Here is a 46666-nt window from a genome sequence, read left to right on the forward strand (position 1 = left end):
GAAAGGACCCGCGATGAGCGAATCGCCCGAGCACCCCTCGGCTCCGCCGGTGACCCGTCGCGCACGCGGCGGACAGCACGCGGCCAAGCGTTCGCGTCCCGGCGGCGCCTGGAACACGGTCCTCACCGTCTTCGGCGTCCTGCTCCTCGTGGGCGGGATCGGCCTCGGCGCCGGCACCCTCCTCGCCCCGCAGTCGGTCGAGCAGGCGTACGGCGCGATCAAGGTCGGCGTCGCCGAGAAGGTGCAGCAGGTGCAGGAGGAGGTCTTCGAGGAGCTCCCCACCGTGAAGCTGGGCGTCTCGGGCGGCCAGACCGAGCTCGACTGGTGCGACGGAACCTTCACCGAGATGCTCTCGTACGAGCGCGACGGTGTGCCGCCGGTGTGGGCCGCGCACAACAACTGCGGCGGCGACGTGCTCCTGCCGTGGGAGATGGGCCAGCGCATCCGAGTCGAGGGGGATGACCAGGTCTACGAGATCGTGGACATCCGGTACACCTCGAAGATCTGGTCGTCGACCGCCGACCTCGTGGGCCTCAAGGGCGCGTTCGCGCTGCAGTCGTGCTTCTACGGCGAGGACCGCATGAAGTTCATCGGCCTCGAGCCGGTCGACGCGTAGCCGCCTCACCGGACAGCGAGACGGGCCGGAACCATTCGGTTCCGGCCCGTCTCGTCTTGCGCTCAGGGCGCGGAGGAAGGGAGAGCGGCTATCGCCACTGCGTCGTCATGAGGAAGCCGATGAAGGCGATGCCGAAGCCGATGACGAGGTTCCATGCGCCGATGTCGGGGATGGGGAAGGCCATGCCCGAGAGGTAGAAGACGAGGATCCAGACGAGGCCGATGAGCATGAAGCCCACCATGACCGGCTTGAACCACACGGGGTTCGGCGCCTTGCCGCTCTCGCTGCGCTCGAGAGGTTCTTCGCCCTGGGATGCTCGTGCCATGCGCATGAGTCTACTAGGCGCGCGCGCGATTCCGTGGCCGCGGGGTGCCTCGGCGGCACCGCATGAGTCCGCCGGTCACCTCGATTCGGCGACGACGATCTTGCCCACCACCTGGCCGGACTCGACCAGGCGGTGCGCCTGTCGCAGGCTCTCGGCGTTGAGCGGAGCCAGGGTCTGTGTGAGCGTCGTGCGGATGCGGCCCTCGTCGATGAGCTGGGTGACCCTCTCGAGCAGATCGTGCTGGGCGAGGAGGTCCCAGCCGTGCCGGGGCCGGGTGAACATGAGCTCCCAGTGCCACGAGATCGACCTGTCCTTGAGGGCCAGGAGATCGACATCGCGGTCGTCGTCGATGGCGACGATCTGCCCGAAGGGGCGCACCACCTTCGTGAACAGGGCGGTCCGCCCCCTGCTCTGGGCGGTGAAGACGAAATCGACGCCGCCGGGCGCGGCCTCGAGGATCTGCCGGTCCAGATCCGCCGCGCGGTGGTCGACGACGACGTCGGCGCCGAGCTCCTCGACCCACGCGCGCGACTCGGGGCGGGACGCCGTTGCGATCACGCGGAGGCCGGTGAGCTCCTTGACGAGCTGGATGAGGATCGATCCGACGCCTCCGGGTGCGCCCAGCACGAGGATGGTGCCGGTCGAGCTCTCGGTCAGGCGCAGCTTGTCGAAGAGCGCCTCCCACGCGGTGATCGTCGTGAGCGGCAGCGCCGCGGCCTCGGCGACGCTCAGGCTCTTCGGCCGGTGGGCGACGATGCGCTCGTCGACGAGCTGCTGTGCGGCATACGAGCCGGGCCGATCGAGGCTGCCCGCGTAGTAGACCTCGTCGCCGGGCCGGAACAGCGTGACGAGCTCGCCGACCGCGAGGACGGTTCCCGCGGCGTCCCAGCCGAGGACTCGAGCATCGTCAGCGCCCGCACCGCCTGCGCGGACCTTCACGTCGACGGGATTCACCGAGACGGCTCTCACCGCGACGAGGATGTCGTGGCCGGTCGGTGCTCCGGGTGCCGGAAGCGTCGCATCCTCGAGGCTGCCGGGGAGATCGATCGCGCCTCCCGTGCGCGACACCACGGCCGAGATCGTCTGCGAGGGGATGGTCGGGTTCGTCGTCAAGATCGCTCCTTCTCGTCGTCACGGCATCACGGTGGCGCCGCGGGACAAGACGGTAACCGGAGAACAGTGGTTACCCGCAAGGGGTTCTACTTTCCTTGGGAAAGTACGGCGACGGCGTGCGCGTAGTTCGAGTCGGCCCACTGCCGCAGCGCGACGATCGGGCCGAGTGCGCTGTGCCCGACGTCGGTGAGCTCGTACTCCACGTGCAGCGGCACCTCGGGAAGAACGGTCCGATCGACGAGCCCGTACGTCTCGAGGCGGCGCAGCGTGGCCGTCAGGACCTTGGGTGAGATCCCCTCTAGGCGCCGCTGCAGCTCGCCGAAGCGCGCCGGGCCATCCGCCAGTGCGCCGATCGCGAGCGCCGCCCACTTGTTCGCCACGACATCCAGCAGATCCCGGCAGGGGCAGTCCGCGGAGTACACGTCTCCGCGCGTCTTCGGGCTCACCGTGAGCGGAACGTCCTCGTGGATGGCCATCGGCACGCCTCCCTGACCTGGTCTGCTTTCCGAAGGATAGTGGAGGACCGGTCGGGGAGGCGTGCCCGGCGCCGTCTAGCGCTCGGCCGGGTCGGCGTCGATGCCCTGCGTGGGCGTCGGGGTCGGAGTGGGCGTCGGCTCGCTGCCCGTGCAGACGCGGATGCGGATCGTCGACTGGATCGGCACCGATCCGATCTCCGACTGCGACACGACGCCCGGCTGCTCCGACTCCTGGCACGTGTCGTCCTCGACGACCTCCGCAGTGAGGCCGAGCTCCTCGAGCGCGCGCTTCGCGGCGTCGAGCGAGAACCCCTTGAGGTCGTTGACCTGGACGCGGCCGGTGGCGACCTCGAGGTCGATCGTGGCACCGGCGGGGAGCTCGTCGCCCTCCGCGACCTCGTCGTCCCCCGCGTGGACGCGGAGCACCGTCGAGGCCTTGTGCTCGGCGTCGTCCACCGGCAGGATCGCGCCCAGCGAGAGACCCGCCTTCGAGATCGCGTCGCGCGCCTGCGACTCGGTCAGCCCGACGAGTGCGGGGACGACCGCGACCTCGGGCCCCTCCGACACGAGCACCTCGACACGCTGATTCGGGCTCACCGAGAGATCGGCACCCGGGTCCGTCTCGACGACGACGCCCTCCGGCACCGAGTCGCTCGGCACGTCCTCGCGCACCGGCACGAGATCGCGCGCCTCGAGCTCCTCGACGGCCTTCTCGTAGGTCATCCCGGCGACATCGGGGATGATGCGGGCAGTCGACGGCGTGCCGTCCCACGGGCGGATGGTCGCGAGCCAGAAGACGAGGGCGACGATCAGCACCGCGATGAGCGCGACCGCCGACCAGATCCACACGACCGGGGGGCCGGACTGCGTCCGCGTCATCGTCGTGTCGCTCGAGAGCTGCTGGAGCGTGCGCGCGGTCTCCTGCGCCTGGCGCGGGCTCGGGCCGTAGAGCTCGTTGGTCAGCGTGTCGAGCTCGCGCTTGGTCGGTGCGCGGCCGTCGAGAGCGGCGTCGAGCGCCTCGCGGAACCGTGCGGCGTCCTGATAGCGCTGGAAGGGGTCTTTCGCGAGCGCGCGGAGCACGACGGGGTCGAGGCCCTTGGGCACGTCGGGGTTGAGGGCGGTCGGCGTGACGGGCGTCTCGCTCACGTGCTGATACGCGACGGCGACCGGCGAGTCGCCCCGGAAGGGCGGGCGCCCCGTCAGCAGCTCGTAGAGCACGACGCCGGTCGAGTAGAGGTCGGCGCGCGCGTCGACCGACTCGCCCTTGGCCTGCTCGGGCGAGAAGTACGCGGCGGTGCCGAGGATGGCCGTGGTCTGGGCGACCGTGGACGACGAGTCCGAGACGGCACGGGCGATGCCGAAGTCCATGACCTTGACCTGGCCGGACTCGGTGATCATGACGTTGCCCGGCTTGATGTCGCGGTGCACGACGCCGGCCCGATGCGAGTACTCGAGGGCCTCGAGGATGCCGTCTGCGTAGCGCACCGCGTCCTTCGGGGCGACCGGGCCGCGCGCGATGATGTCCTTGAGGAGCGTGCCGGTCACGAGCTCCATGACGATGTACGGCACCGGACGGACGCCGCCCGTGGCGTCGGTCTCGGTGTCCTCCCCGGCGTCGAACACGCGCACGATCGACGAGTGGGCCATGCGGGAGGCGGCCTGCGCCTCGAGCCGGAAGCGCGTCCGGAACGTGCTGTCGCCCGCGAGGTCCTTCTCGAGGATCTTGATGGCGACCGTGCGGCCGAGCTTCTCGTCGAAGCCGCGGAAGACGCTCGCCATGCCCCCTCGGCCGATGAGCTCATCGACGCGGTAGCGGTCGTTGAGGACGCGTGTCTCGGCCTTCACAGATGGACCCCCCGGAGTAGCAGGCGGGGTCAGCATAGCCTCACCCGCTGAACGTCGGCCCCGCCGACGAGACGATCAGCCCGTCGTCGAGCCGCCCTGGCCGGTGCCGCCCTGGCCCTGGCCCTGGCCGTTCGACGAGGTGTTGCTCGAGCCGCCGTCCGCGCCGCCCTCGGGGGTGGGCGTCGGGGTCGGGGTGCTCTCGGGCTCGTCGGCCTCGATCGTCACCGATCCCGAGGCGGGGGCCACCTGCGTGCTGTCGGGCATGCCGCTGCAGGTGACCGTGTAGTTCGCGGTGATCGTCTGACCGGCCTCGCCGGCGGTGATCACGGCGCTCGTCTCGTTCTGGAGGAACTGCCGCTGGGGACCGCCGACATCCGCGAAGTTCGCGCCGGTCAGCGTCACGTCGTAGGTCGCGTCCCCGAAGCCCTCGGGGCAGCTGTACTGATTCCAGCGCACCACGAGGGAGGCGCCCGCGGGCACCGAGCTCACGCTCGTGGACCCGTTGTACTCGAACGTCGCCTCCTCTGCGGGTGCGAAGGTGGGCGCGGTGTACACCGTGAGCTCGATCGTCGACCCCGCCGCGATGTTGCCGCGCGGCGAGACGGAGGCGACCGTCTCGATCTGGTCGGGGCTCGTCGCCTCCTCGCCCTCGGCGCGCGTGCCGGCGAGGCCGGCGTCGCTGAGGACCGAGAGCGCCTCCTCGTACGGCCGGCCGACGAGGCCGAGCGCATCGACGTCGACGAGCTGCGTCGCGGTCTCGCTGGGGGTCGGGGTCGTCGACGGCTGCGACGAGCTCGGCGGAGGGCTGCTCGTCTCGGTCGTCGGGTCGCCCTCGTCCTGGTTCATGAGGAACGCGGCGACCGTTCCGCCGAGCACGAGCAGCAGGAGGACGATGAGCGCGATGAGCGGCCACGTCCACGAGCTGCGCTTCTTCTTCTTCGGCTCCTCGGCCTCCGCGGGCGGCAGGCCCGGATCGAAGGGGATGGGCCGGGTCGAGTTCATGAGGCGGGTCGTGGCGTCGTCGCCCGCGCCGAGCAGCTGCGTGAGGTCGTCGTCGGCGAGCGCGGCGCCCGCCGCGACGGCCGGCACGGCCGCGGCCGCTGCCGCGACGTCGCCGCGACGCAGCGCGTTGGCCGCGCGTGCGACGGCGGCCGACGAGGCGGGGCGATCCTCGGGCTTCTTGGCGATCATCGCCATCACGAGGTTCTGCACCGGCTGCGGCACGTCGGATGGCAGCGGCGGGGGCTGCTCGTTGATCTGCGCCATCGCGATCGCGACCTGCGACTCGCCCGTGAAGGGGCGCTTCCCCGCGAGGCACTCGTACGCGACGATGCCGAGCGAGTACGTGTCGGTCGCGGGGCTCGCCGGGTGGCCGGAGGCCTGCTCGGGCGAGAGGTACTGCACGGTGCCCATGACCTGGCCGGTCGCCGTGAGGGGCACCTGGTCGGCGATCCGGGCGATGCCGAAGTCGGTGATCTTCACGCGGCCGTCGGGCGTGATGAGCAGGTTGCCGGGCTTGATGTCGCGGTGCACGAGACCGGCCGCGTGGGCGGCCTGCAGCGCAGCGGCGGTCTGCGCGGTGATGTCGAGCGTGCGCTCGGGCGGCAGCGCGCCCTCGCGCTCGAGGACGGTCGACAGCGCCTCACCGGGGACAAGCTCCATGACGAGGAAGGCCGAGCCGTTCTCCTCGCCGTAGTCGAAGACGCTCGCGATGCCCTCGTGGTTGACGAGCGCGGCGTGACGGGCCTCGGCGCGGAAGCGCTCGAGGAACCCGGGGTCGCCCATGTACTCGTCCTTGAGGATCTTGATCGCGACCGAGCGCCCGATGACGTGGTCGGTCGCCTCCCAGACCTCGCCCATCCCGCCGATGGCGATGCGCGAGTTCAGCTCGTAGCGGCCGCCGAAGGAAACACCTCGTGTAGGTCTCATCGTCCCAGCACCGCCTCCATGACTTCCTTCGCGACGGGAGCCGCGATCGTGTTCCCGCTCCCCGACTGGCCCTGACCGCCGCCGTCCTCGACGACGACGGCGACCGCGACCTGCGGATCATCCGCCGGCGCGAAGCCGGTGAACCAGAGGGTGTAGGGGCCGTCGTTCGGCGTCTCCGCAGTCCCGGTCTTCCCGGCCACCTCGACCCCGTCAATTCTTGCATTGGTGGCCGCGCCATCCTGCACGCTCGCCGTCATCGCGTCGGTGATCGCGTCGGCGAGATCGGCGTCGAGAGCCTGGCCGAACTGCGAGGGCTCGAAGGTCTGCTGCACGGAGAGATCCGACCCGATGACGTCGTCGACCATCCACGGGTTCATGACGAGTCCGTCATTGGCGATGCCGGCGGCCAGCATCGCGATCTGCAGGGGCGTCGCCTGCACCTGGCCCTGCCCGAAGCCCGTGAGCGCGGTCTGCGCGTCGTCGTCGAGCTCGGGGTACGACGATGCCGTCGAGGGCAGCGGCGTGGTGAAGCTCTGGTTGAAGCCGTACTTCTCGGCGGCCGCGCGGATCGCGTCGTCGCCGAGCTCGACGGCCAGCTCGGCCATCGGCACGTTGCACGAGAGGCGGATGGCGTCGTGGAGCGTCACCTCGTCGCCCGATCCGCACGTGCCGCCGGTCGCGTTGCGCACGACGTGCGACGAGCCGGGCAGCTCGTACGAGGCGGGGTTCGGCAGCTTCGAGTCCATCGTGTAGTCGCCTGACGCGATCGCGGCGGAGACGGTGATGAGCTTGAACGTGGACCCGGGCGGGTAGAGGTCGCCCGCGATCGCGCGGTTCTGCAGCGGCTCGAGGGCGTCGGCCTCGAGCGCGTCGTAGGTCGCGTTGACCGCGTCGGAGTCGTGCACCGCGAGCTGGTTCGTGTCGTAGCCGGGCGTCGAGAGCATCGCGAGGATGCGGCCGGTCGACGGCTCGATCGCGACGACCGCGCCCGTGTAGCCGCGACTCGTCATGGCGTCGTACGCGGCCTGCTGCGCGGCGGGGTCGAGGCTCAGCTCGATGCTCGAGCCGCGCGGATCCTGACCGGAGATGATCTGGTCGATGCGCTGGAAGAAGGCGGAGGCCGCCTGACCCGACAGCTCCTGGTTCATCGCCTGCTCGAGACCGGTCACCGACTGGAGCACGGGGTTCATGTATCCCGTCACGGTCGACCACAGCTCGGGGCTGGCGTACTGGCGCTGCCACGCGTAGATGTCGTTCGACGCCGTCGACGTCGCGATCTCCTGGCCGCCGGCGATGATCGAGCCGCGCTGCACCTCGAAGCTGTCGTACAGCGTGCGGCGGTTGAGCGGGTTCTCGTTGAGCGAGGCGGCCGAGACCACCTGGATCCAGCTCGTCGCGACGAAGAGCGAGAGGAACATGAACAGCACGACGATGCTGAGCCTGCGGAGCTCCTTGGTCATCCGATCACCGCCTCCTCCCGGTCGTTGAGCGAGCGGAGCGAGTCGAAACGCCCGGTCATCCGATCACCGCCCTCGGCTGCTGGCGCACCGCGTCGCTGATGCGCAGGATGAGCGCCACGATGAGCCAGTTCGACACCAGCGACGAACCGCCCGCGGCGAGGAACGGGGTGGTCAGGCCGGTCAGCGGGATGACCCGCGTGACGCCGCCGACCATGATGAACACCTGCAGGGCGAGCGTGAACGACAGCGCGGTCGCGAGCAGCTTGCCGAAGTCGTCCTGGCCGAGCACGCCGATGCGGAGCCCGCGTGCCGTGAACACGAGGTAGAGGCAGAGGATCGCGAACAGGCCGACGAGCCCGAGCTCCTCGCCGAGACTCGGGAAGATGTAGTCGCTCTGCGAGACGGGCGTCAGGTAGGGCCGGCCCTGTCCGAGGCCCGTGCCGAAGAGGCCGCCGTGCGCGAGGCCGAAGATGCCGTTCACGAGCTGGAAGCTGCCGCCGTCCGACGCGTCGTAGAGCGCGGGGTCGAGGGCGTTGAGCCACGTGTCGAAGCGGTTGTGGACGTACGTCAGCACGAACGATGCGCCGATCGCGCCCGCGACCGCGAGCACGACGCCCGTGAGCATCCATCCGGTCTTGCCGGTCGCGACGTACAGCGTCGTGACGAACATCCCGAAGATGAGCAGACCCGTGCCGAGGTCGCGCTGGAGCACGATGATCGCCATCGAGATGAGCCACACGACGATGAGCGGGCCGAACTCGCGGGCGCGGGGGAAGGTGAATCCGAGGATGCGCCTGCCGGTCGACGCGAGGCTCTCGCGCGTGCGGACGAGGTAGCCGGCGAAGAAGATCGCGAGGCAGATCTTCGCGAGCTCGCCGGGCTGGAAGTTGAAGCCGAACACGTTGATCCACACGACCGCGTTGCCGCCGCCGTTGAGGAACGGGATGAACGGCAGCACGAGCAGCACGATGCCCGTGAGGCCGAAGATGTACGTGTAGCGGAAGAGCACGCGGTAGTTCACGAGCGCCCACACGAGGGCGATCGCCAGCGCGATCGAGATCCCCGCGTAGGCGATCTGGCTCGGGGCGGCGATGTGCGCGTCCACCGTGGCGTTGTAGACGTCGATCCGGTGGATCATCGCGATGCCGAGGCCCGTGAGCAGGGTCGCGATGGGGACGAGGAACGGATCGGCCTGCGAGGCGCGGATGCGCAGCACGACGTGGAGCGCGAGCGTCAGGAAGCCGACGATGCCGAGCCCGACGAAGATCCCGGGCTGCAGCTCGCCGACCGCCCCGAACTGCACGAGGACGACGGCACCCGCCGAGAGCGCGAGCGCGAACAGGAGCAGGAGCAGCTCGCGGTTGCGCAGCGGCTGCGGCCGGCGCACGCGGCGGAGCGCCTTCTGGATCTGGGTGTCGGCGGCGGTCATCCCTCGCCCTCCGGCGTCTGCGTGGGGGTCGGCGTCGGCGTCGAGAGGTCCTCGGACGGGGCGTCCTCGTCGAGCGTCTCATCGGGTTCGCCGGGCTCGAGCTGGTACGAGCGCAGCCGCTCGACGATCGCCTCGGCGTCGGCGAGCGAGCGGGCCGTGATCGTCCGCTCGACCTGCGCGCGGTAGGCCTGCGGCAGGTCGGCGAGCACGACATCCGTGTCCTCGCGCACCTCGGACAGCGAGACCGGGCCGAGCGACTGCTGGATGCCCTGGTAGATCACGACCGTGTCGTCGTCGGCGCCGACGTAGTAGCGCGTCTGCGTCCAGCTGAAGAAGGCGGCCAGGCCGCCCGCGACGGCCGCGATGAGCAGCAGCAGGGCGCCGATCGCGCCCAGGCGGCGCCGCCTGCGGCGTCGCCGGTCCTCGGCGATGAGCTCCTGCAGGTACTCGGGCTCCGGCTCGAAGTGGGTGGGCTCGTTGGCCGCCGCGCGGTTCGGGTGGAACCAGCTCGTCGGCAGCACGCTGCGGCTCGGCGCGACGTCGACCACGACGCCGTCGGGGTTCGACGCCGACCCGACGATCGTCGGCGTGCCCGTGTAGAGCGGGTGCTGGCCGCCGACGTCGACGATGACGATCGTGACGTTGTCGGGCGCGCCGCCGTCGAGCGCGTACTTCAGGAGGATGTCGGCCGTGCGGCCGGGCGCGAAGCCCTGGCGGAGGGCCTTCGTGATGTGCGCCTCGTCGACGACGCCCGACAGCCCATCCGAGCAGAGCACCCAGCGGTCGCCCTCGTGCGTCGGCATGATGAACGTGTCGACCTCGGGGTGCGCGTCCATGTCGCCGAGCACGCGCATGAGCACCGAGCGCCGCGGGTGGAAGCGGGCCTCCTCGGGCGTGATCCGACCCGAGTCGACGAGCCGCTGCACGAACGTGTGGTCGGTCGTGATCTGCGTGAGCTCGTCGTCGCGGTAGAGGTAGATGCGGGAGTCGCCGACGTGCGCGATGACGGCGTAGTCGTCGACCATGACGATCGAGCTGACCGTCGTGCCGAGGCCCGCGAGCTCGGGGCGCTTCGCGGCGATCTGGATGAGATCGCCCGCGGTCGACGTGATCGTCATCTTGAGCGCGGCCTCGGCCTCGGCGGGGGAGCCGTAGACCTGGTCGAGGGGCTCGATTTTCTGGATCGCGACGGCCGACGCGACGTCGCCGCCCGCGTGGCCGCCCATCCCGTCGGCCACGACGAAGAGGTTGGACCCGGCGTAGCCGGAGTCCTGGTTGTTCGAGCGCACCTTCCCCGTGTGGGAGATGGCGGCGCTGGACCCTGTGAAGACCATCGGCCGGGGGCTACTTCCGCAGCTCGAACGTCGTCGCGCCGACCTTCACCGGGACGCCGAAGGGCACCGGGACCGGGGCGTCAGGCGAGACCTTCCTCCCGTCCAGGAACGTGCCGTTCGTCGACTGCAGGTCGTGCAGCATCCACTGCTCGCCCCACGGAACGAGCCGCGCATGGTGGCTCGAGGTGTAGTCGTCGCGGATGACGAGGCCCGACTCGCTCGAGCGGCCGATCGTCAGGGGGTCGCGTCCGAGCGGGAGCTCGAGGCCGGCCTTCGGGCCGGAGGTGATGACGATGCGCGTGCCCCCGTCGGCTGCGGGCGCGGGCTTCGCGGCCGCCGGTGCCCCGGACGGCGGCGTGCTCGGTGCGCTCGGCGGTGCGCTCGCGGTGGCGCTGCTCGGCAGCTTGCGCACCCGCACGCCGAAGATGTCGGCGCGCAGGGAGAACACCACGACGAAGACGAAGAGCCACATCACGAGCAGGAACGCGTACTGCAGCAGCAGCTGGGTGAGCTCGTTCATCGGTCGCCTCCGCGGAAGTCGTACAGCTCGGTGGCGGCCTCGTGACGCGGAACGCGCTGCGGGGGAGCGGCCGACGGGACGAGTCGGAAGACGATGTCGGTCCGGCCGATCGTGATGACCTGGCCGTTCGCGAGGGCGGCCTGCTTCACGGGGCGCCCGTCGAGCTTCGAGCCGTTGGTCGAGCCGAGGTCGCGGACCATGGCGCGCTCGCCATCCCACAGCACCTCGACGTGGCGGCGGCTCGTGCCGGGGTCGGGGATGGTGATGTCGGCATCGCTTCCGCGCCCGATGACGGTGCGCGCGCGCTCGAGCGGATGGCGCCGGCCGGCGATCTCGACGACCGCGCGCCAGTCGACGCGCCCCTCGGCCATGACGGAGTCGACGCCGAGCGTGCCCGTCGCGACGTCGGGGTCGGTGCGCAGGGCGATCGAGACGGGACCGGGGAAGCTGTACCCCTGCTTCGCGGCGTGCGCGCGGACGATCTCGTCGAGCTCGGTCCGCAGCGCGGAGCCGAGGGCATCCATCCGCTCAGCGTCCGCGGGGCTCACGCGGACGGTGAAGCTGTTCGGTGCGAGGACGCGGTCGCGGGTGACGATGGCGGCCTTCTTGTCGAGCTCGCTGCGCAGGGCGGACGCGATCTCGACGGGCTGCAGCCCGCTGCGGAAGGTCTTCGCGAACGCGCTGTTCACGGCGCGCTCGAGCCCCTTCTCGAAGCTGTCAAGTAGTCCCACTGGGCTCCTCATGCAGGCCGACTGGTCAGGGTCATCGTAGCCACGTCGTCTGGAAAGCCGGGTCCGGGCGACCTGGGAAGGCGCCTCCGGGAGGATGCGGATCATCCGCGGGATGTACGAGATGCGGGTGCGACGCGCCCGCGGTCGCGCTTTCGCGAGGGCCTCTCGTGCGTGATATCCTCGGGAAGTTGAGTTCGGAGCGATCCGGATTCTGCGCGCGAGTGGCGGAATTGGCAGACGCGCTGGCTTCAGGTGCCAGTGCCTTCACGGGCGTGTGGGTTCAAGTCCCACCTCGCGCACAGACAGGGCCCCGGTCTTCGGATCGGGGCCCTTCGCCGTACCCGGGTGGACATCACTGCCAGGCGCTGATCACGACCGGCGTGCTGGGCGTTCCGAACACGTGACATCGTCGGCCGTCGTGGGCGTCTTCCAGATCGAGCACGAAGGGCTCTCCGGCGCGGAGGGCGGCGCGCACCGCCTCCGTGACCGTCTCGACCTCCTCGTCGCGGATCGTGATCCGCTCTTCGCCGATGCTGACGCGTGCCATGGCGATCACCCCTTCGTCGATCTGGCCTCACGTTAGCGAGCAGGCGTGGTCGAGAACTCGAGCGTTACGCAACCGTTGAGTTCTGCATGTCTCACGTGCCGAGGTTCTGGACGGCGGAAAACCGCGGCAAGGGAGACATGGTGGAGGGGCCTTCGCGTGATGCCTTCGCGGGGTCCTTTGTCTCGGTTGCCGCGTTTCGCGTCGAAGCCGGGTCTGATCGCCGCATTTCGCGTCGACCGAGCGGATGGGCACTGCTCGACCGAGCGGATGGCGGCGCGCTCAGCGCGCCTCGAGCTGCGCGATGAACTCGTCGGCCATCGCGAGCTGCTCGGCGAGCTTGCGCCGCCGGGCGGCCGCATCCTCGCGGAATCGCTCGAGCGCCGCGTCGCTCTCCGGGGTCGAGTCCCCGCCCTGCCGTGCGTCGATGACTGCGAGCAGCTCGGCCATCTCCTCGAGCGTGTAGCCGAGGGGCTTCATCCGGCGGATGAGCATGAGCCGGCTCAGGTCGTCGGCGTCGTACTGCCGGAAGCCGCCCTCGCTGCGACCGGACGGCTTGACGAGGCCGACCTCGTCGTAGTGCCGGATCGTGCGGAGGGACAGGCCGGTCCGCTCGGCGAGCTCGCCGATGTGCATCATGCCCGACTCGGCCATCCGACTCCCCTCGCCGCGACTCTACCCTCACGTTAGGGTAGAGTTCCTGTGGTCCGGCCTCCCGGACCATCCGCCATTCTCTCCCGTCGACCTGTGTCGGCGATCCGCGCAAGGGCGCGCGCTCGAACCGTCCCGACCATCCCGAGCCCCCGCGCAAGGAGCCGCATGACCGCCGTCACGCCCGCAGCCGATCCCGCCTCCCGCTACCGGATCGAGCCGACCGTCCTCCAGGCGCTGCGGAGCCCCCGCCTCCTCACGCGCGAGGTGCTCGCCGGTCTCGTCGTCGCGATCGCGCTCATCCCCGAGGCGATCGCGTTCTCGATCATCGCGGGCGTCGACCCGCGTCTCGGCCTCTTCTCCTCGTTCGTCATGGCGGTGACCATCGCGTTCCTCGGCGGACGGCCGGCCATGATCAGCGCCGCGACGGGAGCCGTCGCGCTCGTCATCGCCCCGGTCGCGCGCGACTACGGGATGGACTACTTCATCGCGACGGTGATCCTCGCGGGCGTGTTCCAGGTCGTCTTCGCCCTGCTCGGCGTCGCGAAGCTCATGCGGTTCATCCCCCGCTCGGTCATGGTTGGCTTCGTCAACGCGCTCGCGATCCTCATCTTCGCGGCGCAGTTCCCGCAGCTGATCGGCGTCCCGTGGCTCGTGTACCCGCTCGTCGCAGCGGGGCTCCTCATCATGTACCTCATGCCCCGCCTCACGAAGGCGGTGCCCGCGCCGCTCATCGCGATCGTCCTGCTCACCGCGGCGGCGGTCGTCTTCGGGCTGAGCGTGCCCACCGTCGGCGACCAGGGCGAGCTGCCCGAGAGCCTGCCCGAGCTGTTCATCCCGAACGTGCCGCTCACGGGCGAGACCTTCGCGATCATCGCGCCCTTCTCGGCGGCGATGGCGGTGGTCGGCATCCTCGAGTCGCTCATGACGGCGAAGCTCGTCGACGACATCACCGACACCCACTCGCGCAAGACCCGCGAGACGCTCGGCCAGGGTGCCGCGAACGTGCTCTCGGGGCTCTTCGGCGGGATGGGCGGCTGCGCCATGATCGGCCAGACGATGATCAACGTGAAGGCGTCGGGCGCCCGCACGCGCATCTCGACGTTCCTCGCGGGCGTCTTCCTGCTCATCCTCGTCCTCGTGTTCGGCGACGTCGTCGCGATCATCCCGATGGCCGCCCTGGTCGCGGTCATGATCGTCGTGTCGATCTCGACGTTCGACTGGCACAGCGTGCGCCCGTCGACGCTCAGGCGGATGCCGAAGAGCGAGACCGCGGTCATGGTCCTCACCGTCGTCGCGACCGTGTGGACGCACAACCTCGCGGTGGGCGTCGGCGTCGGGGTGATCGCGGCGATGATCCTCTTCGCGCGGCGCGTCGCGCACTTCACGAGCGTCACGCGCGAGGTCGGGGCGGATGGCGATGGCCCGGTCGCGCGGTACGCGGTCGACGGCGAGCTGTTCTTCGCGTCGTCGAACGACCTCACCACCCAGTTCGCGTACACGCAGGACCCCGAGCGGGTCGTCATCGACATGTCGCGCTCGCACATCTGGGACGCCTCGACGGTCGCGGCGCTCGACGCCATCGTCACGAAGTACGCGCAGCACGGGAAGAGCGTCGTCATCGAGGGGATGAACGACGCGACGACCGACTTCCACGGTCGCCTCTCGGGAGGACTCGGCGCCGGGCACTGAGCGGGCGCGCCGGTCCCTGATTGCACAGAGTCCGCGCGGGGTCAACCCGCGCGCGGAAAGCGGCCCCGCCGTGTTCCATCGATGGTGGAGCAGAAAGGCAGGGACATGACGCGAACGCACACCGCCCCGAACCGCGACGACGACGCGCGCACCTCGGCCCCCGAGCATCCGCGCGAGCCCGACTCGCCCACGGACATCCGCCGTCCGTCCTGGGCGTTCGTGCTGCGGAAGTCGATCCGCGAGTTCTCGACGGATCAGTGCCCCGACATCGCCGCGAGCCTCACCTACTACAGCGTGCTCGCGCTGTTCCCGGGCCTCATGGCCGTGTTCTCGCTGCTCGGCCTCGTCGGGCAGGGCGACGAGGCGGCCGGCGCCGTCCTCTCGATCATCGGGTCGTTCGCCCCGCAGGACACGGTCGACACCGTCCGTGGGCCGATCGAGGAGATCGCGAACTCCCCGGCGGCGGGCTTCGCGTTCGTCACGGGTCTCGTACTCGCCGTCTGGTCGGCATCCGGCTACGTCGGCGGGTTCAGCCGCGCGATGAACCGCATCTACGACGTCGAGGAGGGGCGCCCGTTCTGGAAGCTCAAGCCGCTCCAGCTGCTCGTCACGATCATCGCCGTCGCCTCGCTCGCGGTCGCTGCGGTGCTGCTCGTCGTGTCGGGACCGGTGGCGAAGGCGGTCGGCGACGTGATCGGCCTCGGCGACGCGGCCCTCCTGGCCTGGAGCATCGGCAAGTGGCCCGTGCTCGCCTTCATCGTCGTGTTCCTCATCGCGCTGCTCTACTACACGGGGCCCAACGTCCAGCAGCCGCGGTTCCGCTGGATCAGCATGGGCGCCGTCCTCGCGATCGTCATCCTCGTGATCGCGTCGCTCGGGTTCGCGTTCTACGTCGCGAACTTCTCGAACTACGAGCGGACGTACGGATCGCTCGCGGGCGTGATCGTCTTCCTCCTGTGGCTGTGGATCGCCAACATGGCGCTGCTCGTCGGCGCCGAGTTCGACGCCGAGCTCGAGCGCGGTCGCCAGCTGCAGGCCGGCCTCCCGGCGGAGGAGCGCATCCAGCTTCCGCTGCGCGACGGCACGCGCATCGACAAGGAGGCCGAGCGCCACCGCAAGGACCTCGCGAAGGCGCGCGACATCCGGCTCGAGCACAGCGACGACGAGACGCGCTGAGGCGGATGGCGGCGGCGGATGGCTGCCGGGGCGGATGACTACGGCGCGCGGCCGTCGGCGGGCTCGCCTCCCTGCTCGAGGGTCGCGCGCGGCGCGCGCTCGCCGCGCTGCAGGATGTCGCGCAGCACGGCGAGCACCTCGTCCGGCAGCTCGCGCTCGCCGACGGTGATGTCGATGCGCTGCGAGATCTCGATCCGCCACGTGTAGGCGTCGGGGATGGCGCGCTCGGGCTCGTCGCTTGCGGCGACGGTCTCGACGAGCGACTCGAGGCGCTCCCGCTCCGGCTCGGGGAGCTCCGACTCGGGGACCTCGGCCACGTGCACCCGCCCGAGGATCCCGCCCGACCGCTCGACGCGCACGGTCTCGTCCTCGGCGGGGGCTGGCGCCTCGGCGGAAGCCGCGCTCGCCGTCACGCCGACCTGCTGCCAGGCGTCCGCGACCGCGCGGTGCTCGGCCGAGCCGCTGCCGAATCGCTCCTCCGCCGCGGCGATCGTCGCCGCCGCGAACGTCGCGAAGTCGGCGTCGGCCGCGACCAGGCGCCGCTCGAGCACATCCATCCAGACCCGGCCCGCGCCATCCCACGCGTGACCGCCGATCGCGGTTGCCGCGAGGTGGAAGGCGCGGTTCGGGATGCCCGAGTTGATGTGCACGCCGCCGTTGTCGCTCGTCGTCTCGACGTAGTCGTCCATGTGCCCGGGCTGAGGGTCGCGACCGAGGACGTCGTCGTCGTACGCGGTGCCCGGTGCCTTCATCGAGCGCAGCGCGACGCCCTGCACCTGGTCCGTGAAGACGCCCGCTCCGATGAGCCAGTCGGCCTGCTCGGCGATCTGGCCGAGCTGGTGCTGCTTCACGAGGCTGCCGATGACATCGGCCATCGACTCGTTGAGCGCCCCGGGCTGCCCCTGGTAGACGAGGTCGACCGTCGACTGGATGAGCCCGTGCCCGAGCTCGTGCCCCACGATGTCGATCGCCGAGGTGAACGAGCGGAAGACCTCGCCGTCCCCGTCGCCGAAGACCATCCGCTCGCCGTCCCAGAAGGCGTTGTCGTAGCGGTCGCCGTAGTGCACGGTGGCCAGAAGCGGGCGGCCCGCGCCGTCGAGCGAGTCGCGCCCGAAGGCATCGAAGAGCATCGTCCAGGTCGCGCCGAGCGCGTCGTAGGCCTCGTCGACGGCGGTGTCGCCCGTGGCGGGATCGCCCTCCCGGCGGACGGTGCTGCCGGGCAGCGCGGTCGTGTTCTGCGCGTCGGAGATCGTCCGCTGCGGCCCGGGCGCGGCCATCGCCGCGCGCGGCCACGTCCTGGGCGCCGCCAGAGACCGCTTCGTGCGCAGCGCGCCGTCGACGGTGAGCGTGCGCGCCGCGCACGTCGACACCGCCTCGTCTCCGTGGCGGGTGAGGCGCTCGAGCAGATAAGGAGGAACGATCCCGTGCATGGCGCCGACGCTACGGGCACCCTCCGACATCCGCGAAGGGGTTGCGGGATGTGCCGCTAGCGTGGGAGGCGCAGGAGGACCGGATGGCGGATCAGCGGCGAGTGCCGAGCATCTACGACGTCGCGCAGCGCGCGGGCGTCTCGCACCAGACCGTCTCGCGCGTGCTGAACGACTTCGAGGGCATCCGCCCGGCCACGCGCGAGAAGGTGCTCGACGCCATCCGCGAGCTCGGCTACCGGCGCAGCGTCGCCGCACGCACCCTCGCGACGAGCCGCACGGGATCGATCGGCGTGCTCACGCCGGCGACGGCCGGGTTCGGGCCGGTCAGCACCCTGCTCGCGGTCGAGCACGCGGTGCGCGACGCCGGGTACCGGCCGCTCGTGACGAGCGTCGTGCCCGAGCCCGACGCCGTGCGGGCGGGCGTCGAGTTCCTCCTCGATCACTCGGTCGAGGCGCTCGTGGCGATCACGCCCTATCGGGTGATGCTGGCCGAGCTCGAGGGCGTCGACCTGCCCGTCCTCACCCTGCAGGCGGGCGGCGAGGGCCCCGATGCCGTGGCCGTCGACCAGCTCGCCGGCGTCGGCGCGCTCGTCGACCACCTCCGCGGCCTGGGGCACACGGCCATCCAGCATGTCGCCGGTCCGGCGGGATACATCGAGGCCGATCTGCGTCGCGCCGCCTTCGAGCGCACGGCGCGCGAGCGCGGACTCGCGCCGCTCCCGACCCTCGAGGGCGACTGGACGGCCGATGCGGGCTACGCGCTCGCCGCGTCGATCGCGCCGGAGACGACCGCGATCGTCGCGGGCAACGACCAGATGGCGCTCGGGATCATCCACGGCCTGTCCGACCGCGGGCTGCGTGTGCCCGACGACGTGAGCGTGACGGGGTTCGACGACATCCCCGAGGCCGCGCACTGCCTGCCGCCGCTCACCACGGCGCACCAGGACTTCGCCGAGATCGGGAGGCTCGCCGTCGCGCGCCTCGTCGCGCGTCTCGACGGGCGTCTTGACGGGGGAGAGGCGACCACCCCTGCCGCGGTCGCGCCGCGCCTCATCGTGCGCGGGTCGACCGCCTCTCCGCGCCGGGGCTGACGGCCCGCGGAGCCGGCACCGGCCATCCGGCGATTGCGGATGGCCCTCGTGCGCGGTAATCTGAACCGCATACATCAATGTGAGCGCTCACATCCGCGGTCATGGACGCGTCGAGGAGGACAGATGTCGGATGCAATCGCGCAGGCGTCGCTCGGGATCGAACTGGGGTCGACCCGCATCAAGGCGTGCCTGGTCGCACCGGACGGAACGACGCTCGCGACGGGCGGCTTCACGTGGGAGAACCAGCTCGTCGACGGGCTGTGGACGTACTCGCTCGACGACGTCCGCGCGGGCGTGCGCGCCGCGTACCGCGAGCTCGCGGAGAGCGTCGAGCGCGACCACGGCGCGAAGCCCTCGACCTTCGCCGCGATCGGCGTCTCCGCGATGATGCACGGCTACCTCGCGTTCGACGCGGAGGGGGAGCTGCTCGTGCCGTTCCGCACGTGGCGCAACACGAACACGGGGCCCGCGGCGGCTGAGCTCAGCGAGGCCTTCGCCTTCGCGATCCCGCTGCGCTGGTCGGTCGCGCACCTCCACCAGGCCGTCCTCGACCGCGAGGAGCACGTGCCCCGCGTGCACGCGATCACGACCCTCGCGGGCTACGTGCACGAGCTGCTCACGGGGCGCCGCGTGCTCGGCGTGGGCGACGCGTCGGGGATGTTCCCCATCGACACCGCGACCGGCACGTACGACGCGACGATGCTGAGCACCTTCGACCGCCTCGCCGCCGAGCACGGCGCGGAGGGGCTGCGGATCGCCGACGCGCTGCCCGAGGTGCTGAGCGCGGGCGAGGACGCCGGCACCCTCACGGCCGACGGCGCCGCTCTCCTCGACGAGTCGGGGGCGCTGCAGCCGGGCATCCCGCTCTGCCCGCCCGAGGGCGACGCGGGCACGGGCATGGTCGCCACCGGCGCCGTCGCCCCGCGCACGGGCAACGTCAGCGCCGGCACGAGCATCTTCGCGATGGTCGTCCTCGAGGAGGGTCCGCGCACGCCGCACGAGGAGATCGACATCGTCACGACCCCCGCGGGCGACGCGGTCGCGATGGTCCACTGCAACAACGGCGCGAGCGAGCTCAACGCCTGGGCGGATGTCCTCGGCGAGTTCGCGACGGCGCTCGGCCATCCGTCGGCGCCCGATGCGGTCTTCGAGGCGTTCCTCGGCACGGCGCTCGAGGCCGAGGCCGACAGCGGGATGCTCGTCTACAACTTCCTCTCGGGCGAGCCCATCGCGGGTCTGACCGAGGGACGGCCGATGTTCGTGCGCACGCCCGACGCGCGACTGACCCTCGCGGGCTTCGCGCGCGCGCAGCTGCAGGGCGCGTTCGCCACCCTGAGCCTCGGCATGCGGACGCTCACCGACGAGGGCGTCGCGATCGAGGAGATGCGCGCGCACGGCGGCATGTTCCGCACGCGCGGCGTCGCGCAGCGCATCCTCGCGGCCGCCATCGGCGCCCCCGTCTCGGTCGCCGAGACCGCGAGCGAGGGCGGGGCCTGGGGGATCGCGGTCCTCGGCCAGTACCGCCGCGCGGTCATCGACGGCTCGGCTTCGGGCCGCGACCTCTCGACCTGGCTCGACGAGGAGCTCTTCGCGAGCGCGTCGGCCGAGACCATCGTCCCGGAGGCGGTCGACGTCGCCGCCTTCGACACCTACCTGCAGCGCTGGCGCGCGGGGCTCGCGGCCGAGGCGGCCGCCGTCTCCGCCGTGTCCGCGTCGCCTGCCGACTCCTGAGAGCGAGGAACGACATGACCGACTTCAGCCCCGAGGTCCAGGCCTCGATCGACCGCGTCCGCGCCGACGTCGCGAAGCTCCACGGCGAGCTCACGCGCTACGGCCTCGTCGTGTGGACCGGCGGCAACGTCTCGGGCCGCGTGCCCGGCGCCGACCTGTTCGTCATCAAGCCGTCGGGTGTGAGCTACGACGAGCTCGCGCCCGAGAACATGATCCTGTGCGACCTCGACGGCGACGTCATCGAGGGCACCCCCGGCTCGGAGCGCAGCCCCTCGAGCGACACCGCCGCGCACGCATACGTGTATCGGAATATGCCCGAGGTCGGCGGCGTTGTGCACACGCACTCGACCTACGCCGTCGCGTGGGCCGCCCGCGCCGAGCCCATCCCCTGCGTGATCACGGGCATGGCCGACGAGTTCGGCGGAGAGATCCCGATCGGGCCGTTCGCGGTCATCGGCGACGACTCGATCGGCCGCGGCATCGTCGAGACGCTGCGGGGGCACCGCTCGCGCGCCGTCCTCATGCAGAACCACGGCCCCTTCACGATCGGCAAGGACGCGAAGGACGCCGTCAAGGCGGCGGTCATGGTCGAGGATGCCGCGCGCAGCATCCACATCGCCCGCCAGCTGGGCGAGCCGGTGCCGATCCCGCAGGAGAAGATCGACCACCTCTACAACCGCTATCAGAACGTGTACGGCCAGACGCCGCAGGGAGGCATGAACCGATGAGCCGCAGCATCATCCCGGATCTCGCACAGCACGAGGTCTGGTTCCTCACGGGGAGCCAGCACCTCTACGGCGAGGAGACGCTCCGCCAGGTGGCCGAGCAGTCGCAGCAGGTCGCGCAGGGCCTCGTGGACTCGCCGGATGTCCCGGTCCGAGTGGTCTGGAAGCCCGTCCTCACGGGATCGGACGAGATCCGCCGCATCGTGCTCGAGGCCAACTCCGACGACAACGTCATCGGCCTCATCGCGTGGATGCACACGTTCAGCCCCGCGAAGATGTGGATCTCGGGCCTGAACGCGCTCCAGAAGCCGCTCCTCCACCTGCACACGCAGGTGAACGTCGACCTGCCGTACGCCGACATCGACTTCGACTTCATGAACCTCAACCAGGCCGCGCACGGCGACCGCGAGTTCGGGTACATCGAGACGCGACTCGGCATTCCGCGGACGACCGTGGTCGGCCACGTGAGCGACCCCAAGGTCACCGCGCGCGTCGGCGTGTGGGCGCGTGCGGCTGCCGGCCGCGCGGCCGCGCAGGGTCTCAAGCTCGCGCGATTCGGCGACAACATGCGCTTCGTCGCCGTCACCGAGGGCGACAAGACCGAGGCGGAGATCCGCCTCGGTGTGCAGGTCAACACGTGGGGCGTGAACGATCTCGTCGAGGCCGTCGACGCGGCGAGCGAGGCCGACGTCGACGCGCTCGTCGACGAGTACCTCGAGCTCTACGACGTGGCCGAGGAGCTGCGCCCGGGCGGGGAGCGCGCCGAGTCGCTGCGCTACGGCGCGAAGATCGAGCTCGGCCTGCGGTCGTTCCTCGAGGCGGGCGGCTTCAGCGCGTTCACGACGTCGTTCGAGGACCTCGGCGGTCTCCGTCAGCTCCCGGGTCTCGCCGTGCAGCGTCTGATGGCCGACGGCTACGGCTTCGGTGCTGAGGGCGACTGGAAGACCGCGGTCCTCGTGCGCCTCGCGGCCGTCATGGGCGCGGGCCTCCCCGGTGGCGCGAGCCTCATGGAGGACTACACGTACCACCTCGAGCCCGGCAACGAGCTCATCCTCGGTGCGCACATGCTCGAGGTCAGCCCGTCGCTCACGACGGCGAAGCCGCGCCTCGAGGTGCACCCGCTCGGCATCGGCGACCGCGAGGACCCCGTGCGCCTCGTCTTCACCGCCGATCCCGGCCCGGCCGTCGTCGTCGCGATGAGCGACCTGCGCGACCGCTTCCGCCTCGTCGCGAACGTCGTCGAGAACGTCGAGCTGCCCGCGCCCATGCCGAAGCTGCCGGTGGGGCACGCGCTGTGGAAGCCCGCGCCCGACTTCCACACCTCGGCGGCCGCGTGGCTCGCCGCCGGCGCCGCGCACCACACGGTGATGTCGACGCAGGTCGGCGTGGAGGTCTTCCGCGACTTCGCGAAGATGTCGGGCGTCGAGCTCGTCACGATCGACGACGACACGACGCTCGCCGGCTTCGAGCGCGAGCTGCGCTGGAACGCCGTCTACTACCGCGTGGCCCAGGGGCTCTGACCCGCACCGCACCGCGACCATCCGGACCCCGCGCCCTGCTGTGAGGGCGCGGGGTCCTGCGCGTGGGCCCGGTGGGGCGCTGGTGGGGGGGTGATGGCGGTGGGGTGTTGGCGGTGGGGTGCCCGTGTCTCGCGAGGTGTGGTTATCGGGGCGCGATTCCGGCGCCGCGTGAGACATGGGCGCCTTGGTGGGGTGTGCGTGTCTCGCGGGGTGTCGTTATCCGGGCACGGTTCCGGCGCCGCGTGAGACACGGTGTCCTGGCCTCGAGAACAGCGGGCCTGAGCCCGAGAAACAAGGGCCGTCGCAGGCCCCGGTGGGTGCAAGATCACGATCTGATGAATCTCGATTTTGTCCCCCATTTGGGGGACAAATGCAGTATCGTGTTCGCAGACGTCCCTCTCGGTCGTCCAGCCCTCATCGCTATCCCCCCTAGCCGATGAGGGCTGATTCTTTTCCTGGCCATCTGCCGACCATCTTCGTCATTCGGCGGATGGCCCTATCCATTTCGGCTCGACTCCCGTAGCGTGGGCCTCGGTCGGCGCGAAATCTGCATCGGCACCCATCAAGAAGAACGGCAGTACATGAGCACGCAAGGCACCGTCAAGTGGTTCAACTCGGAGAAGGGCTTCGGCTTCATCGCTCCTGACGAGGGCGGCTCTGACGTCTTCGCGCACTACACCGCGATCAGCGCGAGCGGCTACCGCTCGCTCGAAGAGAACCAGCGCGTGGAGTTCGAAATCGCCCAGGGCCCCAAGGGCCTCCAGGCGGAGAACATCCGCCCGCTGTAACCCACAGCGTTCGAAGGGCCCGTGCGACCAGCTCGCACGGGCCCTTCCGTCTGCCCGGACGGGCCGGCGGTCACGCGCTCGCGCGGTCGTGGTCCGCGAGCGCCTTCGCGTCCTCGGCATGGCGGATGGCGCGGCGCGCGTCGTCGAGAGCCTCCACCGGGTCGACGGTCTGCCGCGCCTGGGCGAGTTCCGCGCGGGCGGCGTCGAGTCGCACCCGCGCCTCGAGCGACGCCCCGTGGCCGACCGCGGTCTCCGCCCGGGCGAGCGCCGAGCGTGCGGCGGCCAGGGTGCCGGGGAGGGCGCTGCGCGCGCCGAGCAGCCGCTGCTGCGCCGTGCGGGCATCCGCGAGGGCGATGTCGAGACGGTCGCGCAGACGGGCGACGCCCTCGTTCGTCGCGACGGGCCGGCGCTCCGCCTCCGCGCGCAGCCGATCGAGCTCGTCGGCCGCCCGCTCGATCTCGCGCCCGAGGCGCTCGGCATCGGATGGCTCGAGCGCCGCGCGGATGCCCGTGGCCGAGCGGATGGCCGCGGCTGCGGCGTCGAGCTCGCCGCGCACCGCCTGCGCCGCCTGCAGCACGATGCGGTGGCGCTCTTCGAGCGCGCGCGACCGCTGCTCGGCCGTGCGGAGTCGGCGCTCAGCCGCCGCGAGGTCGTCCAGGGCCGATCGGGACGGGTCCTGCGCGGCTCGCTCCGCCTCGTCGAGGAGGCGACGAGCATCCTCGAGCGCCGCTCGGGCGTCGTCCGCCGCGCCCGCGGCGTCGTCCCATTCCGACCGATCGGCGCGTGCCGCGAGGTCGTCGAGGAGCGCCGTGGGGTCGCCCATCCGCTCGGTGACGCCCGCGAGGCGCTCGCGGGCGGACGCCACCTGCTCGGCCGCTGTGACGTGCGAGGCGATCCAGGCGCCGTGCTCGCCGCGTGCGGCCTCGACGGCCTGCAGCGCCCTGTCGAGGCGCGCCGTGAGGGCGCGTGCGGCTCGGCGGACGCGTGCGGGAAGCTCGGTCGACTCGCGCAGCGCGCGGTACTCGCCGAACGCATCGTCGCGCGTGTGCTGCGCGGTCATGCGCGACCGGCGCAGCGTGGGCGGCGGGTCGCCGCCGTACAGGGCTCCCGAGAGCTGCAGCTCGAGCTCGAGCTCGTCCACCGCGTCGTCGAGCGCGACGAGCTTCGTGCCGACGCCGTCCAGGGCGGTCGCCGCCCGTGCACGCGCCCGGCGACCCCGACGGGAGCGCTTGACGATCCACACCGTCAGCACGACGACGAGCGCGGCCCCCGCGAAGACCGCGAGTGCGGGCAGGACCCACGCCAGGACGGTCTCGAGCTCGATGTCGAAGTCGTCGAACACGGCGGCGGGCTAGGCGGCGTCGGACTGCTCGGACAGGAGAAGCGGGCGCAGCTGGTCGATGTCGTCGACGACCGCGATCGCGCCCTCCTCCTCGCCCGGGGTGCCGAAGCCCCATCGGACGAAGATGACGGGAACGCCGTGCTCCGTGGCGCCGTCGACGTCGTGGTGGCGGTCGCCGATGAGCACGGGGTGCGACGTGTCGACCCCCGCCTCCTTCAGCCGCTCGAGGGCCTTCGCGAGCACGGTGGCCTTCGTGTCGAGTGAATCGGCGTCGGAGGACGCGCCCGTGATCGAGGTGAAGCAGCCGGCGAGCCCGTAGTGCTCGAGGATCGCGATCACCTGGTTCTCGGGCTTCGTGCTCGCGGTCGCCTGCGGAACGCCCGCCGCGTTCACGGCGTGGATGAGGTCGGCGACGCCGGGGTACAGCGCGACCGACTCGGCGTAGCCCTCGCGCGCGGCGAGCTCGCGGTAGCGCGCGACGGCGTCGACGGCCTCCTCGGGGCTCAGCATGCCGCGCACCTGGAACGACTCGAGCATGGGCGGGCCGATCCACGCCGACAGCTCGTCGGGGCCGGGCGGGGTCCGACCGAGGTCGGTGAGGACCTGCGTGATGCGGGGGAGGATCCCGGCGGATGCGTCGGCGACGGTCCCGTCGACGTCCCAGAGGATGCAGGACCAGGGGGAGATCTCGGACGCCATGCTCCCCACCCTATCCGCGGCGCGTCGCCGTCGACGGCGTCCTTGCCGGATCGCTGCGCGCCGCGTGACAGCGACGTCGCTCTCGTGCTTGTCTCACCCCATGCACGATGACTCCGCCCTGATCGCGAGCCGCATCGCCCGCACCTACCGTGATCGCATCGCCCCGGCCATCCGCGCCGAGCACGCGCCGATCGAGGTCGATGCGTGGGAGGCGCCGGACGAGCCGGTGCCCTTCGCTGCTGTGCCGCGCGACGGCTTCAGGCCGATCGCATCGGGTGATGCGTGGGGGCGCCCGTGGGGCACCACCTGGTTCCGCGTGCGCGCGGAGGTGCCGAGCGGATGGCGCGAGCGCGCGCAGGCGGGGACGCACGACATCGAGCTCGTCGTGGATCTCGGGTTCATCCCGGGGCAGCCCGGCTTCCAGTGCGAGGGCCTCGTCTACACGCCGGACGGGAGCGTGCTCAAGGGACTCGAGCCGCGCAACGACTGGGTCGCCGTCGATGCGGCAGCCGCGCACGTCGACGTGCTCATCGAGGCGGCCTCGAACCCCGACGTGGGGTCGGACTGGGAGTTCCGCCCGACGGCGCTCGGCGACAAGGCGACCGCGGGGAGCGACCCCCTGTACCGCTTCGGGGGCGTGCGCCTCGTGCTGCGCGATCGCGAGGTCGCGGCGCTCGAGCGCGACTGGTCGACGCTCGAGGGTCTCCTCGCGGTGCTTCCCGAGCGGTCGACGCGGCTCGCGGGCCTGCTCCGCGCCCTCGAGCGGGCCTCCGACGCCCTCGACCCGGACGACGTCCCGGCGACCGCGGCGCTCGCGAGGGAGAGCCTCGCGCCCGCGCTCGCCGCGGCATCCCCCGCCTCGACGCACCGGGTCGCGGCCGTCGGCCATGCGCACATCGACTCGGCGTGGCTCTGGCCCGTGCGCGAGACCATCCGCAAGTGCGCGCGGACGTTCTCGAACGTGCTCGACCTCATGGACCGCTACCCCGACTTCGTGTTCGCGGCGTCGTCGGCGCAGCAGTACGCGTGGATGAAGGAGCACTATCCCGAGCTCTTCGCGCGCATCCGCGAGCGCGTCGCCGAGGGGAGGTGGGCGCCGGTGGGCGGCATGTGGGTCGAATCCGACACGAACATGCCGGGCGGCGAGGCGCTCGCTCGCCAGTTCGTCGCGGGCAAGGGGTTCTTCCTGCGCGAGCTGGGGGTCGAGACGACCGAGGTGTGGCTGCCGGACTCCTTCGGATACTCCGGTGCGCTGCCGCAGATCGTCGCGGCATCGGGATCGGAGCACTTCCTCACCCAGAAGATCTCGTGGAACGAGACGAACGTCATGCCGCATCACACCTTCCTGTGGGAGGGCGTCGACGGCACCCGCGTGTTCACGCACTTCCCTCCTGTCGACACGTACAACTCTGACCTCGGCGCGGTCGACCTCGCGCGCGCCGAGCGCCAGAACGCCGAGCGCGGGATCAGCGATCTGTCGCTCGTGCCGTTCGGCTACGGCGACGGCGGGGGAGGGCCCACGCGCGAGATGATCGAGACCGGCCTCCGCAAGCGCGACCTCGAGGGGTCGCCTCGCGTCGACTTCCTGCGCCCCGACGCCTTCTTCGCGCAGGCCCGGGCGGGCCATCCGTCGCCGGCGACGTGGTCGGGCGAGCTCTACCTCGAGTTCCACCGCGGCACGTACACGTCGCAGGCGCGCACCAAGGCGGGCAACCGGCGCAGCGAGCACCTCCTGCGCGAGGCGGAGCTGTGGGCGACCGTCGCGACCGTGCGGCACGGGGCGCCGTACCCGGCCGATGCCCTTCGCCGCGCATGGGAGACCGTGCTCCTGCAGCAGTTCCACGACATCCTGCCCGGCTCGTCGATCGCCTGGGTGCACCAGCAGGCCGAGGAGAACTACGCGCGCGTGGCCGACGACCTCGAGGCGCTCATCGCCGACGCGCTCGACGTGCTCGGGGGCGACGGCGACGAGGAGGTCGTGTTCAACGCGGCGCCCATCGCGCTCCACGGGGCGCCGGCGCTCGCCGCAGCGCCGACACGAGCGGATGGCGCGCGCTCATCCGTGCGCGAAGCCGACGGCGGGTACGTGCTCGAGTCGGACGCCCTCCGGGTCGTGATCGACGCCGACGGCGAGATCGTGTCGTTCGTCGACCGCCGAGCCGGTCGCGAGGTCGTGCCGCCCGAGGGGCGCGGCAACGTGCTGCAGCTGTTCCGCGACACCCCGAACCAGTGGGACGCGTGGGACATCGACCACCACTTCAACCGCACCCCGCTCGCGCCCGCCCGCACCGCGGCCATCCGGATCGAGGAGGACGCGGTCGTCGTGGAGCGCGAGGTGGGGAGGTCCTCCGTCGTGCAGCGCCTGCGGATCGCGCCGCACGGCGCCGCGCTCGACATCGAGACGACGGTCGACTGGCACGAGCGGCAGAAGCTCCTCAAGCTCGCGTTCGACGTCGACGTGCTCGCCGACACGGCGGCGTCGGAGATCCAGTTCGGACACATCCGCCGCCCGATCCACGCCAACACGTCGTGGGACGCCGCGCGGTTCGAGACCGTGGCGCATCGATGGCTGCACGTGGACGAGCCCGGCTTCGGCGTCACCGTCGCGAACGACCGCGTGTACGGCCACGACGTGACACGCCGTGCGCGTGCCGGCGGGGGCGGCGCGACGCGCGTGCGGGAGTCGCTGCTGCGGGCGCCGGTGTTCCCCGACCCCGAGGCCGACCAGGGCGTGCACGTCTTCCGCCATGCGGTGTCGACCGGCGGGATCCTCGACGCGGCGGCAGAGGGCTACCGGCTCAACCTGCCCCCGCGCATTCGGCGCGGTCGCCTCGTCGAGCCGATCGTGCGGATCGACGGAGCGCCCTCGATCCTCGTCGAGGCGGTCAAGCTCGCGGAGGACGGGTCTGGGGACGTCGTCGTGCGCCTGTACGAGGCCCGCGGGGCGCGTGCCTCGGGCCGGCTCGTGCCGGGGTTCGCGGTCGCCGATGCGCGGCGGACGGACCTCCTCGAGCGCGCGCTGGAGTCCGGGTCGGGCGACCCACTTGCTCTGGAGCTGCGGCCGTTCGAGCTCGTGACCCTGCGCCTGCGCCGGGCCTAGGGGCTGGTCCTTCTCGCCGCTTGCGGACTGCGGCCGTCCTTGTTCAGGTCGCAGTTGGCGTCGGTATCGGCCGGTTTGTGGCCGCGAAGTGCGACCTGGGTGGGGGACGGGCTGTTCAGGTCGCAGTTGGCGTCGGTATCGGCCGGTTTGGGGCCGCGAAGTGCGACCTGGGCGGAGGACGGCCTCAGAACAGTCGGGGGACGCCCGACTCGATGCCCTTCATCTCCTCATAGTCGAGGGTCAGGCAGCGGATGCCGCGGTCCTCTGCGAGCACGCGGGCCTGCGGCTTGATCTCCTGGGCAGCGAACACGCCCTGCACGGGTGCGAGATGGGGGTCGCGGCCGAGCAGCTCGAGGTACCGCGTGAGCTGCTCGACGCCGTCGATGTCGCCGCGGCGCTTCACCTCGACCGCGATCGCGACGCCGGCCGAATCGCGCACGAGGAGGTCCACGGGCCCGATCGCGGTGGGGTACTCCCGGCGCACGAGGGTCGCGCCGGTTGCGATGAGATCGACCTGCTCGGCGAGCAGGCGCTGCAGGTCGGCCTCGACGCCGTCCTTGATGAGGCCGGGGTCGACGCCGAGGTCGTGCTGCGTGTCGCTCAGCACCTCGTGGATGCGCACCGTCAGGGCGTCGCCGGTCTTCTTGTGCGTGACCTTCCACACCTGCACGACCCCGGCCGAGGCGAGCTCCTCATCCGGCTCGACGACGTCGAGACGGCAGGGCGGGCTCATCCAGTTCAGCGGCTTGTACGAGCCGCCGTCCGAGTGCACGAGCAGGCTCCCGTCGCCCTTGTGCATGAGCACGCGCGCGGCGAGCGGCAGATGCGCATTGAGTCGACCGGTGTAGTCGACGGAGCAGCGGGCGATGACGAGACGCACCGCACGAGCCTAACCGTCAAGATGGCCTCTGGAGCGCCTCAAGATGCATGCCGCTGAGGGCATTTCCCAGCTTTTCGGCAGGATCACGCGGATCGGCACCTAGAATGGAGGGAAACCCCGCACCTGACCCGCCGCGCGCGACGAGCCAGAGGAGATGCCTATGCTCGTGCTCCTGGCGATGTTCGCGGGCGGAGCGCTTCTGCTCCCGGTTCTGGCGAGGTGGCTCGGAGCGCGGGTCTTCTGGGTCGCGGCCCTCTTCCCTCTCGCGGCGCTCGTGCATGCGGTGGTCGTCTCGCCCCGTGTGATCGACGGCCCCATTCCGTTCGAGTCATACACCTGGATCGGGCCGCTCGATGTCGCGCTCTCGATGCGGATGGACACGCTGAGCTGGGTCATGACCCTGGTCGTGACCGGCGTGGGCGCCCTCGTCATGCTCTACTGCCGCGTGTACTTCCGCGGCAAGACCTCGGGTCTGGGCCGCTTCTCGGCGGTGCTGCTCGCGTTCGCGGGGGCGATGTACGGGCTCGTGCTGACCGACGACGCCGTCATGCTCGTCATGTTCTGGGAGATGACGAGCATCCTCTCGTACCTCCTCATAGGGCACTACCACACGCGTGCGGCGAGCCGCCGTGCGGCCCTGCAGGCTCTCCTCGTGACGACGCTCGGCGGCCTCGTCATGTTCGTCGGCGTCGTGATCCTCGTCGTGGTCGCGGGCACCACGAGCCTGTCGGGCATCCTCGAGCTCGCGCCGACCGGCCCGCTCGTCGATGTGGCGCTCGTGCTCCTGCTCGTGGGCGCCGTCAGCAAGTCGGCGCTGTTCCCCCTGCATTTCTGGCTTCCCGGTGCGATGGCCGCGCCGACTCCGGTCAGCGCCTACCTCCACGCCGCCGCCATGGTGAAGGCGGGCATCTACCTGCTCGCCAGGTTCGCCCCCGCCTTCGCCGAGAGCGACCCCTGGCGCCCCGTGGTCGTCACGCTCGGCGTCGTGACGATGATCCTCGCCGGCGTCCAGGCGCTGCGCGAGACCGACCTCAAGCGCATCCTCGCGTTCGGCACGGTGAGCCAGCTCGGCTTCATCTCGACGGTGATCGGCTTCGGCGCGCGAGACACCGCGCTCGCGGGCATCGCGCTCCTCCTCTCGCACGCGCTGTTCAAGTCGGCCCTCTTCCTCGTCGTCGGCGTGATCGACCGTCAGCTCTCGACGCGCGACATCGACGAGCTGAGCGGCGTCGGCCGTCAGGCGCCGACGATGGCGGCCCTCTCGATGGTCGCCGTCGCGACGATGGCCGGCCTACCACCGACCCTCGGGTTCGTGGCGAAGGAGGCCGCCTTCACGGCGCTCCTCGACGAGGCGCTTGCGGGCGACGTCTGGGGTCTCATCGCCCTCGTCGGCGTCGTCCTCGGATCGGCGCTCACGCTCGCGTACGGCATCCGCTTCGTCTGGGGCGCGTTCTGGACGAAGCGCGACGCGAGCGGCGCGGAGCGGGAGCAGACGCACTGGCCCGATCCGCCGCTCGGGTTCCTCACGTCGCCGCTCATCCTCGCGTCCCTCGCGCTCGCGGGCGGGCTCGTCGCACCGCTCCTCGACGACGTCCTGTCGGGCTATGCCGACACCGCCCTGGGCGACGGGCACTACCACCTCGCGCTCTGGCACGGTCTCGAGCCCGCGCTCCTGCTGTCGCTGCTCACGATCGTCGCGGGCGCCGGCGTCTTCTGGGTCGCGCGCCGCACCGGCTGGGATGCATCGGGCCGCGTCCTGCGCATCCAGGCGGCCGACGTCTACTACGCGACGACCCGCACGGTCGACCGCCTGTCGGTCGCGGTGACCTCGCTCACCCAGCGCGGGTCGCTGCCCCTGTACGTCGGGACGATCTTCGTCGTGTTCGTCGCCGCGGAGGGGACCGTGCTCCTCGCCGGCCACGAGTGGCGCGTCGCGCTCGACGCGTGGCAGCACCCCGTGCAGCTCGCCGCCGCACCGCTCATGATCGCCGCGGGCATCCTCGCGGTGCGCGCACGGAAGCGCTACACGGGCGTCGTGCTCGTCTCGGTCACGGGGCTCGGGATGGTCGTGCTCTTCGCGGTCGAGGGCGCTCCCGACCTCGCGCTCACGCAGGTGCTCGTGGAGGCGATCACCCTCATCGCCTTCGCGCTCGTGCTGCGCCGACTGCCGTCTCGGCTCGGAAGCCACAACGACTCGGTGGCCCCCGTGGCGCGCGCCGTCCTCGCGATCGCGGTCGGCATCACGATGGCGGTCGTGGCCGTCCTCGCCTCGAGTGCGCGCATCCACGAGCCGATCTCGACGGCGTGGGGCGAGATGGCCTACGAGATCGGCCACGGCCGGAACATCGTGAACGTCGCCCTCGTCGACCTGCGCGGGTGGGACACGATGGGCGAGCTCTCGGTGCTTGTCCTCGCGGCGACCGGCGTCGCGTCGCTCGTGTTCGTCACGCACCGCTCCGACACGCTGCGCTCGACGACCCGGAAGCTCCCGCGGGCCGCGCGCAAGGCGGGCCGCACACGCCCGCTCGTGGAGACGACGGATGGGATCCGCACGGAGACGAGCGCCAACCGCGACCGGCCGCGCGCGTGGCTCGTCGGCGGACAGCGGATGAGCCGCGAGGCGCGCTCGATCCTGCTCGAGGTGATCGTGCGCATCCTCTTCCACACGATCATCGTCGTGTCGCTCTATCTGCTCTTCGCAGGCCACAACCTGCCCGGCGGCGGATTCGCGGGCGGGCTCGTCGCCGGCATGGCGCTCGTCATGCGGTACATCGCCGGCGGGCGATACGAGCTCGGGGTCGCGGCGCCGGGCGACGCCGGCCAGCTGCTGGGCATCGGGATGGTGCTCGCAGTGGGGACCGCGGTCGTGCCGCTGCTGTTCGGACTCGACCCGCTCACGCGCGGGGTCTGGGAGGCCGATCTGCCGCTCGTCGGCCACGTCGAGTTCGTCACGTCGACGATCTTCGACATCGGCGTCTACCTCGTCGTCATCGGGCTCGTGCTCGACGTCCTGAGGAGCCTCGGCGCCGAGGTGGACCGCCAGCTGCGCACCGAGAAGGATGCCCAGGAGCAGACGGCGGTGACCCGATGACCACCTCGTTCACGCTCATCGCGATCATGGCCGGCCTGTACGCAGCGGGTGTCTACGCGATGCTCGAGCGGAGCCTCACGCGCGTTCTCATCGGCTTCCTGCTCCTCGGCAACGCGACGAACCTCCTGCTGCTGACCGTCATGGGGTACCCCGGGGTCTCGCCGTTCTACGGCGACGACGGGCCGCAGAGCGATCCGCTCCCGCAGGCCCTCATGCTCACGGCGATCGTCATCACCTTCGCCGTGAGCGCATTCCTCCTCGCGCTCATCTACCGGTCGTGGCAGCTCGGCCGGGCCGACACGGTCGAGGACGACGAGGAGGACCTGTCGCTGCGCGAGCGCGCGATCCAGACGGAGGACGTGCTCGAGGTCGAGGAGGAGGACGCGGAGACCGGCGACGAGTCGGTCACGGACTTCGTCGGGGTCGCCGCGTCGCCCATCACGCTCCTGCACGCGGCGGATGCCCCGGGCCTGCAGGATGACGCCCCCGTCGACATACCGGATTCGGAATACAGACGCCGCGCCGATCAGGACGACCGAGGGGAGGAGAGCCCGTGAGCAACCTCGTGCCGCTCCTCGTCGCCATCCCGCTCCTCGGGGCGGCCCTGACCCTCATCTTCGGCCGTCGGCGCCGCCTTCAGGTGACGCTGTCGATCCTCACGCTGAGCGTGACGTTCGTGCTCGCGGTCGTACTCCTCATCGCGGTCGACCTCGGCACGCCGCTCGCGGTGTCGGTCGCCGGATGGCCGCTGCCGTTCGGCATCGTCCTGTACGTCGACCGGCTCGCGGCCCTTCTCGTCGCCGTGTCGAGCGTCGTGCTCCTCGCCGTCCTCCTCTTCTCGGTCGGCCAGGGCGCGGCGGACGGCGACGACGAGACCCCCGTCTCGATCTTCCACCCGTCGTATCTCATCCTCGCGGCGGGCATCTTCAACGCCTTCATCGCGGGCGACCTCTTCAACCTCTACGTGGGGTTCGAGATCCTGCTCGTCGCGTCGTACGTGCTCATCACGCTCGGCGGCACGAAGGCGCGGATCCGCTCGGGCGTCGTCTACATCGTCGTGTCGCTCGTGTCGTCGATCCTCTTCCTGTCGTCGATCGCCGTGATCTACGGCGCGCTCGGCACCGTGAACATGGCGCAGATCGCCGAGCGGATGGTCGAGCTCCCCTCCGACGTGCAGCTCGTCATCCACGTGCTGCTCGTGCTCGCCTTCGCGATCAAGGCGGCCGTCTTCCCGCTGTCGTTCTGGCTGCCCGACTCGTACCCGACCGCGCCGGCACCGGTCACGGCCGTCTTCGCGGGCCTCCTCACCAAGGTGGGCGTGTACGCGCTCATCCGCACCGAGACCCAGCTCTTCCACGACTCCGACATCAACGCGCTGCTGCTCGTCGTCGCCCTCGCGACGATGCTCGTCGGCATCCTCGGCGCCGTGGCGCAGGCCGAGCTCAAGCGCATCCTCTCGTTCACGCTCGTGAGCCACGTCGGCTACATGATCTTCGGGCTCGCGATCGCGACCGAGGAGGCCGTCGGGGCGACGATCTACTACATGGTCCACCACATCGTGGTGCAGACAACCCTCTTCCTCGCGGTCGGCCTCATCGAGCGCCGCGCGGGGTCGACCTCGATCCTCAAGGTCAAGGGCCTCTTCGCGGCGGCGCCGCTGCTCGCGGCGCTGTACTTCATCCCCGCGCTCAACCTCGGCGGCCTGCCGCCGTTCTCGGGCTTCATCGGCAAGTTCGCCCTCTTCGAGGCGGCCGCCCGCGTGGGCACTCCGCTCATGTACGTCGTCATCGCGGGCGGCATCATCACGTCGCTGCTCACGCTGTACGCCCTCATGCGCGCGTGGAACCTCGCGTTCTGGCGCGAGGAGGAGGACTCGACCGAGACCGAGGCCCGCATCTCGCACCTCTCCGACGCCCCCGCGGCGGGTGTGCAGACCGAGCGCCGGGTCATCCCGCGGATCATGACGACCGCGACGGTCGGGATGGTCGCGGTCACGGTGGGCCTGACCGTCTTCGCGGGCCCGCTCTACGATGTCTGCGAGCGGATCGGCCAGTCGCTGCTCGAGCCGATCTCGCTCGTCCAGCTCGAGGACGTGGAGGGCGGAGCATGAGCCCGGCAGCTCCCCGCACGCTGCTCAGCCGGGTCTGGCGGCAGCTTCCGTTCTTCGTCTGGCTCGTCGTGCTCTGGATGCTGCTCTGGGGCCAGTTCACGCTGCTCGCCGCGGTCACGGGCCTCGTCATCGCGCTGTTCGTGACGACCGTGTTCCGCCTGCCGACGGCCGAGCTCTCGGGACGCGTCAACATCTGGTTCGGCGTGGTCTTCGTCGTCGTCTTCCTCGCATCGCTCGTCCGCGGTGCGCTCACCGTGGCGTGGCAGACCCTGACGCCCGGGCAGCCCGGCGCCGCGATCATCCGCGTCCCGCTGCGCATCGACGACGACCTCGTGATGACCCACACCGCGGTCGCGACCTCGCTCATCCCCGGATCGCTCGTCGTCGAGGCCGATCGCGAGAACCGCGTGCTGTACCTGCACGTGATCGGCGTCCGCTCGGCGGCGGATGTCGAGAGCCAGCGTGCGTCCGCCCTCCGCTGGGAGGCGCGCGCCGTGCGCGCGGTCGGCTCGCGCGAGGATGTCGCGCTCATCCGGGGCGGCGCCCCTGCCGTCGAGGACCGCATCGCGCAGGGAGGCGCCCGATGAACCTGCTCGTCATCGCCATCCTCGCGGTCTTCGCGATCGCTGCCGCGCTCACGATCGTGCGGATGGTCGTGGGCCCGTCGATCCTGGATCGCGCGGTCGCGAGCGATGTGCTGCTGAGCATGGTGCTGTGCGTTCTCGGCGCGGAGGCGGTCATCAACCAGCACACGCGCACGCTGCCGATCATGCTCATCATCGCCGCGATCGGCGTCTTCGGCTCGATCGCGGTGGCCCGCTTCGTCGCGCGGAAGGAGCAGGACCGATGAGCGGCGACGAGATCCTCGACACCACGGCCCTCGTTCTCGTCCTGGTGGGGGCGCTGCTGTGCCTCACGGCCGCGATCGGCCTCCTGCGCTTCCGCGACGTGCCCTCGCGCCTTCACGCCGCGACGAAGCCCCAGGTGCTGGGGCTCCTCCTCATCGCGATCGCGGCCGCGCTGTCGCTGCGGTCGTGGGCGGCCGTGGCGATGCTCGTGCCGATCGTCGTCATCCAGATGGCGACCGCGCCGCTCTCGGCGCACATGGTCGGCCGCCAGGCGTACCGGAACAGGACGATCGACGAGGAGAGCCTCTTCGTCGACGAGCTCGCCGCCGACGCCGGTTCGAGCGACGAGCTCGCGAGCCCGCCCCACCCGCGAGACTAGCGCTCGTCGTCGAGGCTAGTGCTCCGTGCGCGGGTCTCGACGCCCGGGGCTAGTCTCGATGGAACCGGCCTCGGGAAGACGGCCGGGGGTCAGCTGGCGAGTGCGTAGCCGAAGGCCGAGGCGACGCCCGCGTTCGTCACGGAGCCGCCGAACACGTTGAGCCCCTTCGCGAGAGCGGGGTCGGCCTGCGCGGCCGCGTGCCAGCCGCGGTCGGCGATGGCGGCGATGTAGGGCAGCGTCGCGTTCGTCAGGGCACGCGTCGACGTCTCGGGGACGGCGCCGGGCATGTTCGCGACGCAGTAGAAGAGGCTGTCGTGCACGGGGAACGTCGGGTCGTCGTGGGTCGTCGCGTGCGAGCCCTCGAAGCATCCGCCCTGGTCGATCGCGATGTCGACGAGCAGCGATCCGGGCTTCATCGCGGCGACCATCTCGTCGGTGACGAGCTTGGGGGCCGCCGCCCCGGGGATGAGCACCGATCCGATCACGAGGTCGGCGCGCTCGAGCGCCTCCCCGATCGCGTACCGCGTCGAATGCCGCGTCTGCAGGGCTCCGCCGTACCGGTGCTCGAGCTCGCGCAGGCGCGGCAGGCTCACGTCGATGACGGTGACCTGCGCGCCGAGGCCGAGCGCACTCGCCGCGGCATGCTCGCCCGCGACACCGCCGCCGATGACGACGACCTCGGCGCGCGGGGCGCCGGCGATGCCGCCGAGCAGCATCCCCCGGCCACCCTGCGGCCGAGTGAGGTGATAGGCGCCGACCGCGATCGAGAGGCGTCCGGCGACCTCGCTCATGGGCGTGAGGAGCGGGAGCGACCGGTCGGCGAGCTGCACCGTCTCATACGCGACGGACGTCGTTCCGGCCGCCATGAGCGCGTCGGTCAGCGGCTGGTCGGCGGCGAGGTGGAGGTAGGCGAACAGCGTCAGGTCATCGCGCAGGTGGCCGTACTCCGAGGCGATCGGCTCCTTGACCTTGACGAGCAGCTCGGCGTCGCCCCACACCGTCTCCGCGTCCGAGACGATGCGGGCGCCCGCGGAGCGGTAGTCGTCATCGGAGAAGTGCGATCCGGCCCCCGCGCCCGCCTGCACGAGCACCTCGTGACCGCGATGGACGAGGGCGTCGGCGCCCGCCGGCGTGAGGGCCACGCGGTTCTCGTTGTTCTTGATCTCGGTGGGGATTCCGATGCGCATGGTGGGGCTCCTGGTCTCCGTCGACGGCGCGCGGCCTCGTGAGCCGCTCTCCTTCGATGCTCGCAGGATCATCGCCCGAGGTCATCCGGTCCCGAAGATCCTTCGGAAAGAGAGCGGATGTCGCTACGCTTTCGTCCATGGATGGCCCCGGACGCGACCCGCGATCGAAGGATGTTCGAACCGAGCGGCTGGACGACCTCGATGCCCGCATCCTCGCCATCCTCGAGCGCGAGGGGCGCATCACGAACGCCGACCTCGCGGCGGCTCTCGACATCGCGCCCTCGACCGCTCACGCCCGCATGCGCTCGCTCGTCGAGCGCGGCGTCATCACCGGCTTCCACGCCAGCGTCGACCAGGAGCGCCTCGGCCGCGGCCTGCAGGCGATGGTCGGCGTCACGCTGCGCCCCGGGTCGCGGCACGACAGCATCGTCGCGTTCGCCGACGAGGTGCGGCGCCTGCCGCAGGTCGTGCAGCTGTTCTTCATCGGCGGCGCCGACGACTTCCTCGTCCACATCGCGGTCGAGCGCGCATCGGACGTCCGGCAGTTCGTCGTCGACCATCTCTCTGCGCAGCCGTCGGTCGCGACCACGCGCACGAGCATCATCTTCGAGTACCACCGCAACGCCGTGGCAGCGCCGTTCCGCTGACTCGCTCGGACGGCCATCCTGTTGCGCTCTGTGTCGCCTGGTTGGCGGGTCGGCGGCGCGTCTGCCTACCGTGGAATCCCTGCACCCGAGGAGCTTCACATGGCATTCCGCATTCGCACTCTGGCACCCCTCGCCGTCGTCGGCCTCCTGGCCGTTGCCGGCTGCGCCTCCGGTGGCGGCGACGCCGCCGAAGAGCCCGCCGCGGAGACCCGCGGAACCGAGGCCGACCCGGTTCAGCTCGGCGTCGTCGGCGCGAGCGAGCCCTACTGGGCCGTCTTCGAGGCCGCGGCCGAGGAGGAGGGCATCTACGTCGACATCGTCGACTTCACCGAGTACACGCAGCCCAACCCCGCGCTCAGCGAGGGCGAGCTCGACATCAACCAGTTCCAGCACATCCTCTACCTCGCCGATCACAACGTGGCCACTGGCGACGACCTCCAGCCCATCGGCTCCACGGCCATCTACCCGCTCGGACTGTACTCGCAGAAGTACGACAGCGTCGAGGACATCCCCGAGGGCGAGACCGTCATCGTGCCGAACGACACGACGAACCAGGCCCGCGGTCTGCTCGTCCTCCAGTCGGCGGGCCTCATCGAGCTGAAGGATGGCGGCAGCCCCTTCTCGACGCTCGAGGACGTCGAGGAGGGATCGCGCGTGAAGGTCGAGGGCCTGGACGCATCGCTCATCGGCACGTCGCTGCCCGATGTCGCGGCCGCGATCATCAACAACGACTTCCTGCAGAACGCCGGTCTCACCGGCGAGGACGCGATCGCGTCGGACGACCCGTCGGACCCCTCGGCGCTCCCGTACGTCAACATCTTCGCGACGCGCGCCGAGGACGTCGACGACGAGGTGCTGAACAAGCTCGTCGAGATCTACCAGACCAACCAGGACGTGCTCGACGGCGCTCAGGAGAGCGCGAGCGGCACGGCCGAGTTCGTGCAGACGCCCAAGGAGGAGCTCCAGGCGTCGCTCGAGGAGGTCCAGGAGCAGGCGCAGAGCGCCGGCTGACCGACCCCGCCGCGTTACGATACGCGGGTGGCCCGAGGCCGCCCGCGTATCGCGCTTTCCGAGAGCCGAGGAGCCATGCCGCACATCACCATCTCCGATGTCACGAAGAGCTATCCGCCGCAGCGGCGCGGCGACGGGCCGGTGGTCGCCGTCGACGGCGTCTCGCTCGAGATCGAGCGGGGCGACGTGTTCGGCATCATCGGCTACTCCGGAGCCGGGAAGTCGACACTCGTCCGGCTCATCAACGGCCTCGAGCCGGTGACAGCCGGCTCGATCGACGTCGACGGCACCGACATCACGGCCATCCCCGAGCGCCGGCTGCGTGAGCTGCGGCAGGGCATCGGCATGATCTTCCAGCGCTTCAATCTGCTGCGCTCGCGCACGATCAGCGGCAACGTCGCGTATCCGCTCGAGGTGGCGCGGATGCCCCGGGCCGAGCGCGCGAAGCGGGTCGCGGAGCTTCTCGAGTTCGTCGGGCTGTCCGACAAGGCGAATGCGTACCCCGAGCAGCTCTCAGGGGGCCAGCAGCAGCGCGTCGGCATCGCCCGCGCGCTCGCCGCGAACCCGGGCATCCTGCTCGCCGATGAGGCGACGAGCGCGCTCGACCCGGAGACGACCGACGAGGTGCTCGACCTGCTCGCGCGAGTGAACCGTGAGCTCGGCATCACGATCGTCGTCATCACGCACGAGATGGACGTGATCGCGCGCATCGCGAACAAGGTCGCGGTCATGGAGCGCGGTCGGGTGGTCGAATCGGGCCTGACGTACGACGTCTTCACGCGGCCGCAGACGGAGACGGCCAAGCGCTTCGTGCGCACGGTGGTCCGCGCGCTTCCCGACGGGGACGCCCTCGCGGCGCTCCGGACGCAGCACGAGGGCCGCTTCTTCACGATCTCGTTCACGGACGAGGGCGCGTCGGAGGCCCGCGTGTTCGGCGCTCTCGCGCGAGCGGGGGTCGACTTCAACCTCGTGCACGGCGGCGTGGACGACATCCAGGGACGCGTGTACGGTCTCCTGACGATCGCCGTGCGCGGCGACGAGCAGGCCGTGCGCGGCGCTCTCGCCGAGATCGGCGACGGCGTCACGGTGACGGAGGTGGCCGCGTGAACGACATCCTGGAGCAGATCGGCGACATCTTCCCGGAGCTCGTCGAGCAGACCGGCATCATGCTGTGGCTCGTGGCAGCCTCGCTCGTCATCGGCGGGATCGCGGGCCTCGTCCTGGGCACAGCGCTCTTCGTCACGCGTCGCGGCGGCGTGCTCCAGCAGCCCGTTGTCTACTGGGTGCTGAACCTGCTCGTCAACACGTTCCGCCCCATCCCGTTCATCATCTTCCTCGCGGCGCTGCAGCCGCTCGCGCGCTACGTGATCGGGATCGGGATCGGCAACGCCGCGGCGATCTTCGCGATCTCGATCGCCGCGACGTTCGGCCTCGCGCGGATCGTGGAGCAGAACCTCGTCACGATCGACCCGGGTGTCGTGGAAGCGGCCCGCTCGACCGGCGCCGGGCCGTGGCGCATCATCCTCACCGTGATCCTGCCCGAAGGACTCGGCCCCCTCGTTCTGGGCTACACCTTCGCGACGATCGCGATCATCGACATGTCAGCCGTCGCGGGAATGATCGGCGGCACGGGGCTCGGCAACTACGCCATCGCCTACGGGCACCGCCAGAACGATCCTGTCGTGATCGTCAGCGCACTCGTCGTGATCATCATCGTGACGCAGCTCGTGCAGGCGATCGGCAACGGTCTCGCTCGGCGCATCCTGCGGCGCTGAGGCGGGCCTCCGAAGCGCCGGAGGCCCGCCTCGGAGGTCGTCAGGCTCCGCTGTTGACCATCCACTGCACGCCGAAGCGGTCGGACAGCATGCCGAACCAGTCGCCCCACGGCGCCTGCTCGAAGGGAACGACCACGCTGCCGCCCTCGGCGAGCTTCTCGAAGATGCCGCGGAGCTCCTCGGCATCGCCGTCGAAGATCGTGACCGACAGGTTCGCGCCCTCGTCGCGCGGCATGCCGGTCGGGGTGTCCGAGGCCATGAGCGTGAAGCCGTTCTCGAGCTCGAGCTGGCCGTGCATCACCTTGTCGGCATCGGCCTCATCGAGCTCGGGGCTGGGGTACTCGCTCATCTTCGAGATGTTGAGCGTGCCGCCCAGCACGCTCTGGTAGAACTCGAGCGCCTCCGCGGCGTTGTCGACGAAGCTGATGTAGGGCGAGATCTTGAAGGCCATGGGATGTCCTCTCTCCGCCGGGCCCGCTGCCCGGATCCGAGATGAGGATGGCACGGGGCGCCGACATCCGGAAGGCCGTCTCGTGAACGCACCGCGACGCGACCCGACCTAGGGTGAGGCCATGGACATCCTCGGCATCATCGGCGTGATCGGGATCGGCGTGGCCGGCCTCATCTGGCTGGGCGCGATCATCTACGCCATCGTGAAGACCATCGCCGACCCCGCCATCGGCGGTGTGCTCAAGCTGCTGTGGATCATCGTGATCCTGGCGTTCCCGCTCGTGGGGCTCATCATCTGGGTCATCGCGCACGACCGGATCAACGCGAGCATCGGGCGCTGATCCGGTACGACGAAGCGGCCCCTCCGATCGGAGGGGCCGCTTCGTCAGAACGTGGCTCAGTCCGTGCCGGTGTCGAAGGCGGCGGACTCGCCTGCGGCGTCGAGCGCCTCGTCGGCCTCCGTGCCCGCCGTGATCTCCTCGGCCTCGCCCTTCTCGAGGGCGCCGATGAGCTCGCCGGTCGTGCCTCCGATGAGGCCGCGCGAGACGTAGCCCTCGAGGCGCGAGCGCGAGTCGGCGATGTCGAGGTTGCGCATGGTGAGCTGGCCGATCCGGTCGGTCGGGCCGAACGCCGCGTCGCCGACGCGCTCCATGGAGAGCTTCTCGGGTGCGTACGACAGGCCGGGGCCCTCGGTCGCGAGGATCGTGTAGTCCTCGCCGCGGCGCAGGCGCAGGGTGACGGTGCCGGTGATCGTCGAGCCGACCCACTTCTGGATGGACTCGCGCAGCATGAGCGACTGCGGCTCGAGCCAGCGGCCCTCGTACATGAGACGGCCGAGGCGGCGACCCTGCTCGTGGTACGTCGCGAGGGTGTCCTCGTTGAGGATGCCGTTCACGAGGCGCTCGTAGGCGATGAAGAGGAGCGCCATGCCCGGCGCCTCGTAGATGCCGCGCGACTTCGCCTCGATGATGCGGTTCTCGATCTGGTCGCTCATGCCGAGGCCGTGGCGGCCGCCGATGCGGTTGGCCTCGAAGACGAGCGCGACCGGGTCGGAGAACTCGACGCCGTTGAGGGCGACCGGGCGGCCGGCGTCGAACGTGACCGTGACGTCCTCGGTCTCGATCTCGACGGCCGGGTCCCAGAAGCGGACGCCCATGATGGGCTCGACGGTCTCGAGCGAGACGTCGAGCTCCTCGAGGGTCTTCGCCTCGTGGGTGGCGCCCCAGATGTTCGCGTCGGTCGAGTACGCCTTCTCCGCGGAGTCGCGGTAGGGGTAGTCGTGCGCGACGAGCCATTCGCTCATCTCCTTGCGCCCGCCGAGCTCGGAGACGAACTGCGCGTCGAGCCACGGCTTGTAGATGCGCAGGCGCGGGTTGGCGAGCAGGCCGTAGCGGTAGAAGCGCTCGATGTCGTTGCCCTTGTAGGTCGAGCCGTCGCCCCAGATGTCGACGCCGTCCTCCTTCATCGCGCGCACGAGCAGCGTGCCCGTCACCGCGCGCCCGATGGGCGTCGTGTTGAAGTAGGTCCGACCCGCCGAGCGGATGTGGAATGCGCCGCATGCAAGGGCCGACAGGCCCTCCTCCACGAGCAGCGGCTTGCAGTCGATGAGGCGCGAGGCCTCCGCGCCGTAGGTCAGGGCGCGGCCGGGGATCGACTCGATGTCGTCCTCATCGGGCTGCCCGAGGTCGCCGGTGTAGGTGAACGGGATGGCGCCCTTGTCGCGCATCCACGCGACCGCGACGGAGGTGTCGAGACCCCCGGAGAAGGCGATGCCGACGCGCTCGCCGACGGGGAGGGATTCCAGGACCTTCGACATGCTCTCCATCCTAGAGCCGCGCGGCTCCCCGCCCGATTCGGCGGCCATCCGGCGCTACGCGAGCGGCGTGCGCTCCTCGGGGAGCCGGCCGGCGGCCATCCGCTCGGTCGCCGTGCGCGCTGCGCGCCAGCGCCCCACGCCGATGACGGCCGCGCCGATGACGCCCATGGCCGCGGCGATGCCGACGATGTACAGCGCGACCCCGCCGTATCCGCCCTGGAGATGCGGATCGAGGAACGGATACGGGTACCACCAGGGGTTGCCGGTCGCCGGCCCCGTGATCGCGTTCGCGCGGAGCAGCGTGTACACGGCCCAGACGACGGGGAAGGCGATCACGACGGCCAGCGCGCGCCAGGGCAGGGCGCCGCGTCGCGGGGCGACGAGCACGTCGGCGAGCAGGAAGAGCGGGCCGACGACGTGGAGCACCTCGTTCGCCCACGCGACCGAGGTCGTCGGGTCCTCGATGCCGCGAAGGAGGATGTTGTAGACGACGCCCGTCACGATCATGTACGTCGAGACGCAGGCGAGCAGAAGCGACAGCCCCGCGGGCTCGCGGCGGCCGTCGCGACCGCGGGTCCACGTCCAGATCGCGGCGACCACGAGCAGGATGGCGCTCGAGAGGTTCGACTCGATCGTGAAGTAGCTGAAGAAGTTCGAGATCACGGTCGGCAGGTGAGACGCGTGCGCCTCCGTCTTCGTCAGCGCGTTGCCGACCGTCCGCGAGAACTGCGCAGCGGTCGCCGAGACCAGGGCGATCGCGGTCGCGATGCGCGCGATCTGCCATGCCGTGGTCCAGGCGCGCGAATCTGCGGTCATGCCGCCGAGACTATCCGCCGGGCGGGGCAGGGCGGGAGCACCGCGCGGCTCAGCTCGAGAACGCCTCCGTGAGCGCGGGAGCGTGCGCGAACAGCGCAGGAGCGCCGCCCGTGTGCAGGAACAGCACGTCCTCGTCGTCGGAGTACGCGCCCGAGCGAACGCCGGCGATGAGCGCGGCCGCCGCCTTCCCCGTGTAGACCGGGTCGAGGAGGATGCCCTCGGTGCGCGCGAAGAGCTGGATGGCCTCGGTGCCGCCCTCCGTCAGGACGCCGTAGCCCGGGCCGATGTGCGCCGCGTCGAGCCAGGGCGACTCGGCGGGCTCGCGCCCGAAGAACCCGAGCACCTCGCGCGAGATCCACTCGACGGTGTCGGTCAGGGCGTCGACCTCGGGCGAGACGGCGACGCCGTGGATCCGCGGGCGACCGGCGCCGGGAAGCAGCTCACGGGCCGCGAGGAGGCCCGCATGCGTGCCGCCGCTGCCGTTCGCGAAGACGATCTCGTCGAAGGTGCGGCCGCTGTCGGCGAGCTCCGCGTACGACTCGAGGTACCCGAGGGCGCCGACCGGTGTCGAGCCTCCCGTCGGGATGAGGTACGGCCGGAGCCCGTCCTGCCGCAGCTGCGCGACGACCGCGTCGGCTGCCGCGATCTCGGGGTGCGCGTCATCCGCCGTCTCCTCGACGAGCACGACCTGCGCCCCGAGCGCTCGGTCGAGGAGCACGTTGCCCGAGCCGCGGTACTCGGGCGTCGCGTCGGCGGGCACCCGCAGCACGAGGACGCACTCGAGCCCGGCCTTGGCCGCGGCGGCCGCCGTCTGGCGGGCGTGGTTCGACTGGCCGGCGCCGACCGTGACGAGCACGTCGGCGCGGTGCTGCCGTGCGTCGGCGAGGAGGTACTCGAGCTTGCGCGTCTTGTTGCCGCCCAGCGCGAGACCCGTCAGGTCGTCGCGCTTGACCCAGAGCCGCGGCCCGCCGCCCAGCTTGTCGCGCAGGCGGTCGAGCGGCTGCAGGGGCGTCGGCGCGACCGCGAGATCCTCGCGCAGGGTGCGGAGGTCTCGGATGGCCGGATCCGCGACATCGAGGAAGAGCGGGTCGAGGAGCGCATCGGCGGTCATGCCCGTCAGCATAGGCCGCATCGTCAGGGGATTCCGAGCGTTCCCTGCGACCTCATCAGGCTCCGCGCAGGCCGTTCTGAGCCCGCACAGGGGCACCGCTGGGGCGCGGCCGGTTCTCTGGATGCCCTGGATGCAGGGTGCATCCGGGGAGGAGGCATCATGGAAGCGATCCTGCAGGCGCTCGTCGCCCTTCCGCTCATCGCGGTCGTCGCGGCGCTCGCACTGGAGCCGCTCGTCGACGAACGGGCCTGACGGTCAGGTGGTCGGCCGCGGGTTCTGCGGAGCGCCCGGCTGCTCGCGGCCATCCGAGACCCACAGCGGGTCGAACGAGCGGTGCGCCGTGACCCGGTCTGCGATGCCGTCGAGTCGCGCGACGACCTCCGGGTCGAGGCGCACTCCGACGGCGCCGAGGTTCTCGTCGACGCGGTCGGCGAAGCGGGTGCCGGGGATGGGCACAACCGGGAGCCCCAGCTGCTCGCCCTTCGCGAAGAGCCAGGCGAGCGCGAGCTGTGCGGGCGTCACGCCGGCGTCGGCCGCGAGGTCGCGGACCTCGGCGAGGATCGGCGCGTTGGCTGCGAGCGCCTCGGGCGCGAAGCGCGGGAACTTCGGCCGCCCGTCGCCCTCGACCATCGCCGCGGCGTCGAACGCGCCGGTGAGCCACTGCCTGCTGAGCGGGGAGTAGGGCACGAAGCCCACGCCGAGCTCGCGCGCTGCCGAGACGACGTGCGCTTCGACGTCGCGGCTGACGATGCTCCACTCGCTCTGCACGGCGGCGATCGGATGGACGGCAGCGGCCCGCCGCAGCTCGTCTCCGGTGGGCTCGGAGAGGCCGATATGGAGGACCTTGCCCTCCTGCACGAGCTCAGCGAACGCGCCGACGGTCTCCTCGATGGGTACGTTCGGGTCGACGCGGTGCTGGTAGTAGAGGTCGACGTGGTCGGTGCCGAGGCGGCTGAGGCTCAGGTCGATCTGCTCGCGGATGTGGGCGCGGTCGCCGCGCACCGACCTCTCGCCGATGCGGCCGCCGGGCACGATGCCGCACTTCGTCGCGAGCTGCACCTCGTCGCGACGCGTGGCGAGGAGCCGCGAGATGATGCGCTCGCTGCGGCCCTCGCCGTAGACGTTCGCGGTGTCGATGAACGTCACGCCCGCATCGACCGCGTGCGTGAGCGTGCGGAGGGCGTCGTCATCGGAGATCGGGCCGTACACGTCGGTGAGGGACATGCCGCCGTATCCCTGCGGTGAGACGCGCAGGCCGTCTCCGAGGTCGACGAAGGCGGATGTCCGGGTGTCGGTTGCGCTCACGAACGCGAGCGTACCGGCCATCCACCCCGGTCGGGGCCGTCGGCAGTCGAGGCAGTCAGCAAGGGGGTGCCGTGGTGGGTCAGGTGCGGATGCGGGTGAGGGTGCGGCGGATGCGGGTGCGTATGCGGGTGGCGGATCCTTGTGCGGGGCGGGGTGTGCAGTCGCGGTCGATCCAGCGGGGCGGGACGATGTAGGGCACGCCGTGGTGCATGTGGATGTTCCAGCCGGAGGTGTCGAGGTGGTGGTGGTGCCACCAGCAGAGGAGGACGCCGTTGTCGGTTTCGGTGGGTCCGCCGTGCGCGTGGTCTTGGACGTGGTGGATCTCGCACCAGGCGGCGGGGATGGTGCAGCCGGGGATGATGCAGCCGCCGTCGCGGGCGACGATCGCTTTGCGCTGGGTGGGGGTGAAGCAGCGTTGGATGCTGCGCAGCTCGAGGATGCGCCCTTCAGGGCTGAACACGGCGCGGAGGATGTCGCCGGTGCATCCGATCCGGCGGGCCACGGTCGCGGGGACGGGCGCGTCGACGCCGTCGAGGTGCGCGATGCCGTGCCGGCCGGTGTCGGTGTCTGTGGTGGTGAGGTCGTCGGCGGTGATGTGGATCATGACGGTGGGGGCGGCGCCGCCGAGGGTGGGGGTCTCGGCGGCGCGTGAGGCGGCCTGGATCATCGCGAAGAACGCGTCGTGCCGCTTCTGCGCCGGTGAGCGGGTGTCCGGCATGACCGGACCGAACTCCGCGCCATCCGCTCCGATGCCGCCGCTCGCGTCTTCTTCGTTCGTGTCGCCGTCTGTGGTGGGGGTGAAGGTGACGTTGCGGGCGGGGTTGGTGTGGGCGGAGAGGAGGTTCTGCAGGAGGGCGCCGGCTTCGGGGACGAGGGTGCCGTTGACCCGGAAGGCTCCGCTGGGCAGGGGTGTGAGGGTCAGGGTGCGGTCGCGTTCGGGCCGGTCGGGGTCGGGTTCGGTGCCGTCGGCGGT

General features: G+C 71.0%; 43 protein-coding genes and 1 tRNA gene. 21 read left to right on the plus strand and 23 right to left on the minus strand.

The annotated features are described in order from the left end of the window. The first annotated feature begins 13 nt into the window (after window positions 1–13). A complete protein-coding gene (locus tag ACWXWW_RS09785) occupies window positions 14–616 on the plus strand; it encodes a hypothetical protein (protein WP_455969769.1) in 603 nt (200 codons plus the stop codon). An 88-nt stretch (window positions 617–704) separates the two neighbouring features. On the opposite strand, the gene ACWXWW_RS09790 is transcribed toward ACWXWW_RS09785, so the two are convergent. The 10 genes from ACWXWW_RS09790 to ACWXWW_RS09835 form a co-directional block, all read right to left on the minus strand. Then, entirely contained in the window at window positions 705–941 is a 237-nt protein-coding gene (locus ACWXWW_RS09790; RefSeq protein ID WP_271172488.1) for a cell division protein CrgA, read from the minus strand. Window positions 942–1016: 75 nt separating this feature from the next. Then, window positions 1017–2054: a zinc-binding alcohol dehydrogenase family protein gene (locus ACWXWW_RS09795; protein WP_271172487.1), complete on the minus strand. Its 1038-nt coding sequence runs from the start codon at window positions 2052–2054 to the stop codon at window positions 1017–1019. A gap of 86 nt (window positions 2055–2140) precedes the next feature. Beyond that, on the minus strand, window positions 2141–2530 hold the full coding sequence (locus ACWXWW_RS09800) for a winged helix-turn-helix transcriptional regulator (protein ID WP_282978314.1): 390 nt from the start codon (window positions 2528–2530) through the stop codon (window positions 2141–2143). A 75-nt stretch (window positions 2531–2605) separates the two neighbouring features. Further along, a complete protein-coding gene (gene pknB / locus ACWXWW_RS09805) occupies window positions 2606–4411 on the minus strand; it encodes a Stk1 family PASTA domain-containing Ser/Thr kinase (RefSeq protein WP_455969770.1) in 1806 nt (601 codons plus the stop codon). 39 nt (window positions 4412–4450) lie between these two features. Beyond that, window positions 4451–6304, minus strand: a complete 1854-nt coding sequence (locus ACWXWW_RS09810; RefSeq protein WP_455969771.1) for a serine/threonine protein kinase — start codon at window positions 6302–6304, stop codon at window positions 4451–4453. Continuing rightward, window positions 6301–7764 carry a peptidoglycan D,D-transpeptidase FtsI family protein gene (locus ACWXWW_RS09815; protein WP_271172483.1) on the minus strand — a complete coding sequence of 488 codons (1464 nt, stop codon included), beginning with the start codon at window positions 7762–7764 and terminating at the stop codon, window positions 6301–6303. The genes ACWXWW_RS09810 and ACWXWW_RS09815 overlap by 4 nt, the downstream gene beginning before the upstream one ends. Before the next feature lie 55 nt (window positions 7765–7819). After that, window positions 7820–9193, minus strand: coding sequence for an FtsW/RodA/SpoVE family cell cycle protein (locus ACWXWW_RS09820; protein WP_271172482.1), 1374 nt, complete (start codon window positions 9191–9193; stop codon window positions 7820–7822). Beyond that, entirely contained in the window at window positions 9190–10527 is a 1338-nt protein-coding gene (locus ACWXWW_RS09825) for a PP2C family protein-serine/threonine phosphatase (RefSeq protein WP_455969772.1), read from the minus strand. The genes ACWXWW_RS09820 and ACWXWW_RS09825 overlap by 4 nt, the downstream gene beginning before the upstream one ends. A 10-nt stretch (window positions 10528–10537) precedes the next feature. Then, window positions 10538–11047: an FHA domain-containing protein FhaB/FipA gene (locus ACWXWW_RS09830; protein ID WP_455969773.1), complete on the minus strand. Its 510-nt coding sequence runs from the start codon at window positions 11045–11047 to the stop codon at window positions 10538–10540. Next, window positions 11044–11778 carry an FhaA domain-containing protein gene (locus ACWXWW_RS09835; RefSeq protein WP_271172479.1) on the minus strand — a complete coding sequence of 245 codons (735 nt, stop codon included), beginning with the start codon at window positions 11776–11778 and terminating at the stop codon, window positions 11044–11046. The genes ACWXWW_RS09830 and ACWXWW_RS09835 overlap by 4 nt, the downstream gene beginning before the upstream one ends. Before the next feature lie 215 nt (window positions 11779–11993). Between ACWXWW_RS09835 and ACWXWW_RS09840 the strand changes: the two genes are divergently transcribed. Further along, window positions 11994–12077: transfer RNA gene (locus ACWXWW_RS09840), tRNA-Leu, on the plus strand. 53 nt (window positions 12078–12130) lie between these two features. Here ACWXWW_RS09840 and ACWXWW_RS09845 read toward each other — a convergent pair. Continuing rightward, window positions 12131–12325: a hypothetical protein gene (locus ACWXWW_RS09845; protein ID WP_324013380.1), complete on the minus strand. Its 195-nt coding sequence runs from the start codon at window positions 12323–12325 to the stop codon at window positions 12131–12133. Between the two features lie 279 nt (window positions 12326–12604). Beyond that, window positions 12605–12976 (minus strand): MerR family transcriptional regulator, encoded by a 372-nt coding sequence (locus ACWXWW_RS09850; protein WP_271172478.1) that lies wholly within the window; start codon window positions 12974–12976, stop codon window positions 12605–12607. Window positions 12977–13141: 165 nt separating this feature from the next. Between ACWXWW_RS09850 and ACWXWW_RS09855 the strand changes: the two genes are divergently transcribed. Both ACWXWW_RS09855 and ACWXWW_RS09860 read left to right on the plus strand, forming a co-directional pair. Next, window positions 13142–14665, plus strand: coding sequence for a SulP family inorganic anion transporter (locus tag ACWXWW_RS09855; protein ID WP_455969774.1), 1524 nt, complete (start codon window positions 13142–13144; stop codon window positions 14663–14665). 105 nt (window positions 14666–14770) lie between these two features. Beyond that, window positions 14771–15841 (plus strand): YihY/virulence factor BrkB family protein, encoded by a 1071-nt coding sequence (locus ACWXWW_RS09860; protein ID WP_455969775.1) that lies wholly within the window; start codon window positions 14771–14773, stop codon window positions 15839–15841. A gap of 38 nt (window positions 15842–15879) precedes the next feature. Here the strand turns inward: ACWXWW_RS09860 and ACWXWW_RS09865 are convergent, their stop codons facing one another. Then, complete coding sequence (locus ACWXWW_RS09865; protein WP_455969776.1) at window positions 15880–17271, minus strand: protealysin inhibitor emfourin; 1392 nt, start codon at window positions 17269–17271, stop codon at window positions 15880–15882. 83 nt (window positions 17272–17354) lie between these two features. Between ACWXWW_RS09865 and ACWXWW_RS09870 the strand changes: the two genes are divergently transcribed. The 5 genes from ACWXWW_RS09870 (at window position 17355) to ACWXWW_RS09890 (ending at window position 23126) form a co-directional block, all read left to right on the plus strand. After that, window positions 17355–18362 (plus strand): LacI family DNA-binding transcriptional regulator, encoded by a 1008-nt coding sequence (locus ACWXWW_RS09870; protein ID WP_455969777.1) that lies wholly within the window; start codon window positions 17355–17357, stop codon window positions 18360–18362. A 123-nt stretch (window positions 18363–18485) separates the two neighbouring features. Then, complete coding sequence (locus ACWXWW_RS09875; protein WP_455969778.1) at window positions 18486–20093, plus strand: xylulokinase; 1608 nt, start codon at window positions 18486–18488, stop codon at window positions 20091–20093. Between the two features lie 14 nt (window positions 20094–20107). Continuing rightward, entirely contained in the window at window positions 20108–20821 is a 714-nt protein-coding gene (locus ACWXWW_RS09880) for an L-ribulose-5-phosphate 4-epimerase (RefSeq protein WP_282978295.1), read from the plus strand. Beyond that, window positions 20818–22338: an L-arabinose isomerase gene (gene araA / locus ACWXWW_RS09885; RefSeq protein ID WP_271172471.1), complete on the plus strand. Its 1521-nt coding sequence runs from the start codon at window positions 20818–20820 to the stop codon at window positions 22336–22338. Before ACWXWW_RS09880 ends, araA begins: the two co-directional genes overlap by 4 nt. 581 nt (window positions 22339–22919) lie before the next feature. Next, a complete protein-coding gene (locus ACWXWW_RS09890; RefSeq protein WP_271172470.1) occupies window positions 22920–23126 on the plus strand; it encodes a cold-shock protein in 207 nt (68 codons plus the stop codon). Window positions 23127–23196: 70 nt separating this feature from the next. On the opposite strand, the gene ACWXWW_RS09895 is transcribed toward ACWXWW_RS09890, so the two are convergent. Together ACWXWW_RS09895 and ACWXWW_RS09900 are read right to left on the minus strand one after the other, a co-directional pair. Continuing rightward, window positions 23197–24468 carry a hypothetical protein gene (locus ACWXWW_RS09895; RefSeq protein WP_455969779.1) on the minus strand — a complete coding sequence of 424 codons (1272 nt, stop codon included), beginning with the start codon at window positions 24466–24468 and terminating at the stop codon, window positions 23197–23199. Window positions 24469–24477: 9 nt separating this feature from the next. Beyond that, window positions 24478–25167, minus strand: coding sequence for an HAD hydrolase-like protein (locus ACWXWW_RS09900; protein WP_455969780.1), 690 nt, complete (start codon window positions 25165–25167; stop codon window positions 24478–24480). Window positions 25168–25267: 100 nt separating this feature from the next. Between ACWXWW_RS09900 and ACWXWW_RS09905 the strand changes: the two genes are divergently transcribed. Then, window positions 25268–28267 (plus strand): alpha-mannosidase, encoded by a 3000-nt coding sequence (locus tag ACWXWW_RS09905; protein ID WP_455969781.1) that lies wholly within the window; start codon window positions 25268–25270, stop codon window positions 28265–28267. A 184-nt stretch (window positions 28268–28451) separates the two neighbouring features. On the opposite strand, the gene nucS is transcribed toward ACWXWW_RS09905, so the two are convergent. Next, on the minus strand, window positions 28452–29147 hold the full coding sequence (gene nucS / locus ACWXWW_RS09910) for an endonuclease NucS (RefSeq protein ID WP_455969782.1): 696 nt from the start codon (window positions 29145–29147) through the stop codon (window positions 28452–28454). A 160-nt stretch (window positions 29148–29307) separates the two neighbouring features. Here nucS and ACWXWW_RS09915 point away from each other — a divergent pair, with 160 nt between their 5' ends. Genes ACWXWW_RS09915 through mnhG form a run of 6 tightly spaced genes read left to right on the plus strand, consistent with a single transcriptional unit; the run spans window position 29308 to window position 35575 of the window. Further along, on the plus strand, window positions 29308–32238 hold the full coding sequence (locus ACWXWW_RS09915) for a Na+/H+ antiporter subunit A (RefSeq protein WP_455969783.1): 2931 nt from the start codon (window positions 29308–29310) through the stop codon (window positions 32236–32238). After that, the gene (locus ACWXWW_RS09920; RefSeq protein WP_271172462.1) at window positions 32235–32795 is read left to right on the plus strand and encodes a Na(+)/H(+) antiporter subunit C; all 561 of its coding nucleotides are present in this window, start codon (window positions 32235–32237) and stop codon (window positions 32793–32795) included. The genes ACWXWW_RS09915 and ACWXWW_RS09920 overlap by 4 nt, the downstream gene beginning before the upstream one ends. Beyond that, window positions 32792–34348 (plus strand): Na+/H+ antiporter subunit D, encoded by a 1557-nt coding sequence (locus ACWXWW_RS09925; RefSeq protein ID WP_324013406.1) that lies wholly within the window; start codon window positions 32792–32794, stop codon window positions 34346–34348. The genes ACWXWW_RS09920 and ACWXWW_RS09925 overlap by 4 nt, the downstream gene beginning before the upstream one ends. Then, window positions 34345–34935: a Na+/H+ antiporter subunit E gene (locus ACWXWW_RS09930; RefSeq protein ID WP_455969784.1), complete on the plus strand. Its 591-nt coding sequence runs from the start codon at window positions 34345–34347 to the stop codon at window positions 34933–34935. Before ACWXWW_RS09925 ends, ACWXWW_RS09930 begins: the two co-directional genes overlap by 4 nt. Next, on the plus strand, window positions 34932–35198 hold the full coding sequence (locus tag ACWXWW_RS09935) for a monovalent cation/H+ antiporter complex subunit F (protein WP_455969785.1): 267 nt from the start codon (window positions 34932–34934) through the stop codon (window positions 35196–35198). The genes ACWXWW_RS09930 and ACWXWW_RS09935 overlap by 4 nt, the downstream gene beginning before the upstream one ends. After that, window positions 35195–35575 (plus strand): monovalent cation/H(+) antiporter subunit G, encoded by a 381-nt coding sequence (gene mnhG / locus ACWXWW_RS09940; protein ID WP_271172458.1) that lies wholly within the window; start codon window positions 35195–35197, stop codon window positions 35573–35575. The genes ACWXWW_RS09935 and mnhG overlap by 4 nt, the downstream gene beginning before the upstream one ends. A gap of 89 nt (window positions 35576–35664) precedes the next feature. On the opposite strand, the gene ald is transcribed toward mnhG, so the two are convergent. Next, a complete protein-coding gene (ald, locus tag ACWXWW_RS09945) occupies window positions 35665–36762 on the minus strand; it encodes an alanine dehydrogenase (RefSeq protein ID WP_271172453.1) in 1098 nt (365 codons plus the stop codon). A 137-nt stretch (window positions 36763–36899) separates the two neighbouring features. Here ald and ACWXWW_RS09950 point away from each other — a divergent pair, with 137 nt between their 5' ends. The 4 genes from ACWXWW_RS09950 (at window position 36900) to ACWXWW_RS09965 (ending at window position 40195) form a co-directional block, all read left to right on the plus strand. Next, window positions 36900–37409: an Lrp/AsnC family transcriptional regulator gene (locus ACWXWW_RS09950; RefSeq protein ID WP_271172452.1), complete on the plus strand. Its 510-nt coding sequence runs from the start codon at window positions 36900–36902 to the stop codon at window positions 37407–37409. A 99-nt stretch (window positions 37410–37508) separates the two neighbouring features. Next, on the plus strand, window positions 37509–38420 hold the full coding sequence (locus ACWXWW_RS09955) for a MetQ/NlpA family ABC transporter substrate-binding protein (protein ID WP_455969786.1): 912 nt from the start codon (window positions 37509–37511) through the stop codon (window positions 38418–38420). A gap of 75 nt (window positions 38421–38495) precedes the next feature. Further along, window positions 38496–39527 (plus strand): methionine ABC transporter ATP-binding protein, encoded by a 1032-nt coding sequence (locus ACWXWW_RS09960; protein ID WP_455969787.1) that lies wholly within the window; start codon window positions 38496–38498, stop codon window positions 39525–39527. After that, a complete protein-coding gene (locus tag ACWXWW_RS09965; protein ID WP_455969788.1) occupies window positions 39524–40195 on the plus strand; it encodes a methionine ABC transporter permease in 672 nt (223 codons plus the stop codon). The genes ACWXWW_RS09960 and ACWXWW_RS09965 overlap by 4 nt, the downstream gene beginning before the upstream one ends. A 40-nt stretch (window positions 40196–40235) precedes the next feature. Here the strand turns inward: ACWXWW_RS09965 and ACWXWW_RS09970 are convergent, their stop codons facing one another. After that, window positions 40236–40646 (minus strand): VOC family protein, encoded by a 411-nt coding sequence (locus ACWXWW_RS09970; protein WP_455969789.1) that lies wholly within the window; start codon window positions 40644–40646, stop codon window positions 40236–40238. 121 nt (window positions 40647–40767) lie between these two features. Here ACWXWW_RS09970 and ACWXWW_RS09975 point away from each other — a divergent pair, with 121 nt between their 5' ends. After that, window positions 40768–40986 (plus strand): PLDc N-terminal domain-containing protein, encoded by a 219-nt coding sequence (locus tag ACWXWW_RS09975; RefSeq protein WP_271172448.1) that lies wholly within the window; start codon window positions 40768–40770, stop codon window positions 40984–40986. A 56-nt stretch (window positions 40987–41042) separates the two neighbouring features. Here the strand turns inward: ACWXWW_RS09975 and argG are convergent, their stop codons facing one another. The 5 genes from argG to ACWXWW_RS10000 form a co-directional block, all read right to left on the minus strand. Beyond that, the gene (gene argG / locus ACWXWW_RS09980) at window positions 41043–42461 is read right to left on the minus strand and encodes an argininosuccinate synthase (protein WP_271172447.1); all 1419 of its coding nucleotides are present in this window, start codon (window positions 42459–42461) and stop codon (window positions 41043–41045) included. 54 nt (window positions 42462–42515) lie between these two features. Continuing rightward, window positions 42516–43277: a Pr6Pr family membrane protein gene (locus ACWXWW_RS09985; RefSeq protein WP_455969790.1), complete on the minus strand. Its 762-nt coding sequence runs from the start codon at window positions 43275–43277 to the stop codon at window positions 42516–42518. 49 nt (window positions 43278–43326) lie between these two features. Further along, window positions 43327–44388: a D-cysteine desulfhydrase family protein gene (locus ACWXWW_RS09990; protein ID WP_455969791.1), complete on the minus strand. Its 1062-nt coding sequence runs from the start codon at window positions 44386–44388 to the stop codon at window positions 43327–43329. A gap of 255 nt (window positions 44389–44643) precedes the next feature. Continuing rightward, on the minus strand, window positions 44644–45693 hold the full coding sequence (locus ACWXWW_RS09995; RefSeq protein WP_455969792.1) for an aldo/keto reductase: 1050 nt from the start codon (window positions 45691–45693) through the stop codon (window positions 44644–44646). A 79-nt stretch (window positions 45694–45772) separates the two neighbouring features. Continuing rightward, window positions 45773–46666, minus strand: an 894-nt coding sequence (locus ACWXWW_RS10000; protein ID WP_455969793.1) for a DUF222 domain-containing protein, incomplete at its 5' end; no start/stop codon positions are given.

It is taken from the genome of Microbacterium sp. KNMS, from assembly GCF_053851835.1.

What these genes read in the sequence shown, in the direction of transcription:
- ACWXWW_RS09855 (WP_455969774.1), top strand. Translation starts at nt 13,142, where the DNA reads ATGACCGCCGTCACGCCCGCAGCCGATCCCGCCTCCCGCTACCGGATC.
- ACWXWW_RS09960 (WP_455969787.1), top strand. Translation starts at nt 38,496, where the DNA reads ATGCCGCACATCACCATCTCCGATGTCACGAAGAGCTATCCGCCGCAG.
- ACWXWW_RS09870 (WP_455969777.1), top strand. Translation starts at nt 17,355, where the DNA reads ATGGCGGATCAGCGGCGAGTGCCGAGCATCTACGACGTCGCGCAGCGC.
- ACWXWW_RS09955 (WP_455969786.1), top strand. Translation starts at nt 37,509, where the DNA reads ATGGCATTCCGCATTCGCACTCTGGCACCCCTCGCCGTCGTCGGCCTC.
- ACWXWW_RS09930 (WP_455969784.1), top strand. Translation starts at nt 34,345, where the DNA reads ATGAGCCCGGCAGCTCCCCGCACGCTGCTCAGCCGGGTCTGGCGGCAG.
- ACWXWW_RS09875 (WP_455969778.1), top strand. Translation starts at nt 18,486, where the DNA reads ATGTCGGATGCAATCGCGCAGGCGTCGCTCGGGATCGAACTGGGGTCG.
- pknB (WP_455969770.1), bottom strand. Translation starts at nt 4,411, where the DNA reads ATGCTGACCCCGCCTGCTACTCCGGGGGGTCCATCTGTGAAGGCCGAG.
- ACWXWW_RS09830 (WP_455969773.1), bottom strand. Translation starts at nt 11,047, where the DNA reads ATGAACGAGCTCACCCAGCTGCTGCTGCAGTACGCGTTCCTGCTCGTG.
- ACWXWW_RS09825 (WP_455969772.1), bottom strand. Translation starts at nt 10,527, where the DNA reads ATGGTCTTCACAGGGTCCAGCGCCGCCATCTCCCACACGGGGAAGGTG.
- ACWXWW_RS09900 (WP_455969780.1), bottom strand. Translation starts at nt 25,167, where the DNA reads ATGGCGTCCGAGATCTCCCCCTGGTCCTGCATCCTCTGGGACGTCGAC.
- ACWXWW_RS09880 (WP_282978295.1), top strand. Translation starts at nt 20,108, where the DNA reads ATGACCGACTTCAGCCCCGAGGTCCAGGCCTCGATCGACCGCGTCCGC.
- ACWXWW_RS09905 (WP_455969781.1), top strand. Translation starts at nt 25,268, where the DNA reads ATGCACGATGACTCCGCCCTGATCGCGAGCCGCATCGCCCGCACCTAC.
- ACWXWW_RS09935 (WP_455969785.1), top strand. Translation starts at nt 34,932, where the DNA reads ATGAACCTGCTCGTCATCGCCATCCTCGCGGTCTTCGCGATCGCTGCC.
- ald (WP_271172453.1), bottom strand. Translation starts at nt 36,762, where the DNA reads ATGCGCATCGGAATCCCCACCGAGATCAAGAACAACGAGAACCGCGTG.
- ACWXWW_RS09970 (WP_455969789.1), bottom strand. Translation starts at nt 40,646, where the DNA reads ATGGCCTTCAAGATCTCGCCCTACATCAGCTTCGTCGACAACGCCGCG.
- ACWXWW_RS09800 (WP_282978314.1), bottom strand. Translation starts at nt 2,530, where the DNA reads ATGGCCATCCACGAGGACGTTCCGCTCACGGTGAGCCCGAAGACGCGC.
- ACWXWW_RS09815 (WP_271172483.1), bottom strand. Translation starts at nt 7,764, where the DNA reads ATGACCAAGGAGCTCCGCAGGCTCAGCATCGTCGTGCTGTTCATGTTC.
- mnhG (WP_271172458.1), top strand. Translation starts at nt 35,195, where the DNA reads ATGAGCGGCGACGAGATCCTCGACACCACGGCCCTCGTTCTCGTCCTG.
- ACWXWW_RS09785 (WP_455969769.1), top strand. Translation starts at nt 14, where the DNA reads ATGAGCGAATCGCCCGAGCACCCCTCGGCTCCGCCGGTGACCCGTCGC.
- ACWXWW_RS09860 (WP_455969775.1), top strand. Translation starts at nt 14,771, where the DNA reads ATGACGCGAACGCACACCGCCCCGAACCGCGACGACGACGCGCGCACC.
- ACWXWW_RS09950 (WP_271172452.1), top strand. Translation starts at nt 36,900, where the DNA reads ATGGATGGCCCCGGACGCGACCCGCGATCGAAGGATGTTCGAACCGAG.
- araA (WP_271172471.1), top strand. Translation starts at nt 20,818, where the DNA reads ATGAGCCGCAGCATCATCCCGGATCTCGCACAGCACGAGGTCTGGTTC.
- ACWXWW_RS09990 (WP_455969791.1), bottom strand. Translation starts at nt 44,388, where the DNA reads ATGACCGCCGATGCGCTCCTCGACCCGCTCTTCCTCGATGTCGCGGAT.
- ACWXWW_RS09975 (WP_271172448.1), top strand. Translation starts at nt 40,768, where the DNA reads ATGGACATCCTCGGCATCATCGGCGTGATCGGGATCGGCGTGGCCGGC.
- ACWXWW_RS09985 (WP_455969790.1), bottom strand. Translation starts at nt 43,277, where the DNA reads ATGACCGCAGATTCGCGCGCCTGGACCACGGCATGGCAGATCGCGCGC.
- ACWXWW_RS09890 (WP_271172470.1), top strand. Translation starts at nt 22,920, where the DNA reads ATGAGCACGCAAGGCACCGTCAAGTGGTTCAACTCGGAGAAGGGCTTC.
- ACWXWW_RS09920 (WP_271172462.1), top strand. Translation starts at nt 32,235, where the DNA reads ATGACCACCTCGTTCACGCTCATCGCGATCATGGCCGGCCTGTACGCA.
- argG (WP_271172447.1), bottom strand. Translation starts at nt 42,461, where the DNA reads ATGTCGAAGGTCCTGGAATCCCTCCCCGTCGGCGAGCGCGTCGGCATC.
- ACWXWW_RS09790 (WP_271172488.1), bottom strand. Translation starts at nt 941, where the DNA reads ATGGCACGAGCATCCCAGGGCGAAGAACCTCTCGAGCGCAGCGAGAGC.
- ACWXWW_RS09865 (WP_455969776.1), bottom strand. Translation starts at nt 17,271, where the DNA reads ATGCACGGGATCGTTCCTCCTTATCTGCTCGAGCGCCTCACCCGCCAC.
- ACWXWW_RS09915 (WP_455969783.1), top strand. Translation starts at nt 29,308, where the DNA reads ATGCTCGTGCTCCTGGCGATGTTCGCGGGCGGAGCGCTTCTGCTCCCG.
- ACWXWW_RS09810 (WP_455969771.1), bottom strand. Translation starts at nt 6,304, where the DNA reads ATGAGACCTACACGAGGTGTTTCCTTCGGCGGCCGCTACGAGCTGAAC.
- ACWXWW_RS09845 (WP_324013380.1), bottom strand. Translation starts at nt 12,325, where the DNA reads ATGGCACGCGTCAGCATCGGCGAAGAGCGGATCACGATCCGCGACGAG.
- ACWXWW_RS09850 (WP_271172478.1), bottom strand. Translation starts at nt 12,976, where the DNA reads ATGGCCGAGTCGGGCATGATGCACATCGGCGAGCTCGCCGAGCGGACC.
- ACWXWW_RS09820 (WP_271172482.1), bottom strand. Translation starts at nt 9,193, where the DNA reads ATGACCGCCGCCGACACCCAGATCCAGAAGGCGCTCCGCCGCGTGCGC.